Consider the following 57,671-nt stretch of genomic DNA (forward strand, 5'->3'; position numbering starts at 1 on the left):
CATAGCTCAGATCCGCCTCGCCCGGATGGGCGACATAGGACATCACCGTGAACTGGCCGCTGGTGTCGGGGTTGTCGGGCTGCTCATTGGGATGACGCAGCCCCAGCGCATGGCCCAGCTCATGCAGATAGGTGTTCCAGCTGGTATGCCCCAGTATGGGTCCGATGTTTGGCACATATTGATCGGGGTTGCTGTTGTTGATCCAGAGATCCCCGGCCAGCGACGGGGTACGGCCCAGATCAGCCGGTTCGGGAAAATCGGAAATGAAGCCGAACAGCCCGTCATCGGCGAAATGGGCACTGGCAAAGGTCAGATCCGCCATCCCGCCCTCGGCGGGCATCAGGTTGAGATTGGCCACTTCGTTCCAGGCTGCGACCGCCTGCAACATCATCTGCCGTTCGGCGGGGTCCATGTTCACCGTCGCCCCCTCGGGCAGGTATTCCCCGCCGACGTCATAATCTCCCCAGATCGGGTCATAGTCGTAATAATCCGGCACCGAGGTGATGAACTGATAGCGAATGACGCCGGAGCCATCATGCCAGCCGGTGGCGTCATCTATCAAAACTGCGCGGTAATCCTGATATATCGGCATATCATCCCTGCCTGCTATGATCCCGTTTCCGGGGAGCCTAGCAGGGCGCTGTGTCCAAACCTTTAATTGTTCATGAAATCCCATATGGGCCCGCTGTCAGGCAGCCGCAGAGTGGGTTGGGACCACAATATGTGCCTTTCCCTTGGCATCACCGGCGTCTGGGCGTTAGGACAGGACCACGGCAGCAGATCGGGGGGAGAGGACATGCAGATTGAGGACACGGACCTGCCGGGGGTGAAGATCCTGACACCGGCGCGGTTTGGCGATGCACGGGGGTTTTTCTCGGAATGCTGGAACCGGGCGCGGATGGCCGAGGCGGGGCTCAATTTCGATTTTGTGCAGGACAATCATTCGCTGTCGATGGAGCCGGGCACCCTGCGCGGGCTGCATTTCCAGGCGCCGCCCCATGCCCAGGCCAAGCTGGTGCGCTGCGGCCAGGGGGCGCTGTTTGATGTGGCGGTGGATATCCGCAAGGGCTCGCCCACCTATGGGCGCTGGACCGGGGTGGAGCTGTCGGCGGAAAACGGGCGCCAGCTGCTGATCCCGGCCGGGTTCCTGCATGGGTTCATCACCCGCCTGCCGCATACCGAGGTGCTGTATAAATGCAATAATTACTACGCGCCGGAGTGTGACGGCGGGGTGGCCTGGGACAGCTGCGGCATCACCTGGGGGTTTGACGGCAGCCCGGTCCTGTCCGACAAGGACGCCAGGGCGCCCCGGTTTGAAGATTTCGACAGCCCCTTCGTGTGGGAAGGATAAGAGATGAAGATTTTGGTGACAGGTGGGGCGGGTTTCATCGGCTCGGCCGTCGTCCGACTGGCGGTGGCGCGCGGCCATCAGGTGGTGAACCTCGATGCGCTGACTTATGCCGCCTGTCTGGACAATGTGGCGGCTGTGACGGACAGCCCGCTTTATGCCTTTGAGCAGGTCGATATCCGTGATCGCGCCGCATTAGACACTGTTTTTGCCCGACATCACCCGGATGTGGTGATGCATCTGGCCGCGGAATCCCATGTCGACCGCTCCATCGACGGCCCCGGGGATTTCATCGAGACCAATATCACCGGCACCTATCAGATGCTGGAAGCGGCGCGGAAATACTGGAGCGAGGCGGGCCGCCCGGAGGCCTTCCGGTTCCATCACATCTCCACCGATGAGGTCTATGGCAGCCTGCCTGCCGACCCTGATGTGCTGTTCACCGAAGAGACCGGCTATGATCCGCGCTCGCCCTATTCCGCGAGCAAAGCCGCCAGCGACCATCTGGTGCGCGCCTGGCACGAGACCTATGGGCTGCCGGTGGTGCTGACCAATTGTTCGAACAACTACGGTCCCTTTCATTTCCCCGAAAAGCTGATCCCGGTGGTGATCCTCAATGCGCTGGCAGGCAGGCCGCTGCCGATCTATGGCGATGGCTCCAATGTGCGCGACTGGCTTTATGTGGAAGATCACGCCGATGCGCTGCTCTTGGTGGTGTCCGAGGGGCGCGTGGGGCGCAGCTACAATATCGGCGGCGAGAATGAGCGGAGCAATCTGGAGCTGGTCGAGACGCTCTGTGCGATCCTCGACGAGAAACGGCCCCGGGATGACGGGGGATCTTACAAGGACCAGATCACATTTGTGACCGACCGGCCGGGCCATGATGCCCGCTATGCCATCGACCCTTCCCGTATCCGCGATGAACTGGGCTGGCGGCCCAGCGTCACCGTGGAGGAAGGGCTGGCGCGCACGGTGCAATGGTATCTCGACAATGAGGCCTGGTGGCGCGCGCTGCAAAGCCGCGACGGGGTTGGCCAGCGGTTGGGGACGGGAAAGTGACGGCAGATAGACCACAAAGGGCAGCGCCCGAGCCTGGGCGGGTGCGAAGCGCCCTCCCGTGGGGAGGGTCGGGCGCTGCCCGGCCTAACGGTCGGGCGGTATTTCTTCCGGATAGCGCTCCCTCATGCTGACCGCGCATCTGCCCTCCGGCTATGTTCTGGCACGGCTGGCGCCTGAGAAGCACCGGCTGCTGATGCCCGCCGCGCTCATTGGCGCGGTGCTGCCGGATTTTGACATGCTGTGGTTCCATTTCGTGGATCAGGGCAGCATTCATCATCACCGCTATTGGGTCCATGTGCCCGCTTTCTGGGGGGCTATTGCGGCTCTGATTATGCCGGTTTTGGCCTTGTTTGCCCGCCCCCTGCTGCTCCCGGCGTTGGTGTTCTTTGCCGCCCTCTTCCTGCATATGGTGTTGGACACCATCGGTGGCGGCATCCTGTGGGGCGCGCCGCTTAATGATCATCTCTATACGCTGGTGGAGATACCAGCCAGCCAGCCTCATTGGGTTTTGTCCTTTCTGCTGCATTGGACCTTTGTTCTGGAACTGGCTATCTGGGCTACAGCCTTGTATCTATGGCATAAAGGAAGCCGTATATGATCCTCGTTTTTGGCAAGACCGGCCAGGTGGCGCGGGAACTGGCGGCGCATGATGATATTCTCTGCCTCGGCCGCGATCAGGCGGATCTCACGGATCCTGCGGCCTGCGCCGAGATGATCCGCGCCCATGCCCCTGCCGCGGTGATCAATGCGGCGGCCTATACGGTTGTGGACCGGGCCGAGGCGGAAGAGGACCTGGCCACGGTGATCAATGGCAGCACCCCCGGCGTCATGGCCGAGACCTGCGCCATGCTGGGCATTCCCTTTGTCACCCTCTCCACCGATTATGTTTTCGACGGCAAGGGCAGCAGCCCCTGGCACCCGGATGAGCCGGTGGCGCCGGTCAATGCCTATGGGCGGTCCAAACAGGCCGGGGAGGCCGCCGTGCGCCTGGCCGGGGGGGCTTATGTGATCCTGCGCACCTCCTGGGTGGTCTCGGCCCATGGCAGCAATTTCGTCAAGACCATGCTGCGGCTCGGCCAGGACCGCGACCGGATGCGTGTGGTGGCCGACCAGATCGGCGCGCCGACCCCGGCCCGGGCCATTGCGGCGGCCTGCGTGGAGATCGCCCGCCAGCTGATGACGGCGCCGGAAAAATCCGGCACCTATCATTTTGCAGGCCAGCCCGAGACCAGCTGGGCCGGGGTCGCCACCGAGATTTTCGCCGAGGCGAAACTCCCCTGTGCGGTGGCGGAAATTCCCAGTACGGCCTATCCGACCCCGGCGCGGCGACCGTTGAACTCACGGCTGGATTGCAGCACGCTGGAGAAGGTCTTTGGCATCACACGCCCGGATTGGCGGGCCGGGCTGAGAGATATTCTGAAGGATCTGGGAGCGCAGGCATGACAGCACGTAAGGGTATCATTCTGGCCGGTGGCTCGGGCACGCGGCTTTATCCGATCACCATGGCGGTCAGCAAACAGCTCTTGCCGCTCTATGACAAGCCGATGATTTATTATCCCCTGTCGGTCTTGATGCTGGCGGGCATCCGCGAGATCTGCGTGATCACCACGCCGCAGGATCAGGATCAGTTCACCCGGCTTCTGGGCGATGGCAGCCAGTGGGGCGTTCATCTCACCTATGTGGAGCAACCCAGCCCGGACGGTCTGGCACAGGCCTTTGTGCTGGCCGAAGAGTTCCTGGCCGGCGCCCCCTCGGCGCTGGTGCTGGGGGACAATGTGTTCTTTGGCCATGGCCTGCCGAAACTGCTGGCGGCGGCGGATGCGCAGACCAGCGGCGGCACCGTCTTTGGCTATCACGTGGCCGATCCCGAACGCTATGGCGTGGTGGATTTCGACGCCGAGGGCCGCGCCCGCGAGATCATCGAAAAACCCGCCGTGCCGCCGTCGAACTATGCGGTGACGGGGCTGTATTTCCTGGACGGCAGCGCGCCGCAGCGGGCGCGGCAGGTCACCCCCAGCCCACGTGGTGAGCTGGAGATCACCGATCTGTTGCAGATGTATCTGGACGAAGGCGCCCTCCGGGTGGAGACCATGGGCCGCGGCTATGCCTGGCTGGACACCGGCACCCATGGCTCGCTGCTGGATGCCGGCAATTTCGTGCGCACCCTGCAGGAACGCCAGGGGTTGCAGACCGGCTGCCCCGAGGAAATCGCCTATGAGGCGGGCTGGATCAGCGCCGACCAGCTGCGCACCCGCGCCGAGATGTTCGCCAAAAACGCCTATGGTGCCTATCTGGAACGGCTGCTGGACTGATCAGAGCGCGAACCCGCTCCGCCTCAGGCGGGGCGCAGCAGCCGGATCAGCCGATCCGAGGCGCGGCGGATCTGCTTGGACACCGGCCCCAGCGGCCGCTCATCCGGCTGGACGGCAATCCGGTGCAGAGAGGCCCGCGCGACATCAACCGGAGCTGCCAGCGCCTGCAGGTCTGCGGCGGTGATCCAGCGTTCCTCGCGTTTGGCTAGGCTGTCCTTCTCCGGCTCGAAAGCTTTGCAGAACCGGCGCGGGTGCCCCATCTTGAAGGCCGCCAGCGTTTCCAGCGGATAATCCCACCAGGCGGAGGCCTCCAGTCGGGCGATCAGCGGGGCTGCAAACCGGTATTTCAACACCCGGGCCGGCACGCCGCCAACAACGGCATAGGCTGGCACATCCTTGGTGACGATGGCGCCTGCGGCCACCACCGCGCCATTGCCGATGGTGATCCCGCCGACCATCTGCACCCCGCGCCCATTCTACGGGCCAGTTTTTCGTAATGCGGCCCATAGCTGAACGGGTGGGAGGACACCCGCCGGATCGGGTGCCGGTCCCCCAGAACCCGCAGTCCGGCGGCAATCGAACAGAAGGCCCCGGCGGACCAGTTGCGCGAAGGCGAGTGGCTGTAACTCATGTAACCGATGCTGCTGAGGGGCAGCAGCCCGCCCGATTTCAACCCGTGTCGGGTGAGCGCCGAGAGTTTCAGATCCGGAGGCAGGCTCACCCGTTTGAGGGCGGTCAGGTCCCGTTCGTCACGCCAGGGTTTTGGCATCACATGGCAGTCGGCCAGCAGCCTGCGCATGCTGTCGGTCACACGAAGAGTGGTGGGTTTCATCGCAAATATAGGCTCTAAATAAGGGTTTTGCAGAATAACAATGCGAACCGGGGCCAGGTTTGGGGGCTTCGTGACCACAAAATAAGGCCAGACCACAGAATGGAAACCAAGCCAGAACCGGGAGGAACAGGACAGGGGCAGACTAGCCTCGAGACGCTGCAAGGGCCAGCGCAAAATCTCTGCCTTGGGTTGATTTCTGCGGGTACGGTCTGAGGTGCCGGGCCGCCAGATCGGGCGCGACAGCTCTTGTAGAAGAGAGGCGCCCCGATCTCAGCAGGCGCCGATCAGAGCACCCCGGCGCGGCTGAAGACGCCGAAGAAATTGCCGATGATATTGGAGATGGTCAGCGCGTCGTTCACTGGTGCCTCGGTGGCGATCAGCAGGTCGCCGGAATTGATCTGGAAGCGGCGGGCCGAGAACAACCCGTCGGCCGATGTGAGATCAAGGGTAAAGACCACCCGCGCCTGGCGCGGGCCGCGCTGACCGGGGGCAAGCGCACTGTCGGGGTATTCGCGCAGCACCAGCAGGCCCTGCGGATCGGCGCGGCTGTCCTGAAACCCGCCGGCAACCGACATCGCATCCATCGCCGACATCTGATCCTTGGTGAACGTGTGCAGATCCTCACGGCCGGTGGCGCCAAAGGACAGGAAATAGCGCGCATCCTCTTCCACAAACACCCGGTCACCGCCGCGCAGCAGCGTGTCGCGGCGCGGATCATTGAGCAGGGCCTCCACCGAGGTGCCATAGATGCTGCTGCCGCGCACCAGGCGGATCTGCGGGTTGTTGAGGCTGGCACTGATGCCACCGCCGGCCGCGATCAGCCCCATCACCGTGTAATTGCGATCGGGCATCGGGTAGGTGCCGGGGGTGGTGACGCCGCTGACCAGATCCACCGAATTGCTGCGGCCTTCGGTCATATCGAGCTGCAGCTGGGCCGAGGGAACAATGGTTTCCAGCTCGCGCTGCAGTTTTTCACGGGCCAGATCCGGGGTCAGCCCGTTGACGTTCACATTGCCCACATAGGGCATGAAGATGCTGCCATTGGCCGCCACCGTCACATCCTGCAGCTGCACCATTTTCTCATCCGGGGTGGTCAGCAGGGAATTGTCGCTGCTGTCCCAGATCCGCAGGGTCAGCAGGTCGCCGGGCTGGATGATCTGGGTCTTGGCGCCTCGGGTGGCGCCGATCCATTTCAGCGGGCGCTTGCCGCTCTGGCCGCCGCCGCTTTGCGGTCCGGTTTCGGGCCAATGCGCCACGGTGGGCAGAAAGGCGCGGGTCACCGGATAAAGGGCAAAATCGGCATCCGCATCATCGGCGGTTTTCAGGATCTCTTCGCTGGCGGGAGCGCCACCGGGCAGGCGGCCACAGGCGGCCGGCAACAGGGCAAGGCCAAGAGCGGCAAGCAGGAGGGTGAGGCGGCGCATGAGAGTCCTTGTCCGAAAACGGCTTGATTTTTGTTCTCCGCAAGATACTGGGCATGCAGACTGCGTCAACCGCAAGGGCAACGGTAACAGGGGGGCTGATGCGTTTTCCACCCATATTGATCCCCGCATTGGCTCCGGTATTGATCATGGGCGCCTCGGGGCGGATCGGCGGGCTCCTGCGCAGCCAGTGGAGCGGGCCGGAGCAGGGGCTGCGCTGGCAGCGCCGCCGCCCGCCTGTCGGGACCGGTCCCGACGGCCGGGGCTGGCATGTTTTCGAGCCGCTGGCAGAGCCCGAAGCGCTGCTGCAGGCGGCGGTGGGCTGTGCGGCGATCCTCTGCCTGGCGGGGCCGGTGCCCGGCGGCACGGCGGGCGGCGATCTGAGGGCGGGCCAGCTGGTGCAGCATCGCGACCTGGCGCTGGCTGCGCTGGAGGCCTCCGCGCGGGCGCGCGACGCAGGAGCAGGGGCAGGGGCGCCACGGGTGCTGCTGGCCTCTTCGGCGGCGGTCTATGGCGCGACCCCCGGCCCGCTGCGGGAAGACACCCCGCTGGCGCCGCTGGCCCCCTATGGCGTCGCCAAGGCCGAGATGGAACAGGCCGCCTGCGCCCGCGCCACAGAGCTGGGACTGGATGTCACCCTGCTCAGGATTGGCAATATTGCCGGCTTTGATGCCATTCTTGGTGGCTGGCGGGCCGGGTTCCGCCTGGATCAATTTGCCGATGGGCAGACGCCGCGGCGCAGCTATATCGGCCCGCGGACCCTGGCCGAGGTGCTGGCCGCCCTGATCGCCAGCCCGGCGCTGCCACAGGTGCTGAACATCGCCCAGCCCGGGCTGGTGGCAATGGGCGATCTGTTGCAGGCGGCGGGGCTGGAGTTTGCCCGCAGGCCCGCGCCGGGTGACGCCATTGCCGAGGTGCAGCTTGACGTCAGCCGGCTGATCGGGCTTTTGACGCCAGAGCCTGCACCCGCCGCAGATCTGCCAGCTTGCCTGCCTGTTGCCACAGCGACTGATCTGGTGGCCGAGGCGCGCGGACTGGGCCTGTTGTCCCCTTCCGTTTCCGATAAGGATCCCCGCATATGACCTGGCGCAAACGCCTCTTTGATCTCTTCTTTGCCAGCCTTCTGGTGGTGGTGCTGGGTCCGGTGCTGCTGGCGCTGATGGCCTGGCTGCTGCTGAAGGAAGGCCGCCCGCTGTTTTATGTGGCCGAGCGGATGAAGGGCGTCGATCAGCCCTTTGCCTTGTGGAAACTGCGCACCATGCAGGTGGTGGACCAGGATACCGGCGTCTCCGGCGGCGACAAATCGGCCCGCATCACCAAAACAGGCGCCTGGCTGCGCGCCCGGCGGCTGGATGAGTTTCCGCAGCTGTGGAACATCCTCAAGGGGGATCTCTCCTTTGTCGGGCCGCGCCCGCCGCTGCGCCAATATGTCGAGGCCAACCCCGACCTCTATGCCCGGGTGCTGAAATCGCGCCCCGGCGTCACCGGCCTGGCCTCAATCACCTATCACCGGCATGAGGCCGCCCTGCTGGCGCGCTGCACCACCGCCGAGGAAACCGATCAGGTCTATTCCCGCCTCTGCGTGCCGATGAAGGCGCGGCTGGACCTGATCTACCAGCGCCACCAGAGCATGTGCTACGATTTTGACCTGGTGTTTCAGACTATCGGCAACCTGTTCCGGCGCGGCTGAGAACAGGTCTGCGGGGATCCGATGATTCGCCCCCCGGAGCGGCCGTTTCCCGCCGGACGGGCCCATATCGCCCCCCCCGGAGCGGCAGGGGACCCGCCACCTCCGCCACTCCGGCGGCACCGGGGCCTTCAGAACCGGCATCAAGGCTCGGGGCAGGTCACCGGCGCGGCAAAACGGGCAAATCACCGGGCAAATCACCGGCAGGCGGCGCTTTTTTGCTGGTTGCGGTTTTGTATTAGCCCCTAAATGGGTCTAAAGTGATCTCCGGATGACCTTTGGATGTTTCAGGCTGGATTTCCTGGACAGGGCCCGAAGGTTGGACCAAAGAAACATAGGCCCGCAGCCAGAGAGACCCAGCGCATGAGGGTCCGGGGACCTGCTGCGGGGATTGATAAAAACACATTTGAAACGATGTGCATCGGGGTGACTTCGGCGCGACATCGGGACATATCGACGGGCCGCCCCGGACTGCAGGCGGCCACCGGGGACTGGAAGCGGGGACGGCCAGGGATGTTCAATCTGATCAGTGCGCTGTCACGCAAACAGAAATCATATATCTTTCTCACCATTGATCTCACCCTGATCCCGCTGGCGCTGTTCCTGACCTTTCTGGTGCTGCCGCTGCCGGGATCGGCGCTGGCCACCTTGGCGGCCATGCTGCCGGTGCTGCCCTATGTGCTGGCGCTGGCGGCGGCGGTGGCGCTGTGGCTGGGGCTGCCCAAGGTGCAGCTCAACGCCTATGAGCGCCATGCCGTCGGGCTGACCGCGCTGCTGGCCTCGATCACCGCCGCAGCCACGGCGGGGCTGACGCTGCTGTTTGGCCCGGATCTGCCGCCCGGCACCCATGTGGTTTTTGCCACCACCTATTTTCTCTGCCTTCTGGCCGCGCGGGCGCTGCTCTATCAGGTGGTGGTGGCGATCTACCGGCGCGCCCAGCCGCGCTGCCGGGTGCTGATCTACGGGGCCGGCACCACCGGCGCCCAGCTGGCCCAGGCGCTGAAGGCCCATGACGGCATTGATCCTGTCGCCTTTGTCGATGACAATACCTCGCTGCAGGGGGTGACGCTGGTGGGGCTGCCGGTGTTCCCGCCCGCCCGCATCGCCGAGCTGGCCGAGGCCCGCCAGGTCAAACGGGTGCTGCTGGCGATGCCCTCGCAGAGCCAGCCGAAACAGGCCCAGATCATCCAGCGCCTGCAGCGGATCGGGCTGGAGGTACAGGCGCTGCCCTCCTTTGCCCAGCTCATCGGCGAAGAGGCGCTGGTGGACAAGCTGACACCCGTCGCGCCGCAGAATTTCCTCGGTCGGGCCACCCGCGATGTGCCCCTGCAGGAGGCCAGCGGGTCCTATCAGAACCGGGTGGTGCTGGTCTCCGGCGCCGGCGGGTCCATCGGCTCCGAACTCTGCCGTCAGGTGCTGGCCTGCCGGCCGCGCAAACTGGTGCTCTACGAGCTGTCGGAACTGGCGCTTTACACCATCCATCAGGAGCTGGAGCAGCAGCTGGAAGGCACCGGTATCGACCTGGTGCCGGTGCTGGGCTCGGTCACCGATCCGCGCCAGGTGCGCATGGTGCTGGCCGATCACGGCGTGCAGGTGGTGCTGCATGCGGCGGCCTATAAACATGTGCCGCTGGTGGAGGCCAACCCGCTGCCCGGTCTGGCCAATAATGTCTTTGGCACGCAAACCCTGGCCCGCGCGGCGGCGCGCAGCGGGGTGGAACGCTTTATCCTGATTTCCTCGGACAAGGCGGTGCGCCCGACCAATGTGATGGGCGCCTCCAAGCGGATGGCGGAACTGGTGGTGCAGGATCTGGCCACCCGCAATCCCGGCACCATCTTCACCATGGTGCGCTTTGGCAATGTGCTCGGCTCCTCGGGGTCGGTGGTGCCGCTGTTTCAGGAGCAGATCAGCCGCGGCGGGCCGGTCACCGTCACCGATCCGCGCGTCAAACGCTATTTCATGACCATCCGCGAGGCGGTGCAGCTGGTGCTTCAGGCCGGCGCCGAGGCGCTTGGCGGCGAGGTCTTTGTGCTCGACATGGGCGAGCCGATCTCGATCCTGCAGCTGGCCCGTCAGGTCATCGAAAGTGCCGGCTATTCGGTGCGCGACGATGAGGATCCCGACGGCGATATCGCCATCGAGATCATCGGGCTGCGCCCCGGCGAAAAGATGCAGGAAGAGCTGACGCTGAGTTCGGACCTGATCACCACCCGCCATCAGAAGATCTTCTGCGCCCGCGAGGCGGTGCTGTCGGAAATCGAGGTCGCCGCGCTGATCCGCGGATTGCGCCAGGCAGTGGCAGCAGGAGACGAAGGCGCGGCCCGGGCGCTGATCAAACGCTGGGTCGAGGGCTACCGCACCCCCGAAGAGGCGCGCAAGACCTCCTGACGACCCGGTGTCCTGTCACATCGCCCGTCGCGCTGACGGACAGCGCCGACAACCGGGGATGGCAACTGGGGGCGGGAACTGGGGAGCGGTCATCGGGAGGAATGCGCAGACACTATAGTTTGCCGGTCACAGGTCGATCTCCGGCAGGCGTCGGCGCTGGCCAGATCGTTGATCCGCCTGCGGCTTTTGTGGTCTAACCGGGCCAACCGCGCCCCCGGGGCGCAGAGCTGCGGATCGGCCCGCCGATTCTCGGACCCTCCGAAGCCCCGACCAGACAACAAGGCAGCCCGCCCGTGATCTTTGCTCTTCGATCTTTCCGCGCTTCGGTGCTTCTGCCCTCTGCCTGTGTGGCTGTGCTGGGTCTCAGTCCGGGTCTGGGTGCAGGGGCCGCACAGGCGCAGGATGCGCTCACCGCGCCCAAGCCGGAGGCCCCGCGCTTCAAACCGCTGCCCGCCCCCAGCCTCAATTTCTACGGCTCCCCCGGTCTGGTGGACATGCCAAGCGCCGAAATGCTGCCGGACGGGCAGTTTGCCGCCACCTATTCCTGGTTTGGCGGTCAGGCCCGCTACAATCTGACCTTTCAGGCCACGCCCTGGCTCAGCGCCGCGTTCCGCTACAATGGCATCCAGACCAATGGCGCGCGGATTGCCGGCTTCTCCACCTATTATGACCGCGGCTTTGACGTGCGGCTGCGGCTGCTGCGCGAGGGGCGCTATCGTCCGGCCGTGACCCTGGGCCTGCAGGATTTTGCCGGCACCGGGATTTATGCCGGCGAATATATCGTCGCCACCAAGAATTTTGACACCCCCGCCCTCAGCCATCGCAGCGGGGCCGGGCGGCTGAAGCTGACCGCCGGTCTGGGCTGGGGACGCCTGGGCACCAGCGGATCCATCGGCAGCCTGGCCGGCAGCAGACCGGGGTTCACGGCCGGCAGTACCGGCGGTGAACTGTCCTATGACCAGTGGTTTCGCGGCGAGATGGCGCCTTTTGCAGGCATCGAATGGCTGCCCAATGACCGCTGGGGGCTGAAGGCGGAATATTCCTCCGATGCCTATGTGCTGGAGACCGGCGCTCCGAATGTGTTTGAGCGCAAATCCTCCTTCAGCTTCGGCGCCGAATACCAGGCCAGACCGGGGCTGCGGCTGGGGGCCTATTACCTCTATGGCTCGGAACTGGGGGTGACCGCGCAGATCCAGCTCAATCCGAAACACCCCCCCCAGCCGATGCGGGTGAGCGCGCCGGTGCCGGTGGCGCCGCGCAGCAGCTGGGCCACCGAGGAGGCCCATTGGAGCCGCGACTGGGCCCGGAGCACCCGCGCCAAGACCACCCTGCGGGATCTGATGAGCGCGGCGCTACAACAGGATGGGCTCATTCTTGAGGCGCTGACCCTGCCCGCAGATGGCACCGAGGCCGAGCTGCGCTATCGCAATCCCCGTTACCGCGCCCAGACCCTGGCCATCGGCCGCGCCGCCCGCGCCATGGCACGGCTGCTGCCGCCCTCGGTGGAGACGCTGAAAATCGTGCCGATGCGCGGTGGGCTGGCGCTGTCGCAGGTGGTGATCCGGCGCAGCGATCTGGAGGCGCTGGAACATCACCCCGACGCCACCGAGGCGCTCTGGGCGGTGACCGGCCTGCAGGAGGCAGGCCCGCTGGCCGGGGAGGCGCTGGTCGCGCAGGATCTCTACCCGGCGTTTTCCACCTCCATCAGCCCCTATACCGCGCCGTCCTATTTTGACCCGGATCTGCCGTTCCGGCTGGATGTGGGGGTGGATCTGAAGGCCTCTTATGCGCCCGCCCCGGGCTGGCGCATCGCGGGCACCCTCCGCCAGCGGGTCTGGGGCAATGTGGCAGACGGGCGCGCCTCCAATTCGGTGCTGCCACGGGTGCGGACAGATGCGAGGGAATATGCCCAATTCGGCACTACGCTGAAAAACCTCTATGTCACGAAGCAATGGCAGATGGGGCGGGATCTCTATGCCCGCAGCACCGTCGGTCTGTTTGAAAGCATGTTTGGCGGCGTCTCGGGCGAGCTGCTGTGGAAACCGGTCTCCAGCCGTCTGGCGCTTGGGATTGAGACCAACTACGTGGTGCAGCGCGATTACGATCAGCGGCTGTCGTTTCGCGATTACAAGACCTTCACCGGCCATGCCTCGGCCTATTACCAGCTCGACAAAGGCTACCATATGCAGGTGGATGCCGGGCGCTATCTGGCCGGCGATTATGGCGCCACCTTCAGCCTGGACCGCGAATTTGCCAATGGCTGGCGGGTCGGCGGCTTCTTTACCCTCACCGATGTCTCCTCCGAGGATTTTGGCGAAGGCTCCTTTGACAAGGGCTTCCGCTTCAGCATCCCGCTGGACTGGCTTCTGGGCAAACCCAGCCGCAATACATTTGGCATGGTGGTGCGCCCGACCCAGCGGGATGGTGGCCAGCGGGTGCATGTCCCCGACCGGCTTTATGGACAAATCCGCGAGGCCCACCGCGCGCAGCTGACCCGGCAACGGGCGAGGATCTGGGAATGATGATGTCTGCAACGGGTCACCCCCGGGGGCGTCTGGCCCCGTTTGTCGCCCTGCTGGGGCTGCTGGCGCTGACCGCCTGTAGCCGCGGACCGGACGCGCCGCCCCTGCAGGTCGAACTGCTGCGCAACCTGTCGGACCGGGTTGGCGCCCGGCTGGCCGGGGGCCGGGCGGATCCGGCCGCGCGCCCGCCGCTGACCCGCGCCGGTCTGGATGAGATCAAGGACCCCTATATCGAGGTCACCATCGAGAAAAACGATGTCTTTGCCTATCTGTCGCGCCAGCAGCTGCGCCGCGATGACAGCCCCGGCACGGTGGCGGTCTGGCGCACCGAGGATAATATCAGCCTGACCCTGCGCAACGGCGTTCTGGTGGCCACCCGCAACCTTGGCAATGACATCCTGTCCAGCTCCGCCCTGGTGGCGGGGGAGACCGGTGGACCCCTGCGCAGCGGCGCCCGGCGCTATCATATCCGCGGGCTCGACAATGACGCCTGGCAGCTCGACATACTCTGCAGCCGCCGCGATCTCGGGGCTGATCCGGTTGTCATCGTGGAGCTGCGCTACCCGACCCGCCACATCGAGGAACGCTGCCAGCCCAGCCAGCCGGGGCGCGGCGGCGAGATCGTCAATGACTACTGGGTAGATTCGCGCAGCGGCCGGGTCTGGCAGTCGCGCCAATGGGCAGGCCCCAATGTGGGCTATCTGCGCATCCGTCAGCTGACCACCGGCGGCTGATCCGGCCCCGGAGGCTATGAAAAACAGGCGGTTTGGAGCCAGATCCGCCCAAATGAGCGATATCTCGGCAACGTCGGAAAAAAAATTCCAGTCCCCGGGATATTGCTGCTAAAAGCTGCGTTGAATTCAAAGGGTAACTCACCTACTCTCAGCTCAACGGTCTCCAAAGGAGTTTTGGATTATGAACAAGTTCTTCGCAGCACTCGCCCTGGCCACCCTGGCCGCAACCACCACCGCCTCCGCTCAGGAAGAAGGCACCCCGACCCTGCTCGGCGGTACCGGCCTTGAGCAGGGCACTCTGATTGCAGGCGGCGTTGCCGCTGCGGTCATTCTGGGTGTGATCCTGAACGACGACGACGAAACCAGCACCACCACCACCACCAACTGATCGCTTGCGATCTGATGGGGTGCGGCAGGATCTGACCTCCGCCCGGCGCGCCTGAGCAGGGCAGGGTGTGGATCCCAGGCTGACAGCGTCTCAGGAATACCCATCCTCGCGATGGAAAGAAGCGGGCCACTGGCCCGCTTTTTGCGTCTGGATCGTCTCTGCGATTGATGGCTCCGACGGCGGGCGTCACCCCACCCGCCGCAGAAAGGCCCTTGTGCGCGGATCCTGTGGCGCGTCAAAGATCTGCGCCGGCGGGCCCTGTTCGACAATCCGCCCACCTTCCATGAAGACCACGCGATCGGCGATCTCACGGGCAAACTGCATCTCATGGGTGACGATCAGCATGGTCTGGCGCTCTTCGGCGACCTTGCGCATCAGCGCCAGCACCTCGCCCACCCATTCGGGATCCAGCGCCGAGGTCGGCTCGTCAAACAGCATCAGCTCGGCCCCCAGCGCCATGGCGCGGCCAATGCCGACGCGCTGCTGCTGGCCGCCCGACAGGCTGGCGGGATAGGCATCGGCCTTCTCCGCCAGACCGGTCTCCGCCAGGATCTCCAGCGCGCGGGCGCGGGCTGTGTCGCGGGGCTGCTTCTGAACGGTGACCAGCGCCTCCATGATGTTTTCCGCCGCCGTCTTATTGGCAAACAGCGCATAGTTCTGAAACACGAACCCCGTGCGCCGGCGCAGGGCCAGGATCTCTGCCTTGCTGGCGCGGGCGGCATCCACCGCCAGATCGCCGATGCGGATCAGACCGGCATCGGGGGCATCGAGGAAATTCAGGCAGCGCAGCAGCGTCGATTTGCCGGTGCCCGACGGGCCGATGATGACGATACGCTCGCCGGGCTGGATGGTCAGATCGATGCCATCCAGCACCACCGCGTCGCCAAATGTCTTGCGCAGCCCGGTGATGGAAATCGCGGTGTCGGATCTTGCATCGCTCATCGTGCATAGGCCTTGTTCAGATGGGTCTCCAGGAGCCGCTGCGCCAGCGACAGCGCCTCCACCAGAATCCAGTAGATCACCGCCACCACCAGGAAGGCCTCGAAATAGAGGAAACTGCCTGCGGCCTCTTTCTGGGTCGCCCCCATCATTTCAGTGACCCCCAGCGTAAAGGCAAGCGAAGTGCCCTTGATCATGTCGATGAAGTAATTGACCAGCGTCGGCGCCGCGATCCGGGCCGCCTGCGGCAGCACGATACGGCGCATCATCTGGCCGCGGGTCATGCCGATCGACTGCGCCGCCTCCCATTGGCTGCGATCCACCCCCAGAATGGCGGCGCGGATGCTTTCGGCCATATAGGCAGCAAAATGCAGGGTCAGCCCCATGATTGCCGCGGTGACCCCGTCAATCTGGGTCAGCACCGACAACACCTGCGGCAGCCCGTAGTAGAACAGGAACAGCTGCACCAGAAGCGGCGTGCCGCGAAAGAAGCTGATGAACAGCACCACCAGCTGGTCCAGCACCGGGATCCGCAGCACCCGTTCCACCGCCAAGAGGGACGCCAGCACCAGTGCCAGCGCCATGGCCACCACCGCCATGAACAGCGTCAGCGGCACATAGCTCAGCAGCACCGGCACCAGCCCCAGCATATAGGCGAGGTCCAACCCCTGCATTTACCGGCTCACTTCTCGACCGCTGCGGTGGCAACCGTGATATCGGTGCCGAACCATGTCTGCGAGATCTCGGCCAGCCTGCCGCTGTCGCGCAGCCGGGTCAGCGCCGCATCCACACGGTCGCGCAGCGCCAGCCCCGCCTCGTCCTGACGGAACGGCAGGGCATTGCGGATCTCGGAGAAGGGCGCGCCGGCCAGCGCCAGCGGCAGCGGGCTTTCCTGGATCAGCTGGGCCGAGGACACCCGGTCCATCACAAAGGCATCGACCCGCCCCAGTGCTGTATCCTGGGCGATATTGGCCTCATAGGTCTTGATCTCGATCTTGTCGGCCTCCGGCAGGTTGCGCAGCAGCGCCTCGAAGTTGGAGCCGAGGTTCACCGCCACGGTCTTGCCCGCCAGATCAGCAGGGCCTGCGATACTGTCCTCATTACCGCGTTTCACCACCACCTGGGCGCCATCAATGACATAGGCTTGGGTAAAGGCGAATTTGGCGCTGCGCTCGGGCGTGATGGTGATCTGGTTGGCGATGGTGTCGATACGCCCGGCATCCAGCGCGCCGATCAGCCCGGAGAAGGACATGGTGACAAATTCCACCTCAAGGCCGGTTTCCTCGGCCACCGCATTCATCACATCCACTTCAAACCCCTGCAGCACATCCTGCCGCACGAAGGTAAAGGGGAAATAGCCGCCCGACATGCCGACCCGCAGCGTGTCGGAGGCAAGGGCTGAGGAGGCGGACATCAGGCTCACGGCGATGGCCGCAGTGCGGGCAAGCCGGACAAATGGTTTCATCATGACAAGGGAATCCTTTTGAGTTCGGCCCCGACCTAATCCCCCTGCCGCCGGGGACCAAGATGTCGCAGGCCCGGAAATGACAAATAAGCCCGCCTGTTCGCAGCCAGACGGCAGGCAGAGAACCAGCCTACGGAACAGACGCCGCAAAGCGGGAACTTGTTCCCTTGTTGGGTCGATTTTCTCGGGTTTGTTCCGATCCGGGCCGGAATGCGCCCGGATCTGAGCGGGATCAGCCGGTTTTCCCATCTGCCGAATGCGCCATCAGGCGCGCCATGTGGCGGGCCAGCTGCTGCACATTGGGTGGCTGCAGGATCGACAGATGTGATCCCGGCACCTCGATCAGCTCAAACCCGGCCTCGGCCACCGGCGCCCAGCCCAGCCCCTGGGCCAGCCCTTCGGAGCTGTCAAAAAGATCGTCGCCGGCCCGGAACACGGTCAGCGGCGTGGCCAGCGGCTCCGGCGCGTAATGTTCCACCGACTGCTGGTTTGCCGCGATCAGCGCGTCGATCGTCAGCTTGCCGCCGCCGGTCCACTCCAGCCGCCGCCGCTCAAAGGAATTGCGCAGGGTCTCAATCCGATTGGCCACGATATGGCGCAGATAGGCAGGCCCCATACGCCGGAGCAGCTGCAGATGGGCGCCCAGCCTGGCCCGGCCCTGTACCCGGCTGCGCCCGGCCGGCCCTTCGGCATCAAACAGCGCCACCAGCCCCAGCTCGCGCCCCGCCGCCAGCAGCTGACGCGCCAGTTCAAAGGCGAAATAACTGCCCAGAGACACCGCCGCCAGATGCACAACCCCGCTGGGGTAATGGGTCTGGATCTCGTCCAGATACATCTTGGCGGTGGTCCGCACCCCGGTGGGGGTGTCATCATCCAGCAGGCCGATACTCAGCCCGTAGACCGGCTGGTCGGGGCCAAGGGCACGGGCCAGCGGGCGATAGAATTCCTCGTTGCGGCCCAGCACATGCACGCCAAACAGCGGCGGCCGCGCCGCGCCATCCTGGATGATCACCAGATGATCGGGCAGGCTGTGGCCTTCCGGTGTTTCCGGCGCGCCGGTCTGTTCCCCGTTCTGCTCCGACTCCAGCGCCGCCGCCAGGGCGCGGGGGCTGGGGGTCAGATGCAGCGCCGCCAGGCTCCGCCGCTGGCCCAGATCCGCCTCGATCCGGCCAATCAGCCGCATCGCCAGCAGCGAATGGCCGCCGCGGTCATAAAAACTGTCATCCGCCGCCAGATCGGGCTGGCCCAGGATATCGGCCATCATCTCCGTCAGCTGCCGGGCCAGCGGCGAGGGCGGGGCAGAGGTGTCAACCGCCGCTCCGGCGTCCCGCCGCAGACGCAGACCGAGCGCCCCTGCGGCCTGCTCCGGGGCGGGCAGGGCGGCCATGTCGATCTTGCCCCCTGCGGTGCGTGGAAACTCTGCCAGCGCCACCAGCGCCGGGCGCATATGGGCGGGCAGATCGCGCTGCACCACCTGCTGCAACGGGCCGAGATCCCATTGGCCATCGCCCGTCTGCGCCACGCCCCGGACCCAGCAGCAGAGCTGCGCCGCAGGCCCATCCTTGCCCCGGACCGCCGCCAGCGCCTGCACCCCGGGACAGGCGCGCTCCAGCACCTGTTCGACATGGCGCAGATCAATGCGAAAGCCGCGCAGCTTGACCTGCCGGTCCTGCCGCCCGAGAAAGGCCAGCGTGCCATCCCCCCGCCAGGCAGCGCGATCCCCGGTGCGATAGATCCGCGCCGCCGCGCGCTCCGCTGCAAAGGGGTCGGGCCGGAACGCCCGCGCGGTGTCCTCGGGGCGGCCGATATAACCATCGCTCACCGCCAGGCCGCCAATCCACAGATCCCCGGCCACCCCTGCGGGGGCCAGGCTGCCATCAGCGGCCAGCACATAGGCGCGGGCATGGGCGGTGGGGCGGCCGATGGGCACATCCTCCTCCGCATCAACCGGGCCGCCCGGATCATGCAGCGTGCAGGTGATGGTGGTTTCCGTCGGCCCGTAGCCATTGAGCCAGCGCACCCCCGGCGCCAGCTGCTGCCAGCGCGCCAGCGCCTGCGGGCTGACCTGCTCCCCGCCGACGATCACCAGCCGCACCGAGGGCGGCAGGCTGCGGCCACTGTCGGCCATCACATCGCACAGCACATGCCAGAAGGCGGTCGGCAGGTTCAGCACCGTCAGCTCCAGCGCCGCCACCCGGTCCAGAAACAGCCCCGGCGCGCCGATCATATCGGGCGCGCGCAGCACCACGCAGGCGCCGGCCAGGAGGCTGGGCAGCACCTCCTCGATGGCGACATCAAAGGACAGGCTGGCAAATTGCAGCATCCGGTCGCTGGCCTGGAGGTCAAAGGCGGCGGTGATGGCGCTGGCATGGGCCAGAAGCGCCCGCATCGGCACCCGCACCCCCTTGGGTTTGCCGGTGGACCCGGAGGTATAGATCACATAGGCCAGCCGCGCCGGATCCGGCGCGGGGCGGATCGGCGCTGCGGACCGGGGCTGCGCCTGCCCGGCCCCGGGCGGGATCCAGACCAGCCCGTTTGAGGTCAGCGCCGTCTCATGTTGAGGAGCCTGATCGGCGGATTCACTCATGTCAGAGCCTGAAACGGTGCCATGATCCGGCCCGCCGATGCCCAGCCGGGTGCCGCTGTCCTCCAGCATATGGGCCATCACCGCCGCCGGGTAGGTGGGGTCCACCGGCAGGAAGGCGGCGCCAACCTTCAGCACCGCCAGCATCGCAATGATGAACTCCGGGCTGCGCGGCAGGCAGATGGCAATGATATCGCCGGCCTCCGCCCCCTGCGCCTGCAGAACCCCCGCCAGCTGATCGGCGCGGGCCTGCAGATCTCCATGGCTCAGCAGCGCCCCGTCCGGGGCCATCTGCAGGGCCGGGGCCTCAGGCGCCCGCGCCGCCGTGGCCTCCAGCCGGGTTGCCATACAGGGCGGGGCCGCTGCCATATCCTGCGCCAGCCTCTGCGCAAGCACCGGATCCGGGCGGCCCTGTCGCACCAGCTGCGTGACCTCCGCCTCCGGCAGCATCCCCAGATCGCGCAGGGCCATGCCCGTGGGCGCCGTGGCGAGGCTCTGCAACAGCTGGCACAGGTGATCCAGCATCCGCTCCACCTGTGTGCCCGGCAGCACCTCGGGATCATATTCCAGCATCAGCAGCGGCTGTTCATCGCCATAGACCGCCAGGGTCAGCGGCATCGCGCCCTCTTCGCGCAGTTCCACCCGGCGGTGCCGCCAGGGGGTCTGCGGATCGGCGCCGCCGAGGCTGCGCATCCGCTCGTTCAGACTGTCGCGTTCGAACATCACCATGCTGTCAAACAGCGGCACGCTGCCCGGCAGCCCGCACCAGCCGCGCATATCCGCCAGCGCGGCATGTTCATGATCGCGCAGCGCCACCGCATCGCGGCGCAGGCGCGCCAGCAGCCCGTCAACCGTCTCGCCCCCCGACAGATGCAGATACAGCGGCACCGTATTGATCAGGCAGCCCACCGTGCGCCCGCAGCCCTCCAGAAGATAGCGCCCCGATCGGGTGACCCCGAAGAGCGCCGTTTCCCGCCCGCTCCAGCGCGCCACCAGAAGCCCCCAGGCGGCATGGACCATATTGGCCAGGGTGGCCGCGCCGCCGCCCTCTGTCGCCGTGACCGCGCCTGCGCGCTGCATGAGGGCGCGGCGCAGCTCGGTCGGCAGATGTCGCTGCAGGATCCGCTTGCGCCCGGGGCTGTCCTGCGGTGTGTCGGCCGACAGATCCGCCAGCCGGGCAATCTGATTGGGGGTTTCGAATCCCTTGAGGTGATCCTGGAAAAACGCCCGACTTTCCGCCCGCCCCGAGACCTCCGCCACGGCCGGGCTGAAGGCGTCAAAACCGGTCACCGGCGCGGTCTCGGCAGGCAGATCGCCCGCGCTCAGCGCCGCAAAGACATCCTCCAGCACCACCGCCATGCTGCGGCCATCGACCAGCACGTGGTGGATGGTCCAGACCATCACCGACCGCTCCGGCCCCAGCCGCGCCAGCAGCACCCGCCAGGACACCGCCTGCTCCAGCGCGCAGCCCCGGTTGCGATCCTCGGCCAGGAACCGTTCCAGCCGGGCGGTCTGATCCTCCGCCCCCAGCCCCTGCCAGTCCTCGGTCTCTACCGTGACCTGCGCCGCGGCCACGGCCACCGGCGCCACCTGCAGCACCGGCTGCGGGCGGCCCTGCCACAGCACCGCGCTGCGCAGCACCGGATGGCGGGCGCAGACCTGCTGCCAGGCCGCCTGCAGCGCCTCGGGCGCGGGCGCCTCGGCGTCCAGATGCACCACGATCTGTTCCAGATTGACCCAAGGTCGGCCGGCAGCCGCGCTTTCATAAAGCAGCCCCTGCTGCATCGGCGTCAGGGGGATATCCCGCGCCCCGTCCACCACAGACGCTGCCTGAAGATCCGTCTCGCCCATCGCAGATGTCGAGCCAGGCTTAGCTGCCTGTGAAGTACCGGTCATGATGCCCCCTACCTGGCATCGGGCCTGGGCCAACCCGCGCCATACTTTCGATCCTGTGCCGCGCCCAGGTGGTCTGGGTATCACGTCACTCTTAACATCCACCTGTCTGCGGCCCTTCCAGCCCGGCTTCCGATGATGCCGACCGCAGGGCCAAAGGCTACCAGATCAAACGGCAGACGAGCAATAAAACACCACCCGGCCACGATCACATCTCCGTCTGATCCGGCAAGATAGGGAATTTGTCGCACCCCGGTTCGGAATGTGCTCCGGGTATAAAAAGCTCCTTAATCAATCTTATGTTAAATTATTGCACATTCACCGCGTCGCGGCGATATATTCAGCGGGCAGATGTGACAAAGGCCGCCTGTCAGGCGGCCTTTGTATCTGGGTTCGGCATGACACCAGCAGCAGCGGATCATTCCGCCGGGGTTTTCTGGGCAACCAGCTCCCCCAGCACCTGCTCCAGCGCCGCCGCGTCGCCGCCGCGCAGGCAGGTCAGCACTGTCCGGGGCAGACGGCGCTTGGCGCGCAGCAAAGGGGTCACCGGGCGCTTGCTGTCATGGGACAGCTCGGCGTTGATCAGCCGCGATCCGGCCGCCGCGCGCAGCCGCTCCACATGAGCCAGATCCAGCGGATGATCGCCGTGGATGGCATAGATCCGGGCCGCCCGGTCACAGCCGCTGCAGCCATCGCGGTAGCCACTGCTCCAGTCCAGCTTGCGCGCCGCCGGGAAACGGGTCTCTCCGGGGATCAGATCCTCGGCCAGGGTGGTGATCGGCTGCAGCGCCACCACGTTTTTCGCGCCGATCAGGTCGGCAAAGGCCATGGCGCCAAAGGCCCCCATACCGGAGCCCAGCACATGCACCTTGTCAAACCCAGCCATCCAGGCGCGGGTGTCCGGTGCCCGGAAATACTGTTCCAGATCCAGCGGACGGTACCAGTTCTGCTGATGCGGCAAGACCGACAGCACCGCATAGCCGGATTTGATCAGGAAACGCTCGCCAAAGCCCGGACGCAAGGGATCCTTGCGGTCCAGCGCCTGGCCTGCCCCTTCAAAGGTGACAACCAGCTCCCGCGCGCCCTCCGGATGCAGCCGCCGCATGGCATAAGACGGGGTCAGCGTGGTGGTGGGCCACAGCCCCTCTGGCAGCGCTTCTTCGGGGGCCATCTGGCTGCGGATGGCGCCCAGATGGCCTTGCCGGTCCACCGCAGGCACCGGCTGCGGCTCGTCGGGCACGATGGTGTCGACCTCCAGCCCGTGTTCGGCCAGCGCCGCCACATATTCGGCATGCCGCTGGCGATAGGTCGCCTTCATCGTGTCCAGCATCTCGGGCGACAGATATTCATCCAGCGTCGCCTTCAGCCCCTTGCGCATGAATTTCTGCGTGTTCAGCGCCGGCAGGCCGAAATGTTCGGTCAGCTCGGCCACCCGGTTGTCATGCTTGAGGAAAATCGCCGGCTGACCCGCCTGCAGGGCCGCCACCCCGCCATGGAAGCGGTCGCCGATATAGACATCATGCAGCATCGCCGCCTGCCGCCAGGCGCCAGCCTCGGAGAAGTAATAATAGCGGTTGAAATCGACCTTATGGCCGCATTTGCGGCTCAGCCAGCGATTGAGCATCTCGGGCTGGGCAATATTATTGCCCTCATTATAGCCAAACCGGTCCGTGATGAATTTACCATAGGCAAAGATCTCATCCTGGAACACATAAGAGGCGTCGATCTTGTCGAACGCCTTGGCCAGTTCGGTGCCGCGTTCAACGATGGCGCCGTCGCGCATGGAGAAATGGCCTGCGGTCATCACATTGGCCTGACGCCCCTTGGCCTGGGCCGCGGCCCCGTCGATGGCCATGATCGACTGCGGATAGACATAGAGACTGGGGCAGCCCAGCACGGTGGTGTTCTCCAGCCCGTTGTTGGCCAGCCACTCTGCCGTCTGGGTGCCGCGCACCCCAAACAGATTGGCCCGTTCATTGAGCAGCGCCAGAAGATCGCGGTTGCCCGGCAGCAGGTCCTCAAACGCATGGCTGCCCTGCATCCCGGCCCCCAGCACCACAAAAGGCACCCGCCCATCCAGCGCCTCCAGCGCGGTAAACAGCCGGATACCATCGTGATTGGGGCGGATGAAATTGGCCAGTGACACCACGATCATGTCGAAATGCTCGGCGATGGTCTCGGCATAGCCCTCACCGAGGTTTTTCTGCAGATTGGCGATATTGCCCACCGCCGACCCATCCGGGTCCTTGCGCAGGCTGCGCGCCGGGGCTTCGGCATGGATGATATTGCCGCGATTCCCGGTCAGCCGATGCGCCGGTTTCAGACCGAACAATGTGTCCGTCACCGTCGGCGGCACCCCCAGGATACTGGAGAGTGCCGGATCCGGACGGTGGACCGAAAGCACGGGAGCGTGGAAAAGGATTCTCATATATCACCAGATGTTACTCGCCATAGCCTCCACAAACGGATGGTATGGCCTATTGAAAATAGGGGATCGGCAACCGCGCTTTGGCGTCTCCGGCGGCCGCAGCCCCCGGGATTGCTGCGTTGCGCGCATGTTAGCGCCATGACCTCTGGGGACAAGCCCGGAAAACCCGGCAGAGGCCCCTGGTGGTGAAACCCTGCCCATGGGGGCGCCCCGCGCACCCGCGCGCCTGGACGTACTGGACGCCCGGCCAGATCTCCCCGCCCGCGCCCCGCCGAAAGGGTTGCGCCTGCCGCCCTCTCGCGGCATGGATAGGGGATGAAATTTCTCTTTGTGCACCAGAACATGCCCGGCCAGTACCGGGAGATGATCCAGTGGCTGGCCGATCAGGGCGAGCATGAGATCGTGTTTTTGACCCAGCGAAACGATGTGAAGCTGCCCGGGGTCACCACCGCAACCTACAGCAGCCATCACCAGCCTGCCGCCGATGCCTATGGGCTGTCCAAGGACTGGGAGGCGGCAGCCGGCAATGGCATTGGCGCCGCCCTCGCCGCGCGCCAACTGGAGGCCAGGGAAGGCTTCAAGCCCGATATCATCATTGGCCACACCGGCTGGGGGGAGCTGACCTTCATGAAAGAGGTCTGGCCGGATGTGCCAATTATTGGCTTCTTTGAATATTTCTACCGCACCACTGGCGGGCTGGTTGGCTTTGACCCGGAAAATCCCCCCGGCGAACACGCAGGGTTCTTTGCCCATGCCCGCAACACCGTGCCCTTTGCCAATATCGAGGTGGTCGATCTGGGCCACAGCCCGACCTACTGGCAGCGCGACCGCTTCCCCAAGAGCTTTCACGACAAGATCTACGTCAGCCATGACGGCATCCGCACCGACCGGCTGCAGCCGGACCCACAGGCCAGCATCGGCCTCGGCCGCCTGCCCCGGCCGCTCAGCCGCGACGATGAGGTGATCACCTATATCGCCCGCAATATGGAACGCGCCCGTGGTTTTCACGTGATGATGCGCGCCCTGCCCAAGATCCTGTCGGAACGCCCCAATGCGCGGATCCTGATGATCGGCGGCAATGAGACCTCCTATGGGCGCGAAAGCACCCATCCCGCAGGGCTGCGCGGCGAGATGGAGGATGAGCTGGGCGACAGCGTCGACTGGAGTCGGGTGCATTTCCTCGGCCGGGTGCCTTACAGCGATCTGTGCAAGATCATCCGCATCAGCCGCTGCCACATCTATCTGACCATGCCCTTTGTGCTCAGCTGGTCGTTGCTGGAATCGATGTCGATGCAGGCCACTGTCGTCGCCGCCGATGTGGAGCCGGTGCGCGAGGCGGTGACCCATAATGAGACCGGCATGCTGGTGGATTTCTTCGACCCCGGCGCGCTGGCCGATCAGGTGGTGGATGTGCTGGCCAATCCCGGCGCCTATGCCCATCTCGGCCCCAATGCCCGCGCCCATGTGGTGGAAACCTACGATTTCCTGACCCGCTGCATGCCCGAGCACGCCCGCCAGATCAACGCACTGCTGCCTGCGGGCAAACAGCTGAAGATCTGACACCCGGGCCGGCAACCGCCCAGTCTGTAACAGTTCGGTCCGCAGCAGAGTATCCGGGGATGATCTGCGTCGACCCGGGATCCAGCCCCCCAGCATGGATCCATGGCCGACGCAGCCCCGACCTGCCCGGCCCACCAGATGGTGGGATCAGGACAGGAATTGCTCCGACGCCCAGATCGCGGCCTGGGTGCGGTTCTTGGCACCGACCTTGCGAAAACAGGTGCGCAGATGCACCTTCACCGTGGCCTCGCAGATGCCCAGCTCATTGGCGATGGATTTATTGGTGGCGCCGTCGATCAGCTTGGTCAGGATCAGCCATTCGCGTCCCGACAGCCCGCGCGCCGCAGCCGAGGCCGGCATCCGGCGCAGGTCCACTGGCAGGGGATCGGCCGGAACACCGTTGGGTTTCCCCTTGTTAGAGCCTGCCTCAGACAGGCTCCCATTGACCCGACCGTCCAGGGTCACCGCCGCAAAATCCGCAGAGGCGCCGAGGGTTTCCGCCGCCTGGTCGCCGCTGGATGTGGTCACATCCGCCGCCCGCAGCGCCGCGGAAATATCCGATGGCACAATCCGATAGCCGCTTTGCACCACCCGCAGCGCCGCAATCAGCGCCTCGGCCGATTTGCGTTGCGGGATCACCGCCTCGGCATAGGCGCTGAGCGCATTCTGCATGCTGGTGGAACATTCGCGCCCCATGATCAGGATCAGCAGAGAGGCGTCATTGCCCTCTTTGAACTGGCGCAATTCCTCCACCAGCTCCGGTCCGGTTTCATGGCTGTAATATAAAACCAGATCATCCACCCCCAGCCCGGAGAGCGTCGAAAGCTCATCGCAGCAGGTGCCGATCTGGTAGTCGTTGCTCTGGCAAATGGCGAGGAACATGTCGCGTAACAAGCGACTTTCGCCCACAATATGAACAGGCATGATATACCCCCATACTCTTAAAAAAACTGATCCACACACGATCAGATGGTCTCAATGAATGATCTCCGGAACAGGGAGGTCACCGGGCTTTTCTGCGGGTTTGGAACACCCCGCCCTGGCCCTCGCGGTGCTGTTGCGACCCCCGTCACAGATGGCACCCCGGTGTTGTCTTATGTCTTGTGTTTTTGTCCTTTCGATCAGATGAGCGCCGCATTGCGACCCGGCCGACCAAGGGAACGCCTCAGCCGCCTGCCCGCAGGCCATCTCTCAGCTCCCCGCTGCAGCCCCCCCTATCACGGGGAAGTTTCACAGGGCCTGCTGTTCAGGCGGGCCTCCTCCAGGCCAGCCCCCTAAAATGCTGGGGCCAAATATCACGCCCCCCTGCCTCCAAATTGCAGCCCGTATCAGCGCTGCACCGCTATGCGGCACTCCAAAATAGCCCGAATCCATCCGTTTTTGTCAAAAAACTTACCCATTGGCGAAATGTTGGCGCCACCAGAACCAAAGCCTAAAGTATTGTTTTCGATATAGGCTTTTGTTTTATCAACAAGAATATCCTCAGGGCGGGCAAATCCAAAGATGTGCGAATTCCTTAATTCTGATCCGCCTCGGGCCGGTTTCCACAACCTAATGGTGTTCAATCTTCGCGAATCCTACCGCAAGAGATGGAATCACCCTTCCTTTGTTGCGCCCCCGCCCGGATCCTTACCCCCTCCGAGGTAGTTCTCCTTGAGCCCTTCACTCAGGCGGCGGATCTTTGCCAATATCTAATCATTTGAAAAATAATAATATTATGGAAAATACTGAATTGGCCCTTCGCGGTGACTTGTGGCTTACCCTGCGTCACAACACCAGATATTGATTAAAACTCAACCCTCTGTGGGTTCGCCCGTTGGTTGATCGCAAGGACAGCCCAAACCAACAGCGAATCGTCACATCCGAAGGGGTACGCCCTCTGCACAATTTGACGGCACCGGCGATATGCTAGGCTGGGACATATTCGTTTTGATATGCCGGGGGGCAATATGAATGTGTTCGGGGGCGCCGTGATCCACACGGGCGAGATCGCTTTTGCGCGATCGTTTCAAAGACAAGTTTCATCCATCACCACCACCGCCATTGCCGAGATCGACTGCACCGGGCCTGCCCGTCTGCTGGTGACCACATGTCTTGTGACCAGCGGCGACGGGGCCAGCAGCGACGGGGCCAGCGGTGCCGGATCCGCATCACGATCCGCAGCCGGGTCGCGGCCGAAACCGCCCAGGGAGGATCTTCGCTCCCTGCTGCGCAGCGGGCCGCTGTTCCATTGCACCCAGCTGCATGATCCGCAGAGCCATCCCAACGCCTGGCCCGACTGGCTGGATCCCGCTGCCCTGCGTGCGGATGGCTCTGGCCACAGGTCTGGCCGCTGGGTGGTGTTTGCCTGCCGTTTTGCCGATGGCAGCGAAGACCGGGTCGCGCTGCATCTGGAAGGCAGCCAGCATGACAGCCATTGCGCCGATATCCTGCCTGCCATCTGGCCGCTCACCCGCGAGGATGCGCTGCGCGAAATGCTCGCCGGCACACCGGCGCCGGAGCTGGCCCTGGAGGCCTCCGAAACCTCCGAAGCGATGCTCTGGACAATTTCCACCAAAAGCGACAGCGCGGTTCTGGTGCTGGACAGCTCGGGCCGGCTGCTGGATTGCAATGGGGCCGGCTGCGACATGCTGGCGGCAGGCAATCTGCTGTGCAACAGCGACGGCGTGCTGCGCTGTGCCAACAGCCGGGAAACCCGGGCGTTTTACGCAGCCGTGCAGGAATGCGCGCGCACCCCGACCCAAGCAGCCGCCGGATCCCATGTGCCCGGCGGCGGGGCCAGCCAGGAGCTGATCCTGTTTCTGCAGGATGCCAGCTCGGGAATGCGGCTGCCGGTCTCGCTGACCTGCTATCTCTGTGCCGACACCCGGCGCGCGCTGGTGGTGGCGATCCTGCCGCGCCAGCCCGATCAGCAGCGGATCGAGATGCTGGCGCAGAAAATGGGGCTGTCGCCCTGCGAGGCCCGGGTTGCGGCGCTGATCCAGCTGGGGCTGTCCAACCGCGAGGCTGCGCATATTGCGGGCATCAAGGAACAGACCTTCAACACCTATGCCAAGCGGGTGATGTCCAAGCTTGAGGTGGCCGGGCGCACGGAAATGGCGCAGCGGCTGACCTGGCAGGCCTCTCTGGGGAGAGCGTCATGAACAAGGTAACCCATGAAAGCCTCACCCAGGGGCCACCCGCACCGGTCGCGCCAACCGCGGCCTCGATCGGCGCCGCAGCCCTGGCCGCCCAGGACCGCCGCGCGGCAGACCCCACCACAGGATCGACCACGGATGCGACCAGAAACACTGGCAAGGCCAAGTCGGCAGCCGGATCAGAAACCGCAGCCGAGCCGGCATCAGATATCGAGATGGAGAGCACCACGGATCAGACCACGCAGAACACCGACAAGCCGCGCCCCGACGGGGAGCCGGCCCATGCAGAAGCCACATCGGAGGCCGCCGCCCACAGGCTCGCCCCGGCGGATCTGGACCAGCTGGCCGCCCATCTGCGCGGCGGCCCCCAGCCTCTGGCCGGGCGCGGCGATCTCATCGAGCTGCACAAGCGGATCACGGCGATGTTCGCCACCCTCAACGACGGGCTGGGTGAGATCTACACCCGGAAGGCCGAGGCGGATCGCAAGGCGCTGAGCGCGCGCATCGACACGCTGGAGGAGGCGGTGAACCGGATGGAAGGGGCGCTGCGGATCGAGCTGGAGCCGGTGCTGCGCAACAGTTTTGCCAGGGTGCTGGCCGACAGCTCCGCCCACCGCCGCAGCCTGCGGCAGCGGCTGGCACGCGGGCTTGGCCAGGGCGGATATCTTGCGCTGATCCTGGCGCTCGGGCTGGCGGCGGGCACGCTCTATCACAGCCGGATTTCCGCCGCTGCCGGCACGGCCTGGAGCGAGGCGCAGATCCATTGGGCCAGCCTTGTCCGTTTTGTTGAAACCACCAGAGAAGATCCGGGCCAATAAGCAGGGAGACGGCCTGGCGATATCTGCAAATAATAGACTCTAACAAAGGATAAAGAGTCTTTCTCTTTCGGGGGTGCGACATCCCTCCGGGCCGGACTGCTGTCCCAAATCCCCGGCCCGGAAAAGATGCGTCGGACGGCTTTGGTGCCTGTCCCACATATCTCGCAGAAGAGCCCGCCGGGCATCTGATGCCGCACCCCCGGAAATCGACAATTTGAGGAAAATTTGTCCCCATTTGGGGGCATCCACCCCACCCGATTTGCGATGCAATCACCATCAGAGACCCAAGCGGTCTTTTGGTACTGGTCAGGTCCCACACCCAATTTCCCCTGGCCAGATTTCTAAAGGGGGTCGCGTCGGGGGGCGCATCACACTCCCGGTATATTAATTAGGAGGATGTTTAAGATGGGTAGACCAGACGAAGGCTCACCATGGGAAGAGTGTAATCCAGACTGCGAGATCATCTTTGACGAGGACAATAAATTCAGTCCCAATTACAATGATGGCACCACGGAACGTGGCGGTCGCGATGGCAATGTCATCAATCTGAACGACCATGATGCCGGCGACAACGCCGCAGCTGGCGGCGGCAATGATGCGGTCTATGGCAACGAGCGCAACAACCGGCTCGATGGTCAGTCCGGCCAGGACTATATCGAAGGCCGCGGCGGCAATGACGCCATCAATGGTGATGGTGGCAATGATACCCTTTACGGGGGCAATGGCACCAACGCGACCCGCGACGGCAACGACTGGATCGATGGCGGCGATGGCTGCGATTACATCGATGGCGAAAACGGCAATGACTCGCTGCTGGGCGGCAAGGATCAGGATACGGTCTTTGGCGGCAATGGCGACGACCAGATCTTTGGGGATGAAGGCGGCAAGGGCGATGGCTCCGGCGACGCCGGCGATTACCTCTATGGGGATCTGGGCGACGACTGCATGGACGGCGAAGGCGGCGACGACTGCATGTGGGGTGACCGCGGCGGCCGCGCTGGCGAATCCATCTATGACGGCGACGACACCATGTATGGCCGCGGCGGCAATGACCGGATGAACGGTCAGGGCGGCGACGACCGTATGGCCGGTGGTCTGGGCGACGACCTGGTGATTGGCGGCTCCGGCGATGACGAGATGTTCGGCGACGAACGTCAGTCCCAGGGCGACGATCTCGACTTTGGCTCTGACAGCGGTCCGGTTGGCAAAGGCCCCAATGAAGACGGCAATGACTGCATGCTAGGTGGCGATGGCCATGACACCATGGATGGTCAGGGTGGCATGGACACCATGTTCGGCGAAACCGGCGACGATCTGATGCAGGGCGGCCGCGGCCGTGACCTGATGGATGGTGGCGAAGGCCGTGACGACGTCAATGGCGATGCCGGCAAGGACACTCTCCGCGGCGGCAGCAACAATGACGTGCTCGAAGGTGGTGCCCAGGGCGATTTGATCTTTGGTGACCATGCCCGGGTCAAGGGCTATGGCGACATCGATTGGGATTGCTGCGACGACGACCCCAAAACATCGGTCGAGGCCTCAGCGCATACCAGCGATGAAACCGATCTGCGTCCCGTCGACTGCCCGGACTGCTACACACCGCAGGACGGTGGCGATGCCGGCAATGACCGCATCCGCGGTGGCTCCGGCCATGACACCATGTTCGGCGAAGAGGGCAATGACGTCATCATCGGCGGCCGTGGTTTCGACCTCGGATATGGGGGTATCGGCCGGGATCGTCTTTATGGCAACCAGGGCAATGACACCCTCTATGGCAACGAAGGCGACGACTGCGTCCACGGCAATGTCGGCGACGACGTGCTGTTCGGCAACTCCGGCAACGACACCGTCAAAGGCGGCGATGGCGATGACCTGATCTACGGCAACAATCAGGCCGATACGCTCTATGGTGATGCCGGCAATGACACTATGTATGGCGGTCATGGCAATGACCTGATGCATGGCGGCACCGGCAATGACGTCATGAGCGGCGGCGACGGCGAAGACACCGTCAACGGCGATGATGGCGACGATCTGCTGATGGGTGACAACCGTGCCGACGAACTGAACGGCGGCGACGGCGATGACGTCCTTCTGGGCGGCAACGGTGGCGATGACCTGAACGGCGACAATGGCAACGACTGCCTCTATGGCGAAGTTGGCAATGACGATCTGGACGGTGGCCGTGGCCATGACTTCCTGGATGGCGGTGAAGGCAATGACACCCTCTACGGCGGCGACGGCAACTTCAACGACTACCTGAAAGGTGGCGCGGGAGATGACGATCTGACCGGTGGCAACGGCAAGGATGTCTTCATCATCGACCTGACCTGGGACGGGGCTTCCTTCAGCTCCGGCGATGGCATCGACTGCATCAATGACTTTGACATTGATGAGGACCACGATGTGCTGGCCTTCCGCGTCACCAATATCGACGCTGGTGCAGGCACCTCGTCAGAGGCGGCCTTTGGCGCCCTGAATGGCGTGGCCAGTGTTTCGGATGATGGCACCGACACCACCATTTCTGTTGGTGGCGCCACCGTGGTCATCAAGGGTCTGACCAATGCCAATGGCTACACCTCCCTGGGACAGGACGCCCTGCCCTCTGGCGGTGTTGGCATCAATGCGGTCGGCACCGGCGACGCCGGCAGCTACGAGCCGATCCGGGTCGTGGCCAGCGATGACGGCTTTGATGACAGCTATGACAACATCTGGGGTCATACGCTCTGAGCCATAAGGAATGATCCTCCCGGGTGGCGGCCGCCACCCGGGGGGGTCTAGCCCTGGTTCAGGACAGCGATTTGGTCCCCGGCCAAGGATTGCCACCTTGGACCAGGGCGCTGATCTGCCAGCTTCAGAAACTTCACATCGTGCAACCGGGGGGTCACGGGTATGAAGACGAAACGGGTCTTTGACGGACAGCGGGGTGTTATCACCTCAATTTTTGTAGCGAGTATCTTTGTTAACCTGCTTGTCCTGACAGCGCCGCTGTACATGTTGCAACTGTTTGCCCGGGTCATGGCTTCGGGCAGCATGCCAACCTTGATTGCTTTGACCACCGGCGCGGCAATCGCGCTGGTGTTCTTCTTTCTCTTTGATGTCATTCGCCAGCGCCTCGTCGCCCGCCTCGGCTCGCGGCTGGAGGCCCGGCTGAGCCCGGTTGTCCTGCAAGGGATGATCAGCGGCAACCTGCCCGCGCCTCTGCGCACGGCGGAACCGATCCGCGACATTCAGGATCTGCGCGGCTTTGTCACCAGCCCGGTGTTCATTGCGCTCCTGGACGCGCCCTGGTCGCTGCTGTTCATCGGGCTGATCTTTCTGTTCAGCCCGGTCCTGGGGCTGGTCTCGGTGGTGGGTCTGCTGATCCTGCTGGGGCTTGGCGTGCTGAGCGAGGTCTTTGCCCGCGCGCCCGGCAAGACCTCCGAGGAGGCCGCCCGCGAAACCAATGCCGCGGTTGAGGAGATGATGGTCAATGCCGAGATCATCCACGCCATGGGCAAGACCTCTGCCCAGATCGGCCGCTGGCGGGGGCGCGCCTTTACCGCCATTCTCTTTGGCACATTGGTCACCGACCGGGTGGCGCTGATGACCTCGCTGGCCAAGGCCACCCGCATGGGTCTGCAGATCGCCGTGCTTGGCGTGGGCGTGGTGCTGGTGATCAACAACCAGCTGACGCCGGGGCTGATGATTGCCTCCTCGATCCTGCTGGGCCGGGCCGCCGCCCCGGTGGAGCAATCCATCGCCGGCTGGCGTGCCCTGCTCAAGGCCCGCAGCGCCATGGAACGGCTGAACCTCCTGCTGGCCCATGCCGAAGACACCAGCGACCGGATGGAACTGCCCGACCCCACCGGGCGGCTGTCGGTGGAAAATGCCACCGTGGTGCTGCCGGGGCGGCAGGATCCGCTGCTTCTCGACATCACCCTGTCGCTGCAACCGGGCCATGCGCTGGGGCTGATCGGCCCGTCGGGCGCGGGCAAGACCACATTGGCGCGGGCGCTGGTGGGGCTGCAACCGCTGGTGCGGGGCCATGTGCGCATCGATGATGCCGCCCTCACCGATTGGGACCCCGAACAGATCGGCCGCCATATCGGCTTTCTGCCGCAGCAGGTGGAATTGTTCCGCGGCACCGTGGCCGAGAATATCGCCATGATGGATCCGACATCGAAACCCTCCGATGTGGTGGCCGCCGCCAAACTGGCCCGCGTGCATGAGCTGATCCTGGCCCTGCCCGGCGGCTATAACGCCGAAGTCGGCCCGCGCGGCGGGTTCCTCTCCGCAGGGCAGCGACAGCGGATTGGTCTGGCCCGCGCCTTCTTTGGCGATCGCAAGCTGATCGTGCTGGATGAGCCCAATGCCAATCTCGACCCCGAAGGCGAAGAGGCCCTGGCCGCCGCCATCGAGGAGGTCTGCACCCGTGGTGCCATCGTGGTGGTGGTGACGCATCGGCTCAACCTGTTGCGGCGGGTCAGCCATGCCGCCCTGATACAGGAAGGGCGGATTGCCCGCTTTGGCGAGGCCCGTCAGATCATCGAAGCCGCCGCCCAGCCGATGAGCCGGGCCCAGAGCGATCCCAAGGTGACCAATCTCGCACCGCGCCGGGCGGCGGCCCGGACGGACACCGATGCAGAGGCCAGCGCCGCAGAAGGAGCCCAGTCATGAGCCGCAGCAACAGCCGGGAGCTGGCCCCGCGCGCCGCCAGCGAGATTGAAATAAACCGGGGCTTTCAGGACCTGATGCCCGATGGCTTCACCCTGCCCCGCACCCCGCCAACCCGCGTGCGCCAATTGGTGCTGTGGATGCTGGTCTGCGGCTTTGGCCTGTTTGGCGGTTTGGTGTTCTGGGCGACCAGGGCCGAGCTGACCAGCGCCGTGGTCGCCCCCGGGGAATTCACCGTGGATGGCGACCGGCTCAGCGTGCAGCATCTGGAGGGCGGCATCGTCCGCGAGATCAATGTGACCGAGGGCGATATGGTTGCCGAGGGCGATGTGATCGCGGTGCTGGACGGGCGCCGGATGCGCGCCAACCGCGCCATCCTGACCAGCCAGATGGCCAGTCTTCTGGCCCAGCAGGCGCGGCTTCAGGCGGAGCTGGCCCAGGCTGATCAGATCGAGATCCCGGCCGAGCTGGACCAGCTGATTGCCGAGGATCCAGAGCTGGTCTCGCTGTTTGAGGTGCAGCGCGATGTCTTCGCCAGCAACCGCGCCTTGTATGAAGGTCAGGTGCAGATCCTGCGCGACCGGATTGCCCAGCTGGGCAAACAGCTCATCGGGCGGCAGGCGCGGCTGACCGCGGTCGAGGATCAGCTGACCCTGATCAGGGGCGAGGTCGCCGATCTGCACAAGCTCTATGAAAAAGGCCTGGTTCCCAAGACCCGGCTCAGCGACCGGCTGTTGCAGGAAACCGGGCTGATGGGCACGTTTGGCGCGCTGGAAAGCGACAGCGAAAACCTTCAGGAGCGTGTCGCCGAAACCGAGGAGCGCATTCTGCAGGTGCACCGCGACACGGTGAACCGGATCTCCAGCGAAACCCAGCTGGTGCAGGAGCGTATTCTGGACCTGCGCCAGCGGCTGGATGCGGCGGAGGATGTGATCGAACGCCAGACCATCCGCGCGCCGCAGGCCGGCCGGGTGGTGGAGCTCTCCATCAATACGCTGGGCCAGGTGCTGAACCCGGGCCAGAATGTGCTGGAGCTGGTGCCCTCGGGCAGCGATCTGATTGTCGTGACCCGCGTCTCGCCCACCGATATCGACGAGGTGGTGACCGGTGGCCGGGCCCGCGTGCAGCTCACCGCCTATAGTTTCCGCTCCACCCCGCCGGTCCGGGGCGAGGTGGTGATGGTGGCGGCTGACAGCATTGCCGATCTCAACAGCGGCATTCCCTATTACCGCGTTCACATCCGCATTCCGCCCGAAGAGCTGGCGGCGCTGCCCAACGTCAAGACCCTGCCCGGCATGCCGGCCCAGGCGATGATCGAAACCGGGCGGCAGACCTTGGCGGATTACCTGCTCAGCCCGGTGCTGCGCAGCATGTCGAACGCGTTGAGAGAGGGGAATGGCTGATCAGGGATGCGCGGCCGGTAAGACGTCTGGCGTTTCATACCTGGGGGGGACCTGATCAGACTTCCTTTCGCCCGTCCGGCCTCTGGCCGGGCGGGTCTTTATCTGGGCAGACCGCCGGCAGGCACCGCCGTGCAAATTAGGTCCGGTTCGGCCCAAATGTTTCGCACGCGAAACATTTAGACAATAATGCTGACCTATTTTAAAAAGCAAACCCGTCTCTGACACGGGGCTTTTCCCCTGCCCTATTCCGTGGCGCGTTTCTTCACCCAGCCCAGAAAGGCCGCATCGGGGCGGCGCAGCCGCGGCGCGCCGGAACGCACCCACATTTCGCGCCAGTCGGCCTCCAGCGCATAGACGTCAATGCCGGGGATCAGGCTGCGGGCCTGTTCCAGCGCGCGCGCACTCAGCACCGGCGGGCGCTGGCTGTTGTCCAGCACCGCATGTTTCTGGGAAAAGCGGATCAGATCCCCCGGCAACTCTTCCATCGCGTAATCCGGCAGCGGCTGGGCGGTGATCATGTCGCGCAGCATCTTGCGGAACACCCGGCGCGGGCTGGCGGAGCCGGATTTCTTCAACAGCGTCTCCACCGAGATCTGCCAGCTGTCCTGGCGGCCGCAATGTTTGCGCGCCAGCTCATAGATGCGCCGCTCCAGCGGTTTGCGGAGACGGAAGTAATCGCGGCTGAGGGTCAGCACCGATTTCGACAGCACCGCGCGATAGATCCATTCGCTGAGCGTCACCACCACATTGACCATCCGCCCGCCGCGCGCCTTGCGCACGATCTCCCAGCTCTCGATCAGGCCAAAGCCGCTGGTGACCTCCTGACCGCCGGTGACGATATTGGTGGTGATGCGGGTACCCGCCAGCCGCTCGAACGCCTCGCGCAGGCGGCGATAGGCATCGCCCGAGGTCTCGCGGTTGGTCGCCACCAGCAGATCATGGGCGGTGAGATGCAGCGTGCGGCTGACCTGCCGGCCGGCATTCACCGCCGCCATCAGCTGGCTGATGCAGAAGATCAGGATGTCCTTGTCATGGATCGTCGCCAGCCCTTTGACCGAGGGCACCACGGTGATCTCCGCACCATTATGTTCATAGTTCAGGATGCGCCGGTCCGGTCTTGTGCCGAGCGAGAACAGCGGATGCTCCATCGAGGCGAGATCGTTTTTCGGAATCGCATCGAAGATATCGCAGAGAAAGAAATCCCCCCCCTGCGCCGCGCTGCCCCCTGCGGTCATCTGGCCCGAAATCTGGCCTGCCATATTGCTGTCCCGTCTGCTCTGCCCGCCCCCCGCTTATCCGGGCCTTATGGCCTCTTTCGGGGTGACTCGCGTCTTCGTGGTTTTGATTACGCCCACCCTAAAGTTATCCACACCACTTCTCAACGGGGGTTCGGAGTCACCGGTTCGGGGGTTCAGAGTCAGTCTTTCGGGGTTTCGGAATCGCAGCAGCCCGAAAATCGGCTCCAAACGCCAATGAAAAAAGGGCTTTGCCGCCACTGGTGTTGCGCCTTAACTTATATATAACTCAATTATAACAGGTAGAAAAAATCGACAGGGCAGAAATTGCCCCGGTCCCGCCCCGGATCCCGCCGGTTTCTTATGCCGCAACCCCCGGATTTGCTTAGAAAATTCAAAACAGATGCGCATATATCTTTCATGTGCGCTGTTTTATGCTATCATCTCCAAAAGGTCGCACATCAAACAGGGAGCCCTATAGGATCCCTGCACCGGCGGACCCAGGCAGAGGCGTGAGAGCAATGGCACGAGACATCCAGAAGAAAGATCCAGGCCGCAATGCGGCCGGGCTGCCCCCCTATTTCAACATCGACCCCGACGCCGCCCTGGGCGATCTGGAGGCCCCCACCAGCACCGGCGGCTTTGCCGATATCGCCGAGGCCTGCGCGCGCGGCCGGGCCGATCTCTCCAGCCGGGGCATGAACGAAGAGGGCCGCAAGGAGCTGCGCCTGTTCTCCACCTGGGAGATCACCCGCTATCTGATCCCGGTCGCCCAGGCCCATTTCCGCCGGGTGCTGAAGGCCAACCCAGATCTGCCGCAGGGCCGCTCCGAGACCGAAGGTGGCGCCAAATGGTTCACCCTCGACGAGGTGCTGCGCCTGCGCGCGCATTTTGCCGCGCAGGGCTCCAAGGCGAAGGATTACCAGCCCTACCGCCCCGAAGGGCTGCCCGCCAAAATGGTCGCTGTCGCCAACTTCAAGGGCGGCGTCGGCAAGACCTCCACAGCGGCCCATCTGGCGATGTCGGCGGCGCTGGATGGCTACAAGGTGCTGGTGATCGATCTTGATAGCCAGGGTTCGATGACCTCGATCTTTGGTGGCCGCGTGGAGGATGAATGGCAGACCGCCTTTCCGCTCTTGGCGCGCCATTACGGCGATCACCTGCGCCTGGAAAACCAGCGCCGTCTGGATCGCGGCGATGCGCCCCAGCCGCTGGACGACAGCCTGTCGGCGGCGATGGGCATGACGGCAGCGGATGTGATCCAGCCCACCCATTGGCCCAATATCGATCTGATCGGCGCGCAGCTGAACCTCTACTGGGCGGAGTTCCAGATCCCGGTCTGGCGGATGGCCGCGCGCAGCTGGAAGCTCTGGGATGCGCTCACCGAGCGGCTGGAGGCCGACGGGGTGCTGGAGCAATACGACGTGATCTTCATCGACACGCCGCCGGCGCTTGGCTATCTCACCATCAACGGGCTGTCGGCGGCGGATATCCTTCTGGTGCCGATGGGCGCGTCGTTTCTGGAATTCGACAGTACGGGGCGGTTCTTCGATATGCTGCATTCCACCTTCGCCTCCATCGAGGAGGGCGAGAACCTGGCGGCGCGCGCGCTGGGGCGGCCGGAGATTGCCTTTGAATGGGATGCGGTGCGCACGGTGATCACCCGCTATGACGGCGCCCAGCAGGGCGAGCTGGCGGCCTTGATGCAGGCCTATCTGGGGCCCACCCTGTCGCCGCACCGGCAGGATTACACCGCGCTGATCGGTCAGGCCGGCGAGCAGGTCAATGGCATCTACGAGGCCGATTACCGCGATTTCAACCGCGAGACCTACGCAAGGGGGCGCGAGACCTTTGACGCCACCTATGCGGCCTTCAAGCGGCTCCTGCTGGCGGTCTGGCGCCGGGATGAGTTGCAGATGCAGCGCGCGGCGCAGTAACGGGCTAAAAACGCAAAGCGCCTCATACTGCGACCCTGCACCCCCCAAAGGGCAAACAGGGCGTGCAGGGATCAGAACAGGCGCAGGAAGAGGACAGGCAGATGGCAAAACGCAAACGGCTTTCACCGGCACAGCCGACCTATCTCAGCACGGCACCTGAGAACAAATCCGCCCTCGGCGGCCCCGGTTCGCTGTCAGCGCCGCCGATTGCGCAGGTCGCCTCCGAAGCCGCCACAGAGGGCGCGCTGCAGGAGCTGACAGCGGTGCTGGAGACCGCCCGCGCCAAGGGGCTGATGATCGAGGAGATCGCGCTTGGCGCCATCGACGAGACCCATCTGGTGCGCGACCGGCTGGAGCAGGACGAGGAAGAGATGGGGGCGCTGGTCGGATCCCTGCGCGCCCGTGGCCAGCAGACCCCGATCGAGGTGGTCGCCCTGGGCGCGCAGGCCCCGGCGGGCAAGACCCATGGTCTGATCTCCGGCTGGCGCCGTCTGACCGCGATGCGCAGGCTATATGCCGAGAGCAATGATCCTGCCTTTGCCACCATCAAGGCGCTGGTGATCCAGCCCGACGGGGCCGAGGGCGCCTATGTGGCGATGGTCGAGGAAAACGAAATCCGGGTGAACCTCTCCCATTATGAACGCGCCCGCATTGCGGTGCGGGCGCTGCGCGAAGGGGTCTACAGCAGCCAGAAATACGCGCTGCAATCGCTCTTTGCCAATGCCACCCGCGCCAAACGCTCCAAGATCGGCAGCTTTGTCACCCTGGTCGAGGCGCTGGATGAGGAGCTGCTGTTTCCCACCGCCATCCGCGAGAAACTTGGATTGGGGCTGGCGCGGGCCTTTGTGCAGGATCCGGGCTTTGCCGATGCGGTGGTCGCGGCCCTGCGCGCCACCGCCCGCCCCACAGCAGAGGCGGAACAGGCGCTGCTGAGCCAGCTGCTTGAGGCCCATGAGGGGAGTGAGATCGCGCCGACAGATCCGCCGGAGGCGACCCCTGCCCCGGTTCCGTCCTCTGCCCCGGGTTCCTCTCCGGGTCCTTCTCCGGTGCCACGGGTGCGCAGCCTGGATCCGGCGGACAGCATCGGCGCACATGAGCGGGTGAGCGTGCAGGCCGCCGCTGGCGTGCGGCTGGGATTCACCCCCGGCCAGCAGCGGATCGAACTCACCGGGACAGCGGTGGACAGCACCCTGATGGAGGATCTGAAGGCCTGGCTGCGCACCCGCTGAACAGAGTCTGAGGATGATGTGAAAAGACCCTGATACAGCTGTATCAGGGTCTTTTTGTGTTTGGGGTGATGACCGGGTGGGTTTAGCGGCCCACCCCGATATAGGTCTCGAACCCGGCGCGTTTGGCGGCTTTGGCGGTGTAGATATTGCGCAGATCCACCATCCGGGGCTGCGCCATCTTGCGCCCCAGCGCCTTCAGGTCGAGGGCGCGGAATTCATTCCATTCCGTCAGCAGCACCACCAGATCCGCATTGCGCACGGCCTTGTAGGGATCGTCTTCCCATTTGACACCGGGCAGCAGATCGCGGCCTTCGGCCTCGCCCTGCGGGTCCACCACCCGCACCTTGGCGCCGCCGCCGATCAGGGCCGGCACGATGGTGAGGCTGGGGGCCTCGCGCATGTCATCGGTGTTGGGTTTGAAGGTGACGCCAAGCACCGCGATGGTCTTGCCGTTGAAACTGCCGTCACAGGCATCGCGCAGCTTCTCCAGCATCCGCGCCTTGACCTCCTGATTGACCCGCATCACCGTTTCGGTGATCTGCATCGGATAGGCGTGGTCCTGCCCGATGCGCGCCAGCGCGGCGGTGTCCTTCGGGAAACACGACCCGCCATAGCCGGGACCGGCATGCAGAAACTTATTGCCGATGCGCCCGTCCAGCCCGATGCCACGGGCGACCTCCTTTACATCGGCGCCCACCCGTTCACAGAGGCCTGCGATTTCATTCATGAAGGTGATCTTGGTCGCGAGAAACGCATTGGCGGCATATTTGATCATCTCGGCGCTTTCGAGATCGGTGGTGAGGATCGGGAAATCGCGCAAATATAATGGCCGGTAGATCTCGGCCATGACCTCGGCGGCGCGGTCGTTCTGCACGCCGACAACCACCCGGTCGGGGCGCATGAAATCATCAATCGCCGCCCCTTCGCGCAGGAATTCCGGATTGGAGGCGACGTCAAATTCCGCCGCCGGATTGGCTTTGGCAATCACCTGTTTCACCTGCCGGTTGGTGCCCAGGGGCACGGTCGATTTGGTGACCACCACGGTATAGCCCTGAAGGGCGGCGGCGATCTCCTCGCTGGCGGCCATCACATAGGTGAGATCGGCATGGCCATCGCCGCGCCGCGTGGGCGTGCCGACGGCGATGAACACCGCTTCGGCCTCGGCCACGGCGGCGGCCAGATCATCGGTAAAGGACAGCCGGCCCGCAGCCACATTGCGCGCCATCAGATCCTCCAGCCCCGGCTCGTAGATCGGCACCTCGCCGGCCTGCAGCCGCGCAATCTTGGCCGCATCCTTGTCGACACAGATCACATCATGGCCAAAGTCGGAAAAACAGACGCCGGAGACCAATCCGACATATCCGGTGCCAATCATTGCAATGCGCATGGGGGCGGTCCTTTGCTGTTGCCTCATATCCTCCGCTTGCAGGGGCGGAGTGTTGGGGATCAGACATATACGGGCGCGCGGGAAGCGGGAACCGGAATTTTGGTCAGGACTCAGGCTGATCAGGGTGCGGAAGTGGCCCAATGGGGCGGGGAGTGAAATAGGTCCGGTTCGGACCAAATGTTTCGCACGCGAAACATTTGGTCAATCATACTGACCTAATTTAGGGAGAAGTCCTGATCCCGATTTCACAGAAATCGGGAGGCCTGCGGCGCGAGTATTTGGGGAAAGGTGACAGGTCAGAAGCGCATGTCGCGCCAGATCAACCCTGCCCGGATCAGCCTTGGGTGCCGCTGTAATACTCCCGGTACCAGGCCACAAACCGCGCGACGCCTTCTGCGACGCTGACCTGCGGTTCATATCCGGTGAGCTGGCTCAGCAATGTGGTATCGGCCCAGGTGGCAGGCACATCGCCGGGCTGCATGTCCATCAGGTTTTTGCGGGCCGTGATCCCCAGCGCGGTTTCCAGCGCCGCGATATACTCCATCAGCGGCGTGGGTCTGGAGGCGCCGATATTGACCACCCGGAAGGGGGCGACAGGGCTGAGATTGTCCTGTTCCGAGACCGGCTGATCCCCCGGCACCGCGTCGATCAGCCCGGTGATGCCCGCAACCAGATCGTCGATATAGGTGAAATCCCGGCTCATCCTGCCGTGATTGTAGACGTCGATCGCCTCACCGGCCTCTATCGCCCTGGTGAATTTGAACAGCGCCATATCGGGCCGGCCCCAGGGCCCATAGACGGTGAAAAACCTGAACATCGTGGTCGGCAGCCCGTAGAGATGGGCATAGGAATGCGCCATTGTCTCGCCGGCCTTCTTGGTGGCGGCATAAAAGGACATCTGATGATCCGCCTGCTGGCGCTCATCAAAGGGCATCTGCGTGTTGGCACCATAGGCCGAGGAGGTGGAGGCGATCAGCATATGGGCGGGCGGATGGGCGCGGGCGGCCTCCAGCAGTTCAAAGGTGCCGATCAGATTGGCCTCAAGATAATCGCGCGGCGCATCGATGGAATGGCGCACCCCGGCCTGGGCGGCGAGATGGATCACCACATCCGGTTTATGGGTGGCAAACAGCCCCATCAGGCGGCCGGGATCTTCCAGCTTGCCAATGATTGGCGTGAAGCCCGCGTAGTCCGCCAGCCGCGCATGGCGGCGTTTCTTCAGGGTGACGTCGTAATAGGGCGAGAGGCAATCCAGCCCAATGACATGCCAGCCTGCGGCGAGCAGCCGGTCTGCAAGGTGATAGCCGATAAAGCCGGCCGATCCGGTGATAAGAGCGGTTTTCATGCCCCTTAGGTGGCGGCTTGGGCGCGGGGTGTCAAATGCTTCCTGTGGCGCGGGAAAGCGACCTGTGACCGGCAGGTGAATTGACAGCACGGTCTATTTATGAGCTTTGCGCCCTGAACCAGATCCGCCGCCGCCCACAGGAGCCTTTGCCACCGTGACTGAACCCCTGATCCCCGAACCCGCGCATCAGGCTGCGGCCGCCGCTGGTGCTACCGCTGGTGCCGGACGTCTGGTGGCGGTGGTGGTCACCTATAATCGGCTTGCGAAACTCAAGGTGACATTGGCGCGGCTGCTGGAGAGCCCGGGCGCGGAGCTGGCCGCCCTGGTGGTGGTGGACAATGCCTCTGATGATGGCACCGGCGACTGGCTGGCGACCTGGGGCGCGGATCATTCGCGGGTTGATGTGGTGACCAGTGCCACCAATCAGGGCGGGGCCGGGGGCTTTGCCCTGGGGATGCAGCGCGCGATGGAGGCCCATACACCAGACTGGCTGGTGGTGATGGATGATGACGGCCGCCCGGAACCCGGCGGGCTGGCGGCGTTTCACGCCATGGGGCAGAGCGGTGAGCTGGCCCATTGGGACGCGGTGGCGGCGGCGGTCTATTTCCCAAGCGGCGAGATCTGCGAGATGAACCGCCCCTCGCGCAATCCGTTCTGGAGCCTGGGGCATTTCCTGTCCACCGCGCGCAAAGGGCGCGATGGGTTCCATATTCCGCGCAGCGCCTATGACGGCGGGCTGAGCGCGATTGATGTGACGTCTTTTGTGGGGTTTTTCATCTCGGCGGCGGCGGTGCGGCGGGTGGGCTACCCGGATCCGGACCTGTTCATCTATGGTGATGATGCGCTTTATACGCTGGGGCTCAGTGCGGCGGGCGGGCGCATCTGCTTTGCCGCGGATGTGCGGTTCGAGCATGATTTCTCCACCTTCAGCAATGGCGACAGCGGCCAGCGCTTTCGCCCGCTGTGGAAGGTCTATTACCACCACCGCAATCTGCTGCTGCTTTATCGGCAGGCGGCGGGCTGGCTGTTCTGGCCGGTGCTGCTGCTGATCCTGCCGAAATGGATCCTGAAAGTGCGTCATCACCCCGGCGTGCGCCGCGCCTATCTGCGGCTCACCTGGCTGGCGGTGCGCGACGGGCTGCTGCGGCGTCTGGGGCGCCGCCATGCCGCGGTGCTGGCAGAGGCTCGCGAATAAATAAGGCGCAGATCAGCGGTTCAGGATCACCCGGTGATAGCGGCGCATCAGGGTCAGGCCCAGGGCGGTCAGTGTCATACCGATCAGCAGCACATAGGCATGGCTGACGTAATCGGCATTATAGGTGGGATAAAATCCGGTGCGCATCAGCCCGATGATATGCAGAAGCGGATTATACCACAGAATGTCCTGTGCCACCGGCGGCAGGTCCTCGTAGATATAGATCACGCCGGAGGCCAGGAACAGCGGCCGGGTGATGATCGACCAGGCCACATCCCACAGGGGGAACAGCCCCATCAGCACCGCATTCATGCAGCCGACCCCCAGCCCGAGGATCATGGCGAGGGCGATGGCTTCGACCAGGGGGGGCAGGTCGATGGCGGTGCGGCTGTCGATCACCGCGAGGATACCGGTCATCAGCAGGGTGGTGATGACAATGCTGGTCAGGCTGTTCAGCACAAACCGTGCCAGGATCGCATCCAGCCAGGTGACAGCGGGGTATCGCAGCAGGGGGCGGGAATAGGCAAGCGCCCGCGCAACGGTGCCGGAGAGAGTCTGATACAGGTTAAATGGCAGGAATCCGGTTGCGTAAAACAGCAGGAAACTGGTGCCGAGCGACGGCGTGCGGATCACCAGCGAGAAGCCCAGCGACAGGAACAGGATCGCGGCCAGGGGCTCCAGGATCCCCCAGAGATAGCCACCGGGGGTGCGCCCGTAGCGGGTCGACATCTCGCGCAGCACCAGCGCGGCCACGGTGCGCAGCGTCGCCATGCTGCGGCGGTGGCGGCGATGCGGATTGGCGGCGGGGCTGGTGGGGATCTGGGCCGGCGTCTGGGCGGGAGCCTGTGCCGTAACCTGTGTCTTTGGCGGGCTTAACGGACGGGGCTGAGCCGGGGGCGCAGAAGAAGACAGGCTGGCCATGAACACCCCATGAATACCCATTGTGAAACGCGGATCGCGAACGGTATTATGAGAGAAACAAAAGACAATGACAAACGGCTTGGGGCAGGGTGCTTTTGGGCCGGGACAGGTTGATCATGACACAGACGCCCCCGTCGGCCCTGGCCGGACGCCCCGCCTCAGAAGAGGCGACATCAGAGGAGGCGGCTGCGGCAGATACCGCAGCAAGCACAGCAACCGGTACACCCGCTGCCTCTCCTGCTGCCACAGCATCGGCCCCGGATGCGGCAGAGGCCGCAGCCCCTGTCCAGCGGGTGCCGGATCCGGTCAAACAGCTGAAACGGGTACGGCGCAAGGCGCGCAAGGCCGAGGCCGCCGTGGCCGAGCTGGAGGCGCGTATCGCCGAGGCCGAGCAGCGCCCGGCCTATCCGCTGGCACGGCCTGCCAGCATGAAAAAACGCCACTGGGGGCTGGTGATCAGCTTTGTGGCCTTGGTGCTGGCGCCGCTCCTGGCGGTGATGATCTATCTCTGGACCTTTGCCGAGGATCAATATGCCTCCACCGCAGGCTTTACCGTGCGCAGCCAGGAAAGCAGCGGCGCCAATGATCTTCTGGGCGGGCTGGCGCAATTTACCGGCAACAGCAGCGCCTCGGACAGCGACATCCTCTATGAATTCATCCAGAGCCAGGAAATGGTGGCCGCGGTCGATGCGGCGGTGGACCTGCAGGGGCATTACAGTGCGCTCTGGCCGCGCGACTGGGCCTTTGCGCTCTGGCCGGAGGCGACGATCGAGGATCTGACCTGGTACTGGCAGCGCATTGTCGGGATCTCCTTTGACAGCGGCTCGGGGCTCATTGAGGTGCAGGCGCTGGCCTTTGACGCAGAAATTGCGCAGGCGATCACAAAAGCCATCGTCGCCGAGAGCCAGACCCGGATCAATGCGCTCAATGAACAGGCGCGCGCCGATGCGATGCGCTATGCCCGCGCCGATCTGGACGAGGCGCTGGAGCGGCTGAAGGCCGCGCGCCAGTTGCTGACCCAATTCCGCACCCGCACCCGGATCGTCGATCCCGAGGCCGATATCCAGGGCCGTATGGGGGTGATGAACAACCTTCAGCAGCAGCTGGCCGAGGCGCTGATCCAATATGATCTTCTGCGGGGCACGGTCAGCGAGGCGGATCCGCGGCTGACCAAGGCGCAGCAGCATATCGACGTCATTCGCGACCGCATCAATATCGAACGGCAGACCTTTACCTCTGACAATACCGACACCGGTGGTGTCGGTGAGGATTACCCGTCGCTGATTGCCGAATTCGAACGGCTGACGGTGGATCGCGAATATGCCGAGGAAAGCTACCGTGCCGCGCTGACGGCGCTGGAGGTGGCGCGCGATGATGCCGCCCGCCAGAGCCGCTATCTGGCGACCTATATCAACCCCACCCGTGCCACGGAGCCGGAATACCCGCGCCGCGCCGTGCTGGCGGCCCTGGCCGGGCTGTTCCTGCTGCTGACCTGGTCGATTCTGGCGCTGATCTATTATTCGATCCGCGACCGCAGCTGAGGCGAGAGGGCAGGGCAGTGATCCGGTTTGAAAATCTGACCAAGAGCTTCTGGCTCAAGGGGGAGCGGCGGGTTGTCATCGACAATCTGAACCTGACGCTGCCGACGGGCCGGTCGCTGGCGCTTCTGGGGCGCAACGGGGCGGGCAAATCCACCCTGCTGCAGCTGGTGGCGGGCACCATGCGCCCGGATCATGGCGAGATCATCTCCGATGGGTCGATCTCCTGGCCGGTGGGGCTGGCGGCGTCGTTTCATGGCGATCTGAGCGGGGCGGAGAACGTCCGTTTCATCGCCCGGATCTATGGGGTCGATACCGATGATCTGGTGGCATTTGTCGAGGATTTTGCCGAATTGGGCAAATTCTACCATATGCCGATGCGCAGCTATTCCTCGGGGATGCGGGCGCGGCTGACCTTTGGTGCGTCTATGGGGATCAAATTCGACACCTATCTGGTGGATGAGGTGACGGCGGTGGGCGATGCCGCCTTCAAGCGCAAGAGCCGCGATATCTTTACCGACCGGATGCGCCACTCCAGCGCCATTCTGGTCAATCATTCGATGCGCCAGCTGCGCCAGTTCTGCAATGCGGGGCTGGTTCTGGACAATGGTCGGCTGCGCTATTTCAGCGATCTGGATGAGGCCATTGCCGAGCATCACCGCCTGATGGCGGTCTGATGGCGGTCTGGCGGCGCTGCCCGATCTGCGGTTATGTCGTCGCAATATTCTGAAACAAAAGGGAAATGCGGCTCTTCGCCTGTGCGGAAACCGAACCTTGTGTGCCTCTGGATTGTTTGACAAAAAGGGCAGGGGACGCAAACAGGACGGGGTGCCGGGGTGAATATACTGATGGTGGGCGCAGGGCTTTCGGGCGCTGTGATCGGACGGCATCTGGCCGAGGCAGGCCACAGGATCACGGTCATGGACAGCCGCAGCCATATCGGCGGCAATTGCCATACCGAGCGCGACGCCGAGACCGGCGTCATGGTACATGTCTACGGGCCGCATATCTTTCACACCGATGACGGCGAGGTCTGGGACTATGTGAACCGTTTCGCGCGTTTCCTGCCCTATAAGAACCGGGTGAAGACCACCAGCCTGGACCCCGAGGGGCGGCGCGGCGTGTTCTCGCTGCCGGTGAACCTGCATACGATCAACCAGTTCTTCGGCAAGACCCTGCGCCCCGAAGAGGCGCATGATTTCATCACCGAAGAACAGGCCGATACCTCCATCATCGATCCGCAGACCTTTGAGGAACAGGCGCTGCGCTTTGTCGGGCGCGATCTTTATGAGGCGTTTTTCAAGGGCTATACGATCAAGCAATGGGGCGTGGCGCCAAGCGCGCTGCCGGCCTCGATCCTGAAGCGGCTGCCGGTGCGGTTCAACTACGACGACAATTACTTCTTCCACAGATATCAGGGCATGCCGGAGGACGGCTATACCGCGATGATCGCCAAAATCCTCGATCATCCGGGCATAACGGTCAAGTTAGAGACTGTTTTTGATCAGTCCCAGGCGGCAGATTTTGACCATGTGTTCTACTCCGGGCCGCTGGATGGGTATTTCGACTACCAGCTGGGGCGGCTTGGCTACCGGACGCTGGATTTCGAACGCTTCACCCATCAGGGCGATTATCAGGGCTGCGCGGTGATGAACTACGGCGAGGAAGAGGTGCCCTATACCCGCATCACCGAGCACAAGCATTTCGCCCCCTGGGAAAGCCACGACGGCTCGGTCTGCTACCGCGAATATTCCCGCGCCGCAGAGCCCGAGGACATCCCCTATTACCCGATCCGCCAGGTCGAGGAGAAGGCGCTGCTGGGCGATTATGTGGCGCTGGCGGAACAGGCCCAAGGGGTGACCTTTGTCGGCCGTCTGGGCACCTATCGCTATCTCGATATGGATGTGACCATCCGCGAGGCGCTGGACACCGCCCGCGGGTTCCTGGCGGCTGAGGCGCAGAACGCCCGGGTGCCTGCGTTCTTCGTGGCGCCGCTCTGAGCGGATCGGAGCGGATGTGACAGGCGGATGGGACAGGGCGGGCCGCTGCCGGGGCGGCGGCTTGGTCTGGACCCGTGCCGGATGTTAGAGTAGGGCTTGGGCGCTGGAAAACAAGGCTGATGCAGAAACGAGATGGAGCCGATGAGCGACAAGACCGGAGCCAGACCCAAGACGCTTGTGATTCACATCGGCGACCACAAGACCGGGACCACCACCATTCAGAACGCGCTGGCTGTTGGCAGCATTCAGCTGCATGACGCCAAGCTGCTGTACCCGGCCAAGCTCAACCATAATTACCTGACCGGGTTCATCACCAGCTATCGCAAGGGCACCCCCCTGCCCAAGCATCTTGAGGATCGCGATGGTCTGGAAGAGGTGGCGGCCCAGATTGCGGCCTCGGATGCGGATTATGCGGTGCTGTCCGCCGAGGCCTTTGAAAACATCCCGGCACCGGAATTCCACGATCTGGTCGAGACCTTCTTTCGCGGCTGCGCCGATCGTATCCATATCGTGGCCTATGTGCGCCCCCATGCGCAGCGGATCCTGTCGAGCTATGCCGAGCAGATCAAGATCGGCTGGTATCGCGACAGCATGCAGGACTTCTTTGACCACAATCTGCAAAATGGCCGGTTCCATTACGCGCCGCGCTTTGCCCAGTGGCGGGCGCTGTTCGGCGATGAGTTCACCCTGCGCCCGATGATCCGCAAGGAGCTGAAAAACGGTTCGGTACTGGATGATTTCGCCGAGGTGGCCTTTGACGGGCGGCCCTGCACGGTGGAGGAATTCGAGCCTGAAAACCAGGCCATGACCGTGCGCGAGCTGGCGCTGATGTATTTCCTGCAGGGCCAGTTCCAGGAGCAGGACCCCTGGCTGCGCCATACGCTGGGCTGGGAATTGTCGCGCCAGCTGGACCGTTCGCGCAGCGAGAGCGAGGCCAAGGTGCGCAAACTGGTGATGGCGCGGGATCTGGCCGAGGCCGCCACCGCCGCCTACCGCAGCGATGCCGAGATCATGGATCGCGAATTCTTTGGCGGCCGGCCGCTCCTGCGGAACGCGCTGCGCGACATGGAAAAACAATCCGCCCCGCGTGCGCCCTCGCTGGATCCGAGTCAGTTCTTCAGCCCCGAACATCTGCGCAATCTGACCGTCATGGCCAAGATCATCGAAGGTATGCTGGAACGGCAGGGCAAATGGCCCTCCTATTTCCACAGCCACCGGATCAAGGATATTGAGCGGCACAAGAATGCGCGTCTGGGGCTGGATGAAAATGGCGATCCGCTGGACCCCGAGGCGGAGATGCCGACCGTATCCGAGACCGCAGCGCCGCCCGCCACACAGAGCGCCGCCACCACATCTGACAGGCCGGCCCAGACACCACCGCCCGCCCGCGCCCTTGCACATGCCGCAGCCGCGGCTGCGCCACAGAAGGATCAGCCATGAATATCCGTTCCTCCCTTGCCGCGGTCATCGTGACCTATAACCGGCTGGACAAGCTGAAGCGCGTGATCGCCGCCCTGCAGGCACAGACCTGCCTTCCGGAACGGGTCTTTGTGATCGACAATGCCTCCACCGATGAAACCGGCAGCTGGCTGAGCCAGCTGCAGAAGGACGACCCCCGGTTTCAGCATGTGCGCCTGCCGGAAAACATCGGCGGCGCCGGTGGCTTTTACGAGGGCGCGCGGGTGGCCTATGAGGAAGGTTATGATTTCATCTGGTTCAGCGATGACGACGCCTATCCCGAGCCCAATGCCATTGAACTGCTGCTGACCGGCATCAAGGATTTCGAGGCGCGGTTCACCTGGCGGCCGTCTTTTGCCTGTTCGGCGGTGAAATGGACCAATGGCGATCTCTGCGAGATGAACACGCCCTCAACGGTCTGGGACTGGCCGCGGTTCTACAGCCCCGAGACGCCCTATTTCCTGGTCGGCTCCTGCTCCTTTGTCTCGGTGCTGGTGCCGCGTTGGGCGATCCAGAAACATGGCTTTCCGATCAAGGAATATTTCATCTGGTACGATGACGCCGAATACACCCAGCGTATCGCCAAATCTTATCCCGGTATCTACTGCCCTAACAGCGTGGTGGTCCATGATGTGCCGGAAAACAAGGGCGTGAACTATTCGCTGGTGAACCAGGCCAATATCTGGAAATTCCGCTATGGTGCGCGCAATGAGGCCTCGTTCCGCCGCCGCGAACAGGGCTGGGCCGGGGTGGCGGTCTTTGCCCGCGGGGTGCGGCGGCAGATGCGCCAGGGCAATGTGGAGAAATCGCTGCGCCGTGAGGTCTACAAGGCGATCTGGCAGGGCTGCTCCTTCAACCCGCCGATCATCCGCCCCGACCCCGATACCGGCGTCTGAGACGAGATCTGCCCGCAAAACCACCCGCAGCGCCGGATCCGCCGGACAGATGTATCACAGATCAAAAGGACAGGCAGGGAGCCCCCATGTCTCAGGACAGAGAGTATATCGATCAGGAGATCGCCCAGATCCGTTTCATTTATGAGACGCTCTACCCCGAGATCCCGGTCGAGGCCCATATGTGGTGGGAAGAGGCCAAGCTGCCGACCCCGGCGGTGCAGCCGCAGGATATGTCCTATGGCGCCGAGATGATGGCGCTGACCTATATCGGCAATCTGCGCACCGGGCCGCAGGAAACCCCGGCGCTGCCGGGCAAGCGGGTGTTTGTCACCATCCCCTCGCCGCGTCAGGTGGCGGTCCGCGAAAGTGCCGGCGGCGTGGCCTGGCACAAACGGCCGCGCAAATATCGCGCCATTCACGCGCTCTCGCCGATATTGGCGGAGCAGATGAAATACCAGATCGAGGCCCGGCGCTGGCGCAAGCTTCCCGCCCGGCATAAATTCTCCCGGCTGGCCTGTTCGCGTGGCATCTTCGAGACCCAGACGATGGCCCCTGAGGGGCGCCATGGCGGCAAGGAGCCGGCAATCCTGATCGGGTTGCACTGGCTGGATGTGGGCGGCGCCGAAAGCCTTGGCATCGACAGCATCCGCTGGGCGCTGGACGCCGGGTTGCGGGTGTTTGTCATGGTCGGGCAGGAAGGTCCCGAACGGCTGCTGGCTAAGCTGCCGGAAGATCCGCGCCTGCAGCTGATCCGCACCGATCGCTATCTGCCGCGCAGCCAGACCAGCGCCTTTGTCAGTCAGCTGATTGCGCAGGAAAACATCATCCTCACCCACAATCACCACTGTGTGCCGCTCTATGATGCGCTGCCGACGATCAAGTTGCGCCATCCGCATGTGGTCAATCTCGACAGCACCCATATCGTGGAATATGCCGATGGCGGCTATCCGCGGATTTCCGGTGTCTGGAGCAATTTTATCGACCATCACCATGTGATCAGCGGCGAGTTGGAGCGGTTCTACAAGGAACGCTTCCGGGTTTATGGCAGCAAGCTGGTGCTGGGGCGTCTGCTGGATGACAGCCGTCGCGGCGCTGACGTGGCGCCGGTGCGGATCCGCGCGGGCCAGACCCGCTGCCGCGTCGCCTTTGTCGGGCGGATGGTGCATCAGAAACGCCCGGTGGTGGCGCTGTCGATCATCCGGCGGCTGCGGGCCTGGGGCAAACGCAACGGCGTGGATTTCCGCTTTGATATGGTGGGCGAGGGCCCCTATCGCGGCGCGGTGGAACATCTTTTGACCCGCTACCGTCTGGCGGATGTGGTGCATCTGCATCCCGCAGGCACCGATGTGCCGGGCCTTCTGGGGCAGAGCGATATCCTCCTGGTGCCGTCCTCGAACGAAGGGCTGGCGCTGGTCTGCTATGAGGCGATCGAGGCCGGCTGTGTGCCGATCTGCTCCGATGTGGGGGCGCAGGCGGAGATCTGCCCGCCGGAGACGCTGGTGGCCTGGTCGCCCCTGCAGGCGGTGCGCGAGAGTGTCGCGGTGGTGCAGCGGCTGTTGCGCGAGGAGGGTTTTGCCGAGGGGGTGGAGGCCGGTCAGCGCGCCCGGATGCAGGCCTTGCAGAATGACCCCTCGGCGCGCGAGGTGCTGTCGCAGCTGTATCGTGATGCGCTGGCGGCGGTCGCGGCGGAGAGGCCGGGCAGCACACCTGCGGCGGCAGAGCGCCCCGTGCCCCCAAGCCCCTATCTGGAAAAAAAAAAGCGTAAGCTCTGGCTGCATATAGGGTCGCATAAGACGGGATCGACTTCGTTGCAGATCGCGCTGCGACAAGGCCAGATGCAACAGACCTTGGGCAGCTGGAGTTATCTGCATGCAAAGCCCCGGGTCGATTTCAACCCTCTCATCCGCAATCACAAGATGGGAGGGAACATGTATTCCGAATTGCGCTGGCCGTTTCTGGAGCGGCGCATGGCGGATGCGGATCAGCGGGAGTGTGGCGACTGTATCATCGCGACGGAAATGCTGTTCTGGCTGATGAACCCGAACGATATCCGGGCATTGCACAGGCGGCTGCGTGAGCATTTCGACGAGATCAACGTGGTGGCCTATCTGCGCCGTCAGGACACATTGGCGCTGTCGCACCGCAAACAGGTGATCCTGGGGCAGACGGCCTATCAGTTCTATGGCGCGCAGCTGCAGGCCTTGCCGGTCTATCGGCCGCATATGATGCGCTATTTCGACTATGCCACCAAGCTGGCGCGCTGGGAGGAGATGTTCGGGGCCGGGAATGTCACCGTGCGCCGCTTCCAGCGCAGCGATCTGGTGGGCGGCGACACGGTGCTGGATTTTTACAATCTGGTGGGGCTGACGCCGCCGGACAATCCGCCGCGTGACAACGAGGCCTGGTCGCGCAGCCAGATTCTGGCGGGGCTGTGGCTGCGTCAGCAGGGATTTCCCAAGAGCAGTTTTGAACAGATCCTGCGGGAGCTGCCGGAGGATGGGCCGTTGTTGCCGTCGCGGGCGGAGATGCAGGGCTTTCTGGCGCGGTTTGACGACATCAATCGCAGGCTCGCGCAGCGTTATGATCCCGAGGGGCCGGAGAGCTTCTTTGATCTGGAGTTCGACCGCTACCCGGAGGTGGCCAATGGTGGCCGCACAGCGGCGGGCGGGTTTGACGGTGATCCGGTGCTGACAAAAGAGCTGTTGCAGGAGCTGAAGGCCGGGGCCGAGGCGGAATGCGCCCGGCAGGATCTGGCGCGGGATCCGCTCAATACGGCGGATCAGCTGCTGGATCTGGTGGAGGCCTGAACCGGTCACCCACAGGAAAACGGGCGCTGGACCCTCCCCCCCCGCAGGGATCTGCGGGGGTTTTCTTTGCGCAGTGCAATCCCCCGGCAAAGAAACCAGCACAGACAACAGCGCTCCCGCGCAAAAGAAAAGGCCCCGCAAAGCGGGGCCTTCCCTAAGACTGTGACGGCGCGGATTAGGCGAAGTCGAAGTCGGATGCGTCCAGGTCTGCCAGGGTCAGGCTCGCCAGGGTCACGGTGGTGTCAGCATCGATATCGAGGACCACACCTGCGCTTGTCTGGTAAGCAATGGCCAGAACGTCGGCCAGGTCGTTGTAACCCAGACCTTCGACGTTCAGCTTGTCGCCAGTGGTGAAGTTGTTGATGAGGGTCGCACCGCTGTCGTCACGCAGGATGAAGGTGTCATCGTCTGCGCCACCGTCCATGGTGTCGTTGCCGAGGCTGACATACATCATGTCGGAGCCAGCGCCACCGTTGACGACGTCATCGCCAGCACCGCCGCGCAGTTCGTCGGCACCAGCGCCGCCGTCCAGATTGTCGTCGCCGTCACCGCCACGCAGTTCGTCGTCGCCAGTGTTGCCGACCAGGGTGTCTTCGCCAGCACCGCCGTTGATGACGTCGTTGCCTGCGCCACCGTCAAGGTTGGTGTCGTCGCCGTTGCCGCCGAAGAGGGTGTCAGCACCAGCGCCACCGGTGATGTCGTCTGCACCAGCGCCGCCACCCAGGGTGTTTGCATCGGTTGCAGTTGCACCAGTTACAATGATGGTGTCGGTGCCATTGCCGCCACGGATGACGTTGCTACCGGCGCCGCCGTCGAGCACGTCGTCGCCGTTGCCACCGATCAGGGTGTCATTGCCGAGACCTGCGGTAATGGTGTTGTCTTCATCGTTGCCGTTGAAGGTGTCGTTGCCCAGGTCTTCGCCGCCGAAGTCGGCGTTTTCGTCAACGTTGGCCGCTGCGCCTGTGCCAGCTTCCCATGTGTCGTCACCGGTGGTGAAGGGAATCTCTGCGGTATAGGTCACAGTGACGGTACGGGTTTCGGTGCCAGCTGCGTTTGCAACAACAACTTCGTAGGAGAAGGATGCGTCGTCACCAACGTTGCCCTGTGCGGCAATCGCTGCGGTGTTCGCAGTGAAGGTCACAGTCTGGGCACCGCTGTTGACGGTGAAAGCACCATCAGCGTTCACGAAGTTGCTGCCAACGGTTGCAATGTTCTGGCCGTCAACGCTGACGATGGATGCTGCGGTGAAGGCGTTTACTGCCGCGTCCGCACCGTCCCAGTCATAGCTGTTGATGGTGGTCAGGGTCGCTGCTGCGCCGCTGTTGACGGATGCGGGCTGGATGATGCCCTCGGACGCAACACCGGCTTCGATGGTCACGCCATCAGCCAGAGTGACAGAAGTGAAGCCTTCGGTCAGCGACGCGCCGGCAACAGTCCAGGTGTCGTTCGCTTCGTCATAGGCGAGAGTGGCAACCTGTGCGACAAAAGTGTCAGCCGCGTTGTTCAGGGTCAGCGTATCCGCACCACCGTTGCCGTCGATGCTGTTGCCGCCGATTGCGTCGGTCAGGGTGATTGTGTCATCGCTTGTGCTGCCTGCGACAACGGTCACACCAGCTGCTGCATTAATATTAGCCATTTTCTACTCCGTAGTAATGCTCGTCGATTTCTGCGAACAAACGCGCCTGCCTTATGCCCGCAAAGGTTTTACCGCTCTCTGTCTCTCTGGATGGGGGTCTGTTGTCAAGGAAACTTGCGCCAGAGGGGTCAGGAATTGCGGAGATGTCGAAATCGTGCCCTTCCCGCCACGCCGCGGGGGGAGGGCACGGCGGGGATTTCTGGTGGAGACACCCATTTTAAGGGTTGAAAAGGCGGAGTCTTTTTGCAAACTCTATGCCCCATAGGGGGTGCGTTGCGGCGGGCCTGCGGGAGCTATTGTGGAATGGCCTCTATTTTTGCGGTAGAACTTGACGTTTTGCGAAGATCCTGCGCATTTTGTTAACTCTTTGTTAATACATCCTATGAGGGTAGGGAATTCCTGACCCCTGCCATTCCCTCTCCTTCAGGGTGTGTGGTTTTTGCCACCATGGCCGGACAGGCTTTTCATTTATCAACATTCCGCCCCGGCGTTTTAAATGACGCGCGCGAATTCTTTCACATTTTATTCGCGCAAAGAGAGCTTTGATTTAAATTAATCGGCTTTTTTTGGGGTAATCTCCGCCATATGCCGTCGAGAGTTTCACTTTTTCCACACTACGCCCTTTGGTGTAGGAAGGTGGTAGCGCCCCGATGCGGGGAAAAACCGGTCAAATCCGGCCAGATCTGACGCAAGGGCAGCTGCGCGGACAGAGAATCTCTGGCCCGCTGCCGGGGCTGTGTCCCTGTTGGAGCAGGCCAGAGCAGGCCGGGGGAATCGCGAGGGCGGGCCGACTGGGGGCCGGCTGGGGGGGCGGTGGTTCGGGGCGGTCAGCAGACTGCCGGGGCTTGCGGCAGGCACATGCCCCGGGGTGGCCGCTGCAAGCCGGTCAGCCGTAGCAGCGGCTCACCAGCTGGTGCAGGCGGGCGTCGTTGCGGCTTTTCTCGCCGACGATATTGCGCACCGCATCGGGGATCTCTTCGGCGGCTTTTGCCGTGCTGCCGGTGTTCTCGCGATGCTCGGCCAGTTCGGCCGCAAGACCGTGGCTGCGGCGGAAATGCTGCAGGCTGGCGCCCAGATGTTCGGTCACGCCGATAAAGCTGTAGTAGCGGTTCAGCTTCTCCAGCGCGTGATCAAAGGAGTAGAAGGCGCCGGTCATCAGCGACAGCTGATAGTCCAGCGGCAGCGCCTGGGCATAGGCCTCCAGCGTCGGGTAGCGGGCGGCAAAGGCCTCGTGCTGGGGGTGTTTGTCGGAGGTGTTGTAGCGGTAGTTGGACACGAAGCGGTCCAGAGGATCGCGGATGATGGTGGCGCATTTCAGCGGCAGTTCCTGATGGCGCCAGTACATGACGTCGGACCATGCAAAATGCCCCATCAGCACCTGACGGCAGGGGTTGGCCTCATCGCTGCGCCGGTAGAGCGCCTTGCGCGTCTTGTTGCGGAAGGACTGGTTGGTGTTCTCCCAGGAGACCGGGTGAAAAATGTCAAAAGCCGCCTGCAGCGCCTTGCCCACCGACATGCCCGCGGTCTTGGGGATATGCATGAACAGGATCACGTCATTGGGGTCGTGATAGGCCTCTGGCGCCACCAGCCGGGGTGCAAACCGAGCCTCAAAGGCGGTCTCGGCAACGGTCTTGATACCGGAGGTCTGAGAGGAAACCTGTGACATGATAAGGGCTTGCTCCACGTTGGGCGGCAGGTGCCGGATGCGCTGTCGGGCCTTAGCGAAGGGGGGGCTGGATGTCAATCTGAGCAGCGGGGAGGCGGCCGGTTTGCGCCCCCCTGTGGCAGGGCGGCTGCCTGCGGGCGGCCAGTGATGCCGCGCCGCCGCGCCTGCCGCCTATTCTATGAGGAACCGGGAGAGCTGTTTGACAAGGCTCCGGCGGCTGTGCTTTTGACCCTGTGCAGAGATGCCCGGAGAACAGGGGCGCCCATCGCCATTGGCAGGAGCCATTGTGCATCCGGGCGTGTCCGGGCATATCCCCCTGATCCCGGCCCGCTCTGCCCAGATCTTTCTTGCGGGTGGCCGGGTCTCTTGGACTTCTTACTTTTGGTTGCCCGTCCGGGTGACCCAGACAAAGGCAATACGTCAATGGCACGCACCTCGGCACAGCAATCAGGATCGGCGCATAAGGCGGGGCTGGCTGAGATCCGCAAGGCCCGCAGGGGCAACCGCGGCGCCTTCTGGCTGATCGGCCTGTTCAGCTTCTTTGCCAATCTGCTGATGCTGACCAGCCCGCTTTATATGATGCAGGTCTATGACCGGGTGCTGGGCAGCCGCTCGCTGGAGACGCTGGTGGCGCTGACGGTGCTGGCGGGATTCCTGTTCCTGATCATGGGCATTCTGGATTACGTGCGCGGCCGGATCCTGGCACGGGTCGGGGCGCGGTTCCATGACCAGCTGGAAACCCGGGTGTTCAATGCGGTGCAGGACAAATCGGCGGCCGGCTTCAATGACGACATCGCCAAGGTGGGGCTGCGGGATCTGGAGGCGATGCAGAAGGCGCTCTCCTCTC

43 protein-coding genes (1 of these 43 running past the window's edge) are annotated in these 57,671 nt (G+C 64.0%); 27 read left to right on the forward strand and 16 right to left on the reverse strand.

Annotation, left to right across the window (positions count from 1 at the left end):
* Positions 1-592 (reverse strand): zinc metalloprotease (locus WLQ66_RS18485; RefSeq protein WP_506546821.1); only part of this gene is annotated, 592 nt, incomplete at its 3' end.
* A 204-nt stretch (positions 593-796) separates the two neighbouring features.
* Between WLQ66_RS18485 and rfbC the strand changes: the two genes are divergently transcribed.
* The 5 genes from rfbC to rfbA all read left to right on the forward strand — a co-directional run bounded on the left by rfbC (position 797) and on the right by rfbA (position 4,719).
* The gene (gene rfbC, locus WLQ66_RS18490; RefSeq protein ID WP_340547813.1) at positions 797-1,351 is read left to right on the forward strand and encodes a dTDP-4-dehydrorhamnose 3,5-epimerase; all 555 of its coding nucleotides are present in this window, start codon (positions 797-799) and stop codon (positions 1,349-1,351) included.
* A 3-nt stretch (positions 1,352-1,354) separates the two neighbouring features.
* Entirely contained in the window at positions 1,355-2,407 is a 1,053-nt protein-coding gene (rfbB, locus tag WLQ66_RS18495; protein WP_340547814.1) for a dTDP-glucose 4,6-dehydratase, read from the forward strand.
* A 124-nt stretch (positions 2,408-2,531) separates the two neighbouring features.
* On the forward strand, positions 2,532-3,005 hold the full coding sequence (locus tag WLQ66_RS18500; protein ID WP_340547815.1) for a metal-dependent hydrolase: 474 nt from the start codon (positions 2,532-2,534) through the stop codon (positions 3,003-3,005).
* On the forward strand, positions 3,002-3,850 hold the full coding sequence (rfbD, locus tag WLQ66_RS18505; RefSeq protein ID WP_340547816.1) for a dTDP-4-dehydrorhamnose reductase: 849 nt from the start codon (positions 3,002-3,004) through the stop codon (positions 3,848-3,850). The genes WLQ66_RS18500 and rfbD overlap by 4 nt, the downstream gene beginning before the upstream one ends.
* Positions 3,847-4,719: a glucose-1-phosphate thymidylyltransferase RfbA gene (gene rfbA / locus WLQ66_RS18510; RefSeq protein ID WP_340547817.1), complete on the forward strand. Its 873-nt coding sequence runs from the start codon at positions 3,847-3,849 to the stop codon at positions 4,717-4,719. Before rfbD ends, rfbA begins: the two co-directional genes overlap by 4 nt.
* 23 nt (positions 4,720-4,742) lie before the next feature.
* Here the strand turns inward: rfbA and WLQ66_RS18515 are convergent, their stop codons facing one another.
* Both WLQ66_RS18515 and WLQ66_RS18520 read right to left on the reverse strand, forming a co-directional pair.
* Complete coding sequence (locus tag WLQ66_RS18515; RefSeq protein WP_340547818.1) at positions 4,743-5,183, reverse strand: LbetaH domain-containing protein; 441 nt, start codon at positions 5,181-5,183, stop codon at positions 4,743-4,745.
* Positions 5,184-5,835: 652 nt separating this feature from the next.
* On the reverse strand, positions 5,836-6,975 hold the full coding sequence (locus tag WLQ66_RS18520; RefSeq protein ID WP_340547819.1) for a polysaccharide biosynthesis/export family protein: 1,140 nt from the start codon (positions 6,973-6,975) through the stop codon (positions 5,836-5,838).
* Positions 6,976-7,073: 98 nt separating this feature from the next.
* Here WLQ66_RS18520 and WLQ66_RS18525 point away from each other — a divergent pair, with 98 nt between their 5' ends.
* From WLQ66_RS18525 to WLQ66_RS18550, 6 genes are all read left to right on the forward strand, one after another.
* Positions 7,074-8,054 carry an NAD-dependent epimerase/dehydratase family protein gene (locus WLQ66_RS18525; RefSeq protein ID WP_340547820.1) on the forward strand — a complete coding sequence of 327 codons (981 nt, stop codon included), beginning with the start codon at positions 7,074-7,076 and terminating at the stop codon, positions 8,052-8,054.
* On the forward strand, positions 8,051-8,662 hold the full coding sequence (locus WLQ66_RS18530; RefSeq protein ID WP_340547821.1) for a sugar transferase: 612 nt from the start codon (positions 8,051-8,053) through the stop codon (positions 8,660-8,662). Before WLQ66_RS18525 ends, WLQ66_RS18530 begins: the two co-directional genes overlap by 4 nt.
* Positions 8,663-9,172: 510 nt before the next feature.
* Entirely contained in the window at positions 9,173-11,047 is a 1,875-nt protein-coding gene (locus tag WLQ66_RS18535; protein ID WP_340547822.1) for a polysaccharide biosynthesis protein, read from the forward strand.
* A 347-nt stretch (positions 11,048-11,394) separates the two neighbouring features.
* A complete protein-coding gene (locus WLQ66_RS18540) occupies positions 11,395-13,569 on the forward strand; it encodes a YjbH domain-containing protein (RefSeq protein ID WP_340547854.1) in 2,175 nt (724 codons plus the stop codon).
* Complete coding sequence (locus tag WLQ66_RS18545) at positions 13,566-14,303, forward strand: YjbF family lipoprotein (protein ID WP_340547823.1); 738 nt, start codon at positions 13,566-13,568, stop codon at positions 14,301-14,303. The genes WLQ66_RS18540 and WLQ66_RS18545 overlap by 4 nt, the downstream gene beginning before the upstream one ends.
* A gap of 181 nt (positions 14,304-14,484) precedes the next feature.
* Complete coding sequence (locus WLQ66_RS18550) at positions 14,485-14,691, forward strand: hypothetical protein (RefSeq protein ID WP_340547824.1); 207 nt, start codon at positions 14,485-14,487, stop codon at positions 14,689-14,691.
* A 186-nt stretch (positions 14,692-14,877) separates the two neighbouring features.
* Here WLQ66_RS18550 and WLQ66_RS18555 read toward each other — a convergent pair whose 3' ends face one another.
* From WLQ66_RS18555 to WLQ66_RS18575, 5 genes are all read right to left on the reverse strand, one after another.
* Positions 14,878-15,633: an amino acid ABC transporter ATP-binding protein gene (locus tag WLQ66_RS18555; protein WP_340547825.1), complete on the reverse strand. Its 756-nt coding sequence runs from the start codon at positions 15,631-15,633 to the stop codon at positions 14,878-14,880.
* Complete coding sequence (locus WLQ66_RS18560; RefSeq protein WP_340547826.1) at positions 15,630-16,304, reverse strand: amino acid ABC transporter permease; 675 nt, start codon at positions 16,302-16,304, stop codon at positions 15,630-15,632. Before WLQ66_RS18560 ends, WLQ66_RS18555 begins: the two co-directional genes overlap by 4 nt.
* An 8-nt stretch (positions 16,305-16,312) precedes the next feature.
* Complete coding sequence (locus WLQ66_RS18565) at positions 16,313-17,044, reverse strand: amino acid ABC transporter substrate-binding protein (protein ID WP_374015690.1); 732 nt, start codon at positions 17,042-17,044, stop codon at positions 16,313-16,315.
* Between the two features lie 283 nt (positions 17,045-17,327).
* Positions 17,328-21,575 carry a non-ribosomal peptide synthetase gene (locus WLQ66_RS18570; protein WP_340547828.1) on the reverse strand — a complete coding sequence of 1,416 codons (4,248 nt, stop codon included), beginning with the start codon at positions 21,573-21,575 and terminating at the stop codon, positions 17,328-17,330.
* Positions 21,576-21,990: 415 nt separating this feature from the next.
* Positions 21,991-23,916: a polysaccharide pyruvyl transferase family protein gene (locus WLQ66_RS18575; protein WP_340547829.1), complete on the reverse strand. Its 1,926-nt coding sequence runs from the start codon at positions 23,914-23,916 to the stop codon at positions 21,991-21,993.
* Between the two features lie 399 nt (positions 23,917-24,315).
* On the opposite strand from WLQ66_RS18575, the gene WLQ66_RS18580 reads away from it, so the two are divergent.
* The gene (locus WLQ66_RS18580; protein WP_340547830.1) at positions 24,316-25,560 is read left to right on the forward strand and encodes a glycosyltransferase family 4 protein; all 1,245 of its coding nucleotides are present in this window, start codon (positions 24,316-24,318) and stop codon (positions 25,558-25,560) included.
* Positions 25,561-25,707: 147 nt separating this feature from the next.
* On the opposite strand, the gene WLQ66_RS18585 is transcribed toward WLQ66_RS18580, so the two are convergent.
* Complete coding sequence (locus WLQ66_RS18585) at positions 25,708-26,484, reverse strand: helix-turn-helix transcriptional regulator (RefSeq protein WP_340547831.1); 777 nt, start codon at positions 26,482-26,484, stop codon at positions 25,708-25,710.
* 404 nt (positions 26,485-26,888) lie between these two features.
* Complete coding sequence (locus WLQ66_RS18590) at positions 26,889-27,125, reverse strand: hypothetical protein (RefSeq protein ID WP_340547832.1); 237 nt, start codon at positions 27,123-27,125, stop codon at positions 26,889-26,891.
* A 384-nt stretch (positions 27,126-27,509) separates the two neighbouring features.
* On the opposite strand from WLQ66_RS18590, the gene WLQ66_RS18595 reads away from it, so the two are divergent.
* The 5 genes from WLQ66_RS18595 to WLQ66_RS18615 all read left to right on the forward strand — a co-directional run bounded on the left by WLQ66_RS18595 (position 27,510) and on the right by WLQ66_RS18615 (position 35,574).
* Positions 27,510-28,703: a helix-turn-helix transcriptional regulator gene (locus WLQ66_RS18595; protein ID WP_340547833.1), complete on the forward strand. Its 1,194-nt coding sequence runs from the start codon at positions 27,510-27,512 to the stop codon at positions 28,701-28,703.
* A complete protein-coding gene (locus WLQ66_RS18600; RefSeq protein WP_340547834.1) occupies positions 28,700-29,515 on the forward strand; it encodes a hypothetical protein in 816 nt (271 codons plus the stop codon). Before WLQ66_RS18595 ends, WLQ66_RS18600 begins: the two co-directional genes overlap by 4 nt.
* Positions 29,516-29,920: 405 nt before the next feature.
* A complete protein-coding gene (locus WLQ66_RS18605; protein ID WP_340547835.1) occupies positions 29,921-32,245 on the forward strand; it encodes a calcium-binding protein in 2,325 nt (774 codons plus the stop codon).
* Positions 32,246-32,407: 162 nt separating this feature from the next.
* On the forward strand, positions 32,408-34,174 hold the full coding sequence (locus WLQ66_RS18610; protein WP_340547836.1) for a type I secretion system permease/ATPase: 1,767 nt from the start codon (positions 32,408-32,410) through the stop codon (positions 34,172-34,174).
* On the forward strand, positions 34,171-35,574 hold the full coding sequence (locus WLQ66_RS18615; RefSeq protein WP_340547837.1) for an HlyD family type I secretion periplasmic adaptor subunit: 1,404 nt from the start codon (positions 34,171-34,173) through the stop codon (positions 35,572-35,574). Before WLQ66_RS18610 ends, WLQ66_RS18615 begins: the two co-directional genes overlap by 4 nt.
* A gap of 242 nt (positions 35,575-35,816) precedes the next feature.
* Here the strand turns inward: WLQ66_RS18615 and WLQ66_RS18620 are convergent, their stop codons facing one another.
* On the reverse strand, positions 35,817-36,833 hold the full coding sequence (locus WLQ66_RS18620) for a replication initiator protein A (protein WP_340547838.1): 1,017 nt from the start codon (positions 36,831-36,833) through the stop codon (positions 35,817-35,819).
* Between the two features lie 497 nt (positions 36,834-37,330).
* On the opposite strand from WLQ66_RS18620, the gene WLQ66_RS18625 reads away from it, so the two are divergent.
* A complete protein-coding gene (locus tag WLQ66_RS18625; protein WP_340547839.1) occupies positions 37,331-38,746 on the forward strand; it encodes an AAA family ATPase in 1,416 nt (471 codons plus the stop codon).
* 101 nt (positions 38,747-38,847) lie between these two features.
* Positions 38,848-39,975 (forward strand): ParB/RepB/Spo0J family partition protein, encoded by a 1,128-nt coding sequence (locus WLQ66_RS18630; RefSeq protein WP_340547840.1) that lies wholly within the window; start codon positions 38,848-38,850, stop codon positions 39,973-39,975.
* Positions 39,976-40,057: 82 nt separating this feature from the next.
* On the opposite strand, the gene WLQ66_RS18635 is transcribed toward WLQ66_RS18630, so the two are convergent.
* Together WLQ66_RS18635 and WLQ66_RS18640 are read right to left on the reverse strand one after the other, a co-directional pair.
* Positions 40,058-41,362 (reverse strand): UDP-glucose dehydrogenase family protein, encoded by a 1,305-nt coding sequence (locus WLQ66_RS18635; protein WP_260107657.1) that lies wholly within the window; start codon positions 41,360-41,362, stop codon positions 40,058-40,060.
* A gap of 334 nt (positions 41,363-41,696) precedes the next feature.
* A complete protein-coding gene (locus WLQ66_RS18640) occupies positions 41,697-42,707 on the reverse strand; it encodes an NAD-dependent epimerase/dehydratase family protein (protein ID WP_340547841.1) in 1,011 nt (336 codons plus the stop codon).
* Positions 42,708-42,861: 154 nt separating this feature from the next.
* On the opposite strand from WLQ66_RS18640, the gene WLQ66_RS18645 reads away from it, so the two are divergent.
* Positions 42,862-43,902, forward strand: a complete 1,041-nt coding sequence (locus WLQ66_RS18645; protein WP_340547842.1) for a glycosyltransferase — start codon at positions 42,862-42,864, stop codon at positions 43,900-43,902.
* A 12-nt stretch (positions 43,903-43,914) separates the two neighbouring features.
* On the opposite strand, the gene WLQ66_RS18650 is transcribed toward WLQ66_RS18645, so the two are convergent.
* A complete protein-coding gene (locus WLQ66_RS18650; protein ID WP_340547843.1) occupies positions 43,915-44,823 on the reverse strand; it encodes an ABC transporter permease in 909 nt (302 codons plus the stop codon).
* A 116-nt stretch (positions 44,824-44,939) separates the two neighbouring features.
* Here WLQ66_RS18650 and WLQ66_RS18655 point away from each other — a divergent pair, with 116 nt between their 5' ends.
* The 6 genes from WLQ66_RS18655 to WLQ66_RS18680 all read left to right on the forward strand — a co-directional run bounded on the left by WLQ66_RS18655 (position 44,940) and on the right by WLQ66_RS18680 (position 53,522).
* Entirely contained in the window at positions 44,940-46,364 is a 1,425-nt protein-coding gene (locus WLQ66_RS18655) for a KpsE/RkpR family capsule polysaccharide export protein (protein WP_340547844.1), read from the forward strand.
* 17 nt (positions 46,365-46,381) lie between these two features.
* Positions 46,382-47,038 (forward strand): ABC transporter ATP-binding protein, encoded by a 657-nt coding sequence (locus tag WLQ66_RS18660; RefSeq protein WP_340547845.1) that lies wholly within the window; start codon positions 46,382-46,384, stop codon positions 47,036-47,038.
* Between the two features lie 159 nt (positions 47,039-47,197).
* Positions 47,198-48,361: a UDP-galactopyranose mutase gene (gene glf / locus WLQ66_RS18665; protein WP_340547846.1), complete on the forward strand. Its 1,164-nt coding sequence runs from the start codon at positions 47,198-47,200 to the stop codon at positions 48,359-48,361.
* A 141-nt stretch (positions 48,362-48,502) separates the two neighbouring features.
* Complete coding sequence (locus tag WLQ66_RS18670; RefSeq protein ID WP_340547847.1) at positions 48,503-49,801, forward strand: hypothetical protein; 1,299 nt, start codon at positions 48,503-48,505, stop codon at positions 49,799-49,801.
* Positions 49,798-50,715, forward strand: a complete 918-nt coding sequence (locus tag WLQ66_RS18675) for a glycosyltransferase family 2 protein (protein ID WP_340547848.1) — start codon at positions 49,798-49,800, stop codon at positions 50,713-50,715. The genes WLQ66_RS18670 and WLQ66_RS18675 overlap by 4 nt, the downstream gene beginning before the upstream one ends.
* An 86-nt stretch (positions 50,716-50,801) precedes the next feature.
* On the forward strand, positions 50,802-53,522 hold the full coding sequence (locus WLQ66_RS18680) for a glycosyltransferase family 4 protein (RefSeq protein ID WP_340547849.1): 2,721 nt from the start codon (positions 50,802-50,804) through the stop codon (positions 53,520-53,522).
* A gap of 175 nt (positions 53,523-53,697) precedes the next feature.
* Here WLQ66_RS18680 and WLQ66_RS18685 read toward each other — a convergent pair whose 3' ends face one another.
* Complete coding sequence (locus tag WLQ66_RS18685; RefSeq protein WP_340547850.1) at positions 53,698-55,158, reverse strand: calcium-binding protein; 1,461 nt, start codon at positions 55,156-55,158, stop codon at positions 53,698-53,700.
* A gap of 886 nt (positions 55,159-56,044) precedes the next feature.
* Positions 56,045-56,824, reverse strand: a complete 780-nt coding sequence (locus WLQ66_RS18690) for a sulfotransferase family 2 domain-containing protein (protein ID WP_340547851.1) — start codon at positions 56,822-56,824, stop codon at positions 56,045-56,047.
* Positions 56,825-57,247: 423 nt separating this feature from the next.
* Here WLQ66_RS18690 and WLQ66_RS18695 point away from each other — a divergent pair, with 423 nt between their 5' ends.
* Positions 57,248-57,671 carry the 5' portion of a type I secretion system permease/ATPase gene (locus WLQ66_RS18695; RefSeq protein WP_340547852.1) on the forward strand. 1,481 nt of this gene lie beyond the right edge of the window, so only the first 424 of its 1,905 coding nucleotides appear in the window; the start codon lies at positions 57,248-57,250; its stop codon lies off the right edge, out of view.

Source organism: Phaeobacter sp. A36a-5a (assembly GCF_037911135.1).
Taxonomy (GTDB): Bacteria; Pseudomonadota; Alphaproteobacteria; order Rhodobacterales; family Rhodobacteraceae; genus Phaeobacter; species Phaeobacter bryozoorum.

Coding starts and splice junctions, on each gene's coding strand:
- WLQ66_RS18565 (WP_374015690.1), bottom strand. CDS start 17,044: ATGTCCGCCTCCTCAGCCCTTGCCTCCGACACGCTGCGGGTCGGCATG.
- WLQ66_RS18535 (WP_340547822.1), top strand. CDS start 9,173: ATGTTCAATCTGATCAGTGCGCTGTCACGCAAACAGAAATCATATATC.
- rfbA (WP_340547817.1), top strand. CDS start 3,847: ATGACAGCACGTAAGGGTATCATTCTGGCCGGTGGCTCGGGCACGCGG.
- WLQ66_RS18500 (WP_340547815.1), top strand. CDS start 2,532: ATGCTGACCGCGCATCTGCCCTCCGGCTATGTTCTGGCACGGCTGGCG.
- WLQ66_RS18600 (WP_340547834.1), top strand. CDS start 28,700: ATGAACAAGGTAACCCATGAAAGCCTCACCCAGGGGCCACCCGCACCG.
- WLQ66_RS18615 (WP_340547837.1), top strand. CDS start 34,171: ATGAGCCGCAGCAACAGCCGGGAGCTGGCCCCGCGCGCCGCCAGCGAG.
- WLQ66_RS18670 (WP_340547847.1), top strand. CDS start 48,503: ATGAGCGACAAGACCGGAGCCAGACCCAAGACGCTTGTGATTCACATC.
- WLQ66_RS18625 (WP_340547839.1), top strand. CDS start 37,331: ATGGCACGAGACATCCAGAAGAAAGATCCAGGCCGCAATGCGGCCGGG.
- WLQ66_RS18640 (WP_340547841.1), bottom strand. CDS start 42,707: ATGAAAACCGCTCTTATCACCGGATCGGCCGGCTTTATCGGCTATCAC.
- WLQ66_RS18605 (WP_340547835.1), top strand. CDS start 29,921: ATGGGTAGACCAGACGAAGGCTCACCATGGGAAGAGTGTAATCCAGAC.
- WLQ66_RS18550 (WP_340547824.1), top strand. CDS start 14,485: ATGAACAAGTTCTTCGCAGCACTCGCCCTGGCCACCCTGGCCGCAACC.
- WLQ66_RS18545 (WP_340547823.1), top strand. CDS start 13,566: ATGATGATGTCTGCAACGGGTCACCCCCGGGGGCGTCTGGCCCCGTTT.
- WLQ66_RS18520 (WP_340547819.1), bottom strand. CDS start 6,975: ATGCGCCGCCTCACCCTCCTGCTTGCCGCTCTTGGCCTTGCCCTGTTG.
- WLQ66_RS18620 (WP_340547838.1), bottom strand. CDS start 36,833: ATGGCAGGCCAGATTTCGGGCCAGATGACCGCAGGGGGCAGCGCGGCG.
- rfbB (WP_340547814.1), top strand. CDS start 1,355: ATGAAGATTTTGGTGACAGGTGGGGCGGGTTTCATCGGCTCGGCCGTC.
- WLQ66_RS18585 (WP_340547831.1), bottom strand. CDS start 26,484: ATGCCTGTTCATATTGTGGGCGAAAGTCGCTTGTTACGCGACATGTTC.
- WLQ66_RS18635 (WP_260107657.1), bottom strand. CDS start 41,362: ATGCGCATTGCAATGATTGGCACCGGATATGTCGGATTGGTCTCCGGC.
- WLQ66_RS18680 (WP_340547849.1), top strand. CDS start 50,802: ATGTCTCAGGACAGAGAGTATATCGATCAGGAGATCGCCCAGATCCGT.
- WLQ66_RS18690 (WP_340547851.1), bottom strand. CDS start 56,824: ATGTCACAGGTTTCCTCTCAGACCTCCGGTATCAAGACCGTTGCCGAG.
- WLQ66_RS18630 (WP_340547840.1), top strand. CDS start 38,848: ATGGCAAAACGCAAACGGCTTTCACCGGCACAGCCGACCTATCTCAGC.
- WLQ66_RS18570 (WP_340547828.1), bottom strand. CDS start 21,575: ATGACCGGTACTTCACAGGCAGCTAAGCCTGGCTCGACATCTGCGATG.
- WLQ66_RS18525 (WP_340547820.1), top strand. CDS start 7,074: ATGCGTTTTCCACCCATATTGATCCCCGCATTGGCTCCGGTATTGATC.
- WLQ66_RS18580 (WP_340547830.1), top strand. CDS start 24,316: ATGAAATTTCTCTTTGTGCACCAGAACATGCCCGGCCAGTACCGGGAG.
- WLQ66_RS18675 (WP_340547848.1), top strand. CDS start 49,798: ATGAATATCCGTTCCTCCCTTGCCGCGGTCATCGTGACCTATAACCGG.
- WLQ66_RS18555 (WP_340547825.1), bottom strand. CDS start 15,633: ATGAGCGATGCAAGATCCGACACCGCGATTTCCATCACCGGGCTGCGC.
- WLQ66_RS18595 (WP_340547833.1), top strand. CDS start 27,510: ATGAATGTGTTCGGGGGCGCCGTGATCCACACGGGCGAGATCGCTTTT.
- WLQ66_RS18685 (WP_340547850.1), bottom strand. CDS start 55,158: ATGGCTAATATTAATGCAGCAGCTGGTGTGACCGTTGTCGCAGGCAGC.
- WLQ66_RS18650 (WP_340547843.1), bottom strand. CDS start 44,823: ATGGCCAGCCTGTCTTCTTCTGCGCCCCCGGCTCAGCCCCGTCCGTTA.
- WLQ66_RS18655 (WP_340547844.1), top strand. CDS start 44,940: ATGACACAGACGCCCCCGTCGGCCCTGGCCGGACGCCCCGCCTCAGAA.
- rfbD (WP_340547816.1), top strand. CDS start 3,002: ATGATCCTCGTTTTTGGCAAGACCGGCCAGGTGGCGCGGGAACTGGCG.
- WLQ66_RS18560 (WP_340547826.1), bottom strand. CDS start 16,304: ATGCAGGGGTTGGACCTCGCCTATATGCTGGGGCTGGTGCCGGTGCTG.
- rfbC (WP_340547813.1), top strand. CDS start 797: ATGCAGATTGAGGACACGGACCTGCCGGGGGTGAAGATCCTGACACCG.
- WLQ66_RS18530 (WP_340547821.1), top strand. CDS start 8,051: ATGACCTGGCGCAAACGCCTCTTTGATCTCTTCTTTGCCAGCCTTCTG.
- WLQ66_RS18610 (WP_340547836.1), top strand. CDS start 32,408: ATGAAGACGAAACGGGTCTTTGACGGACAGCGGGGTGTTATCACCTCA.